Annotated in this window: 42 protein-coding genes (2 of these 42 running past the window's edge); 26 read left to right on the forward strand and 16 right to left on the reverse strand. The window is 71.6% G+C overall.

The features are described 5' to 3' along the window. The 6 genes in view from OG975_RS26430 to OG975_RS26455 are tightly spaced (at most 4 nt apart) and all read left to right on the forward strand, a layout consistent with a single transcriptional unit that may run on beyond the window. On the forward strand, positions 1-387 hold the end of the coding sequence (locus OG975_RS26430) for an amino acid adenylation domain-containing protein (RefSeq protein ID WP_406331864.1). The gene continues 3,204 nt to the left of window position 1, outside the view; only the last 387 of its 3,591 coding nucleotides appear in the window; the start codon falls outside the window, past its left edge; it ends in the stop codon at positions 385-387. Then, a complete protein-coding gene (locus OG975_RS26435) occupies positions 372-1,424 on the forward strand; it encodes a MupA/Atu3671 family FMN-dependent luciferase-like monooxygenase (RefSeq protein ID WP_406331866.1) in 1,053 nt (350 codons plus the stop codon). The genes OG975_RS26430 and OG975_RS26435 overlap by 16 nt, the downstream gene beginning before the upstream one ends. Continuing rightward, positions 1,421-6,382, forward strand: coding sequence for an amino acid adenylation domain-containing protein (locus tag OG975_RS26440; RefSeq protein ID WP_406331867.1), 4,962 nt, complete (start codon positions 1,421-1,423; stop codon positions 6,380-6,382). Before OG975_RS26435 ends, OG975_RS26440 begins: the two co-directional genes overlap by 4 nt. Next, the gene (locus OG975_RS26445) at positions 6,379-10,308 is read left to right on the forward strand and encodes an amino acid adenylation domain-containing protein (RefSeq protein ID WP_406331868.1); all 3,930 of its coding nucleotides are present in this window, start codon (positions 6,379-6,381) and stop codon (positions 10,306-10,308) included. The genes OG975_RS26440 and OG975_RS26445 overlap by 4 nt, the downstream gene beginning before the upstream one ends. 3 nt (positions 10,309-10,311) lie before the next feature. After that, positions 10,312-13,623 carry a non-ribosomal peptide synthetase gene (locus OG975_RS26450; protein ID WP_406331869.1) on the forward strand — a complete coding sequence of 1,104 codons (3,312 nt, stop codon included), beginning with the start codon at positions 10,312-10,314 and terminating at the stop codon, positions 13,621-13,623. Positions 13,624-13,627: 4 nt separating this feature from the next. Further along, positions 13,628-15,694: a beta-ketoacyl synthase N-terminal-like domain-containing protein gene (locus OG975_RS26455; RefSeq protein WP_406331870.1), complete on the forward strand. Its 2,067-nt coding sequence runs from the start codon at positions 13,628-13,630 to the stop codon at positions 15,692-15,694. A gap of 127 nt (positions 15,695-15,821) precedes the next feature. Here the strand turns inward: OG975_RS26455 and OG975_RS26460 are convergent, their stop codons facing one another. From OG975_RS26460 to OG975_RS26490, 7 genes are all read right to left on the reverse strand, one after another. Continuing rightward, positions 15,822-16,859: an MASE1 domain-containing protein gene (locus OG975_RS26460; RefSeq protein WP_406331871.1), complete on the reverse strand. Its 1,038-nt coding sequence runs from the start codon at positions 16,857-16,859 to the stop codon at positions 15,822-15,824. 105 nt (positions 16,860-16,964) lie between these two features. Continuing rightward, entirely contained in the window at positions 16,965-18,305 is a 1,341-nt protein-coding gene (locus OG975_RS26465; protein ID WP_406331872.1) for a PP2C family protein-serine/threonine phosphatase, read from the reverse strand. After that, entirely contained in the window at positions 18,302-18,445 is a 144-nt protein-coding gene (locus OG975_RS26470; RefSeq protein WP_406331873.1) for a hypothetical protein, read from the reverse strand. Before OG975_RS26470 ends, OG975_RS26465 begins: the two co-directional genes overlap by 4 nt. 146 nt (positions 18,446-18,591) lie before the next feature. Then, positions 18,592-19,395 (reverse strand): hypothetical protein, encoded by an 804-nt coding sequence (locus tag OG975_RS26475; protein ID WP_406331874.1) that lies wholly within the window; start codon positions 19,393-19,395, stop codon positions 18,592-18,594. 7 nt (positions 19,396-19,402) lie between these two features. Then, a complete protein-coding gene (locus OG975_RS26480) occupies positions 19,403-20,236 on the reverse strand; it encodes a radical SAM protein (protein ID WP_406331875.1) in 834 nt (277 codons plus the stop codon). Between the two features lie 167 nt (positions 20,237-20,403). Further along, entirely contained in the window at positions 20,404-20,898 is a 495-nt protein-coding gene (locus OG975_RS26485) for a DUF6415 family natural product biosynthesis protein (protein WP_406331876.1), read from the reverse strand. Continuing rightward, complete coding sequence (locus tag OG975_RS26490) at positions 20,895-21,104, reverse strand: hypothetical protein (RefSeq protein WP_406331877.1); 210 nt, start codon at positions 21,102-21,104, stop codon at positions 20,895-20,897. The genes OG975_RS26485 and OG975_RS26490 overlap by 4 nt, the downstream gene beginning before the upstream one ends. A 184-nt stretch (positions 21,105-21,288) precedes the next feature. Here OG975_RS26490 and OG975_RS26495 point away from each other — a divergent pair, with 184 nt between their 5' ends. Beyond that, positions 21,289-22,053: a helix-turn-helix domain-containing protein gene (locus OG975_RS26495; protein ID WP_406331878.1), complete on the forward strand. Its 765-nt coding sequence runs from the start codon at positions 21,289-21,291 to the stop codon at positions 22,051-22,053. 198 nt (positions 22,054-22,251) lie between these two features. Here OG975_RS26495 and OG975_RS26500 read toward each other — a convergent pair whose 3' ends face one another. From OG975_RS26500 to OG975_RS26510, 3 genes are all read right to left on the reverse strand, one after another. Next, on the reverse strand, positions 22,252-22,995 hold the full coding sequence (locus tag OG975_RS26500; RefSeq protein WP_406331879.1) for a thioesterase II family protein: 744 nt from the start codon (positions 22,993-22,995) through the stop codon (positions 22,252-22,254). A 317-nt stretch (positions 22,996-23,312) separates the two neighbouring features. Then, complete coding sequence (locus OG975_RS26505; RefSeq protein WP_330306339.1) at positions 23,313-23,711, reverse strand: hypothetical protein; 399 nt, start codon at positions 23,709-23,711, stop codon at positions 23,313-23,315. A 175-nt stretch (positions 23,712-23,886) separates the two neighbouring features. Continuing rightward, entirely contained in the window at positions 23,887-24,135 is a 249-nt protein-coding gene (locus tag OG975_RS26510; RefSeq protein WP_369260997.1) for a hypothetical protein, read from the reverse strand. Between the two features lie 300 nt (positions 24,136-24,435). Between OG975_RS26510 and OG975_RS26515 the strand changes: the two genes are divergently transcribed. The 9 genes from OG975_RS26515 (at position 24,436) to OG975_RS26555 (ending at position 36,706) form a co-directional block, all read left to right on the forward strand. Continuing rightward, positions 24,436-25,377: a glycosyltransferase family 2 protein gene (locus OG975_RS26515; RefSeq protein ID WP_406331880.1), complete on the forward strand. Its 942-nt coding sequence runs from the start codon at positions 24,436-24,438 to the stop codon at positions 25,375-25,377. After that, positions 25,374-26,798 carry an NAD(P)/FAD-dependent oxidoreductase gene (locus OG975_RS26520; protein ID WP_406331881.1) on the forward strand — a complete coding sequence of 475 codons (1,425 nt, stop codon included), beginning with the start codon at positions 25,374-25,376 and terminating at the stop codon, positions 26,796-26,798. Before OG975_RS26515 ends, OG975_RS26520 begins: the two co-directional genes overlap by 4 nt. After that, the gene (locus OG975_RS26525) at positions 26,791-28,209 is read left to right on the forward strand and encodes an aspartate aminotransferase family protein (RefSeq protein WP_406331883.1); all 1,419 of its coding nucleotides are present in this window, start codon (positions 26,791-26,793) and stop codon (positions 28,207-28,209) included. The genes OG975_RS26520 and OG975_RS26525 overlap by 8 nt, the downstream gene beginning before the upstream one ends. Beyond that, positions 28,206-28,577, forward strand: a complete 372-nt coding sequence (locus OG975_RS26530; protein WP_406331884.1) for a hypothetical protein — start codon at positions 28,206-28,208, stop codon at positions 28,575-28,577. The genes OG975_RS26525 and OG975_RS26530 overlap by 4 nt, the downstream gene beginning before the upstream one ends. Beyond that, positions 28,574-30,055, forward strand: a complete 1,482-nt coding sequence (locus OG975_RS26535) for an FAD-dependent oxidoreductase (RefSeq protein ID WP_406331885.1) — start codon at positions 28,574-28,576, stop codon at positions 30,053-30,055. Before OG975_RS26530 ends, OG975_RS26535 begins: the two co-directional genes overlap by 4 nt. Next, positions 30,052-31,248: an MFS transporter gene (locus OG975_RS26540; RefSeq protein WP_406331886.1), complete on the forward strand. Its 1,197-nt coding sequence runs from the start codon at positions 30,052-30,054 to the stop codon at positions 31,246-31,248. Before OG975_RS26535 ends, OG975_RS26540 begins: the two co-directional genes overlap by 4 nt. Positions 31,249-31,309: 61 nt before the next feature. Next, on the forward strand, positions 31,310-33,070 hold the full coding sequence (locus OG975_RS26545) for a beta-galactosidase (protein WP_406331887.1): 1,761 nt from the start codon (positions 31,310-31,312) through the stop codon (positions 33,068-33,070). Next, a complete protein-coding gene (locus OG975_RS26550) occupies positions 33,070-35,484 on the forward strand; it encodes a beta-galactosidase (protein WP_406331888.1) in 2,415 nt (804 codons plus the stop codon). The genes OG975_RS26545 and OG975_RS26550 overlap by 1 nt, the downstream gene beginning before the upstream one ends. A 151-nt stretch (positions 35,485-35,635) precedes the next feature. Beyond that, positions 35,636-36,706 carry a LacI family DNA-binding transcriptional regulator gene (locus OG975_RS26555; RefSeq protein ID WP_406331890.1) on the forward strand — a complete coding sequence of 357 codons (1,071 nt, stop codon included), beginning with the start codon at positions 35,636-35,638 and terminating at the stop codon, positions 36,704-36,706. Positions 36,707-36,715: 9 nt separating this feature from the next. On the opposite strand, the gene OG975_RS26560 is transcribed toward OG975_RS26555, so the two are convergent. From OG975_RS26560 to OG975_RS26575, 4 genes are all read right to left on the reverse strand, one after another. Beyond that, complete coding sequence (locus OG975_RS26560; RefSeq protein ID WP_406331892.1) at positions 36,716-38,275, reverse strand: APC family permease; 1,560 nt, start codon at positions 38,273-38,275, stop codon at positions 36,716-36,718. 113 nt (positions 38,276-38,388) lie between these two features. After that, positions 38,389-39,387, reverse strand: coding sequence for an MBL fold metallo-hydrolase (locus OG975_RS26565; protein WP_406331893.1), 999 nt, complete (start codon positions 39,385-39,387; stop codon positions 38,389-38,391). Between the two features lie 151 nt (positions 39,388-39,538). Beyond that, on the reverse strand, positions 39,539-40,237 hold the full coding sequence (locus OG975_RS26570) for a BTAD domain-containing putative transcriptional regulator (RefSeq protein ID WP_406331895.1): 699 nt from the start codon (positions 40,235-40,237) through the stop codon (positions 39,539-39,541). 367 nt (positions 40,238-40,604) lie between these two features. Continuing rightward, a complete protein-coding gene (locus OG975_RS26575) occupies positions 40,605-42,179 on the reverse strand; it encodes a penicillin-binding transpeptidase domain-containing protein (protein WP_406331896.1) in 1,575 nt (524 codons plus the stop codon). Between the two features lie 557 nt (positions 42,180-42,736). Here OG975_RS26575 and OG975_RS26580 point away from each other — a divergent pair. From OG975_RS26580 to OG975_RS26605, 6 genes are all read left to right on the forward strand, one after another. Next, positions 42,737-44,458, forward strand: coding sequence for a thiamine pyrophosphate-binding protein (locus tag OG975_RS26580; protein WP_406331898.1), 1,722 nt, complete (start codon positions 42,737-42,739; stop codon positions 44,456-44,458). Between the two features lie 2 nt (positions 44,459-44,460). Further along, positions 44,461-46,002, forward strand: coding sequence for an asparagine synthase-related protein (locus OG975_RS26585; protein WP_406331899.1), 1,542 nt, complete (start codon positions 44,461-44,463; stop codon positions 46,000-46,002). A 74-nt stretch (positions 46,003-46,076) separates the two neighbouring features. Continuing rightward, positions 46,077-47,018: an agmatinase gene (gene speB, locus OG975_RS26590; protein ID WP_369261007.1), complete on the forward strand. Its 942-nt coding sequence runs from the start codon at positions 46,077-46,079 to the stop codon at positions 47,016-47,018. Positions 47,019-47,060: 42 nt separating this feature from the next. Further along, a complete protein-coding gene (cs1, locus tag OG975_RS26595; protein ID WP_406331900.1) occupies positions 47,061-48,041 on the forward strand; it encodes a clavaminate synthase Cs1 in 981 nt (326 codons plus the stop codon). Positions 48,042-48,195: 154 nt separating this feature from the next. Continuing rightward, positions 48,196-49,368: a bifunctional glutamate N-acetyltransferase/amino-acid acetyltransferase ArgJ gene (argJ, locus tag OG975_RS26600; RefSeq protein WP_406331901.1), complete on the forward strand. Its 1,173-nt coding sequence runs from the start codon at positions 48,196-48,198 to the stop codon at positions 49,366-49,368. 429 nt (positions 49,369-49,797) lie between these two features. After that, complete coding sequence (locus tag OG975_RS26605; RefSeq protein WP_406331902.1) at positions 49,798-51,480, forward strand: ABC transporter substrate-binding protein; 1,683 nt, start codon at positions 49,798-49,800, stop codon at positions 51,478-51,480. Here OG975_RS26605 and OG975_RS26610 read toward each other — a convergent pair. Both OG975_RS26610 and OG975_RS26615 read right to left on the reverse strand, forming a co-directional pair. Then, positions 51,456-52,856, reverse strand: a complete 1,401-nt coding sequence (locus OG975_RS26610) for a LysR family transcriptional regulator (RefSeq protein ID WP_406331903.1) — start codon at positions 52,854-52,856, stop codon at positions 51,456-51,458. The two genes, OG975_RS26605 and OG975_RS26610, sit on opposite strands and share 25 nt — an antisense overlap. 146 nt (positions 52,857-53,002) lie before the next feature. Continuing rightward, the gene (locus OG975_RS26615; protein WP_330306356.1) at positions 53,003-53,746 is read right to left on the reverse strand and encodes an SDR family oxidoreductase; all 744 of its coding nucleotides are present in this window, start codon (positions 53,744-53,746) and stop codon (positions 53,003-53,005) included. A gap of 273 nt (positions 53,747-54,019) precedes the next feature. Between OG975_RS26615 and OG975_RS26620 the strand changes: the two genes are divergently transcribed. The 4 genes in view from OG975_RS26620 to OG975_RS26635 are tightly spaced (at most 33 nt apart) and all read left to right on the forward strand, a layout consistent with a single transcriptional unit that may run on beyond the window. Next, the gene (locus OG975_RS26620; RefSeq protein ID WP_406331904.1) at positions 54,020-55,249 is read left to right on the forward strand and encodes a cytochrome P450; all 1,230 of its coding nucleotides are present in this window, start codon (positions 54,020-54,022) and stop codon (positions 55,247-55,249) included. Between the two features lie 26 nt (positions 55,250-55,275). Continuing rightward, positions 55,276-55,554, forward strand: a complete 279-nt coding sequence (locus tag OG975_RS26625) for a ferredoxin (protein WP_406331906.1) — start codon at positions 55,276-55,278, stop codon at positions 55,552-55,554. A 33-nt stretch (positions 55,555-55,587) separates the two neighbouring features. Further along, a complete protein-coding gene (locus OG975_RS26630; RefSeq protein WP_406331908.1) occupies positions 55,588-56,964 on the forward strand; it encodes a serine hydrolase in 1,377 nt (458 codons plus the stop codon). Next, positions 56,961-57,671, forward strand: partial view of an EamA family transporter gene (locus tag OG975_RS26635; protein WP_406331909.1) — the 5' portion only. The gene runs 309 nt beyond the window's last position; 711 of the gene's 1,020 nt are visible here — the first part of the coding sequence; it begins with the start codon at positions 56,961-56,963; the stop codon falls past the right edge of the window. Before OG975_RS26630 ends, OG975_RS26635 begins: the two co-directional genes overlap by 4 nt.

A 57,671-nucleotide genomic window follows, 5' to 3' on the forward strand; every position in this document is an offset into this window, starting at 1 on the left:
AGCGACCAGCTCGCGGCCTCGGCCCGCACCCCGCAGAACACGACGCGCCCCTGGACCGCGCTGGAGCGCAGAACCGCCGCCGTCTGGCGTGACGTCCTCGGCCGGCCGGACATCGGCCTGCACGACGACTTCTTCGCACTCGGCGGCAACTCACTGCGCGCCGTCCGCGTCGCGGCCCGCCTCAGCACCGACGAACGGCCGGTGACCGGAGCCCAGCTCTTCGCCGCTCCCACGGTCGCCCTGCTCGCCGCCGAGCTGGAGCGGGCCGAAGCCGGTCCCGCGCCCGCCGCGGCCCCCATCACCCGCCGCCCGCGCGTGCCGCGCCGGCCGGAATCACAGCCCCACGGCAGCCCGAAGCAGAAGGAGAGGCAATGGACCTCAGCGTGATGTTCTTCGGTGCGGACAGCACCGCCGGCGAGACGCGGCACGCGCAGACGTACGAGGACATCCTCACCGTCGCGAAGACCGCGGACCGGCTCGGCTTTCATGCCGTCTGGACCCCCGAACGCCACTTCCAGCAGGTCGGGCAGGTCTTCCCCAGCCCGCCGGTGCTCAGCGCGGCGCTCGCGGTCGCCACCGAGCGGATCGGCATCCGCGCGGGCAGCGTCGTCCTGCCGCTGCACCACCCGCTGCGTGTCGCCGAGGACTGGGCGGTCGTGGACAACCTCTCGCACGGCAGGGTCGGCCTGTCCGTGGCCACCGGCTGGCACTCCGCCGACTTCACCCTCGCCCCGGGGCACTACGCCGACCGCCGGGAACGCACCCTGGACACCATCCCGGTGCTGCGGTCGCTGTGGGCGGGGGAGAGCGCCGAGTACCCCGACGGCACCGGCGCACCCGTCTCCGTACTGCCGCAGCCCAGGCCCGTGCAGGAGACCCTGCCCCTGTGGGTCACCACGTCCGGCAACCCGGAGACCTGGGAGGCGGCCGGACGGCTGCGCACCGGAGTGCTCGGGGCGACCGTCGGACAGAACCGGGACGAACTTGCCGAGAAGATCGCCCGCTACCGGGCCGCCTGCGCCGCCGCCCCCGACCAGCGGGGCACCGACGCGCACGGCCGGGTGACCCTGATGGCCCACACCTACGTCGGCGCGGACGACGCGGAGGTACGCCGCCTCGCGGGCGCCCCGCTCAAAACGTACCTCGCCTCCTACGTCCGGCAGACCGCCGCCAACCGCTCGGCCGACCCCGGGACCGCGCGCCTGACCGACGAACAGACCGCGATGCTCGCCGACTTCGCCTTCGAGCGCTATCTGAGCTGGGGCAGCCTCCTCGGCTCGCCCGGCCACTGCGCCAAGATGCTCGCCGACCTTTCGGAACTCGGTGTCGACGAGATCGCCTGCTTCATCGACTTCGGCCTCGGCCTCGACGACGTACTCGCGAGCCTGCACCGCCTGGCCGAACTGAAAGAGGCCGTCCGATGACCGCCCCCACCGTTTCCGAGACCACTGCCGGCCGCACCGCTGCCGTAGGCACGGCCGTTTCCCCTTCCCCTTCCCCTTCCCCCTCCCCTTCTTCTTCCTCTCCTTCCCTCGCCGACCGCTTCAGCGCGCTCGGCGGTGAGCAGCGGGTGCGGCTGATGCGGCGCATGGTGGAGGCCGGGCGGGACCGGGAGGTGCCCGCCGTCGTCCCGCCGCGCGACCCGGCGCGGCCGGTGCCGCTGAGCTCGGCCCAGCGGGACCTGTGGGTGTACGAGGAGCTGTATCCCGGCACCCCCGCGCTGAACCTGTGCTCCGCCTACCACTTCGACCAGCCCGTCGACCCGGCCCATCTGGAGCGGGCGCTGACGCTGATCCAGGCCCACCACGACATCCTGCGCACCCGCATCGTGGCGGGCGAGACGGGGGAGCCGCGCGTCCACTTCCCCGACGACGGCCCGTTCGTCCTGGAGCACGAGGACCTGCGGGGCACCGGCACGACCATCGCGGAGGCCTTCGACGCCTTCCGTGGCCGCCCCTTCTACCTCAGCAGGGACAAGCTGATCCGGGCGCGGTTCGTCCGGGTCGACGAGCGGCGCTCGACGCTGATGCTGAGCCTGCACCACACCATCAGCGACTGGTGGTCGTTCGACGTGCTGCAGGGCGAGTTCGCCCAGGCGTACGTCGCCCTCCGCGACGGCCAGGAGCCGAAGCTGACCCGGCCCGCCATCCAGTACGCCGACTTCGCCTGCTGGCAGGAGGAGTTGGAGGAGTCCGGGGTCTTCGCGAAACGGCTCGATTTCTGGCGCCGCTACCTGGCCGACCCGCCCGGTCCGCTCACCGTGCGGGGCGGCGGTGGCACCCCCGTCACCGAGGGCGACGGCATCGCGCAGGTCCCCTTCCACATCGACGCGCCGACCGCCGCGGCCGTACGCGCCCTGGCCAGGCAGCGCGGAGCCTCCGTCTACGTCGTCCTGATGGCCGCCTTCGCCGTCCTCGCACACCGGGTGAGCGGCGCCGACGACCTGGTCCTCGGCACCCCCATCGCCAACCGTTCCGCCAAGGGCCTGGACCAGGTCATCGGGTACGTCATGAACGCCGTGCCGACCCGCTGGAGGGTGCGGCCCGACCGCTCCTTCGCCGACGTGCTGGCCGCGTTCGCCACCGACTTCCCGGACCTGATGGCGGGCGCGGACGTGCCGGTCGGCCGGATCGTCTCGGCCGTCGCGCCCGAGCGCAGCGCCGGCCGCGCCCCGCTCTACCAGTGGGTGTTCATGCATCTGACGCAGCAGGCGAGCGTCACGGTGATGAAGGAGTTCGCCGAGCCGGAGCGCATCCACACCGGCGGCGAACACGACCTCGTCGGCGTCGTCAAAGACTGCGACGACGGCATGGAGGGCCTCTTCGGTATCCGTACCGACGTGTTCTCCACCGAGACCGTCGCCCGCTGGACCGAGTGCTACGTCGAGCTCCTGCACCGGATCACCGCCGACCCCGACGCACTCGTCGGCGACATCGACCTGGTACCCGGCGCGATGCGGCAGCGGCTGCTCGCGGCCTCGGCCGGACCCGCCGCCCCCGAGCCCGTGTCGCTGCCCGACCTGGTGGCCCGGCAGGCCGCCCGCACCCCGGACGCGGTGGCCCTGGAATCGGCCGAGCGGACCCTGACGTACGCCCAACTCACCGAACGCGTCGACCGGTTGGCCGCACACCTGATACGGCACGGGGCAGGCCCCGGGCGGATCGTGGCGCTGGCCCTGGGCCGCGGCACCGACTGGCCGGTGGCCGCACTGGCCGTCCAGCGGGCGGGCGCCGCCCATCTCCCGCTCGACCCCGACCACCCCGCCGAGCGCCTCGTGCGCACCCTCACCGCCGCCGCCCCCGACCTCCTCGTCACCGGCCCCGAGGGCCTGCCGGTGGAGACGGACGTACCGCGCCTGGTCCTGGACGAGCGGGCGTACGAAGAGGCGTACGAGGCGGTGGACGAAGAGGCGGACGGCTCGGTGTACGCGGGTGAGTCACTCCCCGCCACCCCGCTGGACCCCGACCGGCCCGCCTACGTCATCCACACCTCCGGCTCCACCGGCGCCCCCAAGGGTGTGGTCGTCACCCACGCGGGTGTGGCCGCGATGGTGCGCACCCTGGTGGAGCGGCTCGCGCTGGACGGCGGCAGCCGGGTGCTCCAGCTCGGGTCGCCGTCCTTCGACATCTCCATCGGCGAGATGTGCCTGGCCTTCGGCTCCGGCGGCGCCCTGGTCGTGCCGCCCGCCGGGCCGCTGGTCGGCGACGACCTCGGGGCGGTGCTGACCGGGCGGCGGATCTCCTGCGCGTTCGTGCCGCCGTCCGTCCTGGCGACCGTGCCCGAAGGGCCCTTCCCCGGGCTGCGCACGATCGTCGTCGGCGCGGAGGCCTGCCCGCCGGACCTGGTGGCCCGCTGGGCCGTCGACGGGCGCCGCTTCCACAACGCGTACGGCCCCACCGAGGCCACCGTCGTCGTGACGGTGTCCGGGCCGCTGTCCGCCGACGGCACCACCCCGCCCATCGGCACCCCGCTGGCCGGCACCGGCGTCCACCTCCTCGACGAGCAGCTGCGCCCGGTGCCCGCCGGGGTGTGCGGCGAGCTGTATCTGTCGGGGGCCGCGCTCGCCCGTGGCTACCTCGGGCAGCCGGGCCTGACCGCCGAGCGGTTCGTCGCCGACCCGTACGGGCCGCCCGGCGGCCGCATGTACCGCACCGGCGACCTGGCGTACCGCGACGACGACGGCACCACCCACTTCCTGGGCCGCGGGGACGAGCAGGTGAAGGTGCGCGGCCTGCGGATCGAACCGGGCGAGATCGCGGCCGTACTCACCGAACACCCCGCCGTGGACCGGGCGGTGGTCGTCGTACGCGAGGGCCGCGGCGGCGGTCCGCGTCTGGTCGCCTACGCCGTGCCGGCCCCCGGACACGTCCTCGACCCGGACGCGCTGCTCGCACACGCCGCCGCACGGCTGCCCGCCGGCATGGTCCCGGCCGATGTGCTGGTCCTCGACACGCTGCCGCTGACCACCAGCGGCAAGATAGACCGGGCCGCCCTGCCCGCCCCAGCCGAACGCGCCGCCGACGAGGGCCGGGCCCCCGCGACAGACCGAGAGCGGACACTGTGCCTGCTGTTCGCGGAGGTTCTGGGCGCCGAACAGGTCTCCGTGGACGGCGACTTCTTCCGGCTCGGCGGCGACAGCATCATGGCCATCCAGCTGGCCGCCCGTGCCTCGGCGGCCGGTCTCGCCCTGAGCCCACGGGACGTGTTCAACGTACGGACGCCCGAGCGGCTCGCCACCCTCGCGCGGACGCCCGCCGAGGCCTCGCCCGACGAGGAACAGGACACTGGAGACGGCCGTTTCCCGCTCACCCCGGTGATGCACTGGTGGCGCCAACAGGCCTCGGAAACGGGCAAGTTCACCCAGTCCATGGTGTTTCCGCTGCCGCCCGGCACGGACCTGGACCTGGAGCGGATCGCCTCGGCCGTCCGTGGCCTCACCGAACGGCACCCCGTGCTGCGGATGCGGCTGCTGCGCCACGACACCGCCGACTGGGAACTGGAGGTGCCCGCCGACACCGGCCCGGATGCCGACTCCGGCCCGGACGCCGGGCAGACCGTCCGCCTGGATGTTCCGGAGAACGCCGAACCCGCCGACATCGCGGCCGAGTTGGCGCGCACCACGGTGCTGCACCCGGAGGCCGGCGAGATGCTGCGGGCCGTATGGCTCGACGCGGGGCCTCACCGCCAGGGGCTCCTCCTGCTGACCGTGCACCACCTGGCCGTCGACGGGGTCTCCTGGCGGGTCCTCGGTCCCGAGCTGGCCGAAGCGCTGACGGAGGAGTCCGCGGGCAACGCGGGTCAGGCGGGGCACGGGGGTGGCACCGGACTCCCGAAGGGCACCTCGTTCGCCCGCTGGGCCCGGCAGCTGTCTCGCGAGGCCGACCAGTTGGGCAGCGAAGTGCCGTGGTGGACACGGCAGTTGACGGGACCGGACGTCCGGATCGCCGGGGGCCGCGGGGCGGGCGACCGCCGGGCGACCGTCACCGTCGAGCTGGACGCGGAGCTCACCAGAAGCGCGCTCGTCACGCTGCCCGGAGCCTTCAACTGCGGCCCCGACGCCGTTCTCCTCACCGCCCTGACGACGGCCGCCGTGCGGCACCGGGGCACCGGCACGGCCCTGCTGGTCCACATCGAGGGCCATGGCCGCGAGCCGCTCTCGGCTCCCGTGGACGTGTCCAGCACCGTCGGCTGGTTCACCACCCAGTACCCGGTCCGCCTCGACATCGGCGACGTGGCCGAAGAGCGGGCGGGGGAGGCCCTGAAGCGCGTGAAGGAACAGCTGCGGGCGGTCCCGTCCGGCGGTCTCGGCTGGGGAGTCCTGCGCTACCTCAGCCCCGAGGCGGGCCCCGCACTCGCCGCACTGCCCGCGCCCGACGTGCGCTTCAACTATCTGGGCCGGTTCAGCGGCGGCGACGCGGCGGGCGGACGGCTGCTCGACATCGGCCCTGACGCGCTGCCGCTCGACCATGCCCTCGAAGTGGACGTACTGGCCCACGAGGTGGCGGGCGAACTGCGCCTGGAAGCCAGCTTCTCCTACGCGGCCGGGGTGTTCACCGAGGACGCGATACGGGACCTGGCCCGCCGCTGGTCCGAGGCGCTCACCGAGCTCGCGGACCGGGCCGCGCCGGGCGGCGGGGCCGTCCACACCCCGTCCGACTTCCCGCTGGTCGACCTGACGAGCGACCAACTCGCGCTGCTGGAGGGCGGCATGGACTTCGGCGAGTTCGAAGACCCCGACGAGTTCGAAGACTCGGACGAGTTCGACGACTCAGACGAACTCGGCAACTCTGCGGACTCCGACGACTCGGACGGCTCCGACGGCTCCGACGGCTCCTACGTCTCCTACGAGTTCGACGACCTCGACGAGGAGGTCGTCCGATGAGCGGGCGCATCGCGGACGTACTCCCGCTCTCCCCGGTCCAGGAGGGCCTGCTCTTCCACGCCGTACGGGGCAGCACGGGACCCGACCCCTATCTCGTCCAGGCCCGCTTCCGGATCGGCCCGTCCTTCGACGGGGCCGCCGTGCGGGCCGCCGTGAACGCGCTCCTGGAGCGGCACCCCAACCTGCGCGCCTGCTTCCGGCACAAGCGCCTCGACCGGCCCGTGCAGATCGTCCCGCAGAAGGCCCAGGTGCCCTGGGCGGAGGCGGACCTGACCGGTCTGGAACCCGCCGAGGCGGACGACCGTATGGCCGCTCTGCTGCGCGAGGACGCGGAGCGCCGTTTCGACCTGGCGCGTCCGCCGCTGATCCGTGCCTTGTTCGTACGGCACGGCACGGGGACGACCGAACTGATCCTGTCGGTCCACCACATCCTCATCGACGGCTGGTCCCTGCCGATCCTGGAGCGGGACCTGAACGAGCTGATCGCGGGCCGGCCGCTGCCGCCCGCCGCGCCCTACCGGCAGTACCTGGTGTGGCTGAGCGGACAGGACCAGCAGAAGGCCGAGACGGCCTGGTGCGAGGCGCTGGAGGGCCTCGAACGGCCCGCCCTGCTCGCGCCGACGGCACCCGACGAGGAGTCGGGCCGGACCCGGGTACTGCTGCCGGCCGCGCTCACCGCGGCCCTGTCCCGGCGCGCCGCCGAGGCGGGCGTCACCCTCAACACCCTGGTGCAGACCGCCTGGGCCCTGGTGCTCGCCCGGATGACCGGTGCACGGGACCTGGTCTTCGGCGCGGTCGTCTCGGGCCGCCCGCACGATCTGCCCGGCGTCGAGAGCATGGCGGGCCTGTTCATCAACACCCTGCCGGTACGGATACGGCTGCGCGACGGCGAGAGCGTCGGCGAGCTCCTCTCCCGCGTCCAGGACGAGCAGTCCCGGCTGCTGAACCACCAGCACGCACGCCTCGCCGAGGTGCAGCACACGGTGGGCGTCGGCCAACTCTTCGACACGGTCCTCGCGTTCGAGAACTTCCCGCAGCGGTCCGAGGCCCAGGACGGGCCCGAGGAGGCATGCCTGCTCGGGGTGAACGACGCGACGCACTACCCGGTGACCCTCGCGGTCGCCGTCGCCGAGCGGCTGCTGCTGTCGGTGAGCTGCCGCCGCGGTGTCTCGGCGGACGCGGTCGCCGGCCGTATGGTCCGCGTCTTCGAGGAACTCGCCGGTGACCCCGCGCGGCCCGCCGACCGGCTCGACGTCCTCCCGGGCGACGAGCACGACGCGCTGCTAGCCCTGGCCGCGGGCTCGGTCCGCACGGTGGCCGAACCGGCCACCGTGGTCGGGCGGTTCGCCGCGCAGGTGGCCCGTACCCCGGACGCGCCCGCCGTGGAGTGGGCCGACGGCGTCCTGACGTACGCCCGCCTCGACACCGAGTCGGACCGGCTCGCCGCCCGGCTGACCGGCGCCGGAGTGGCCCCCGGTGACATCGTCGCCCTGCTGCTGCCCCGCTCGGCGGACCAGGTCGTCGCCCAGCTCGCGGTCCTCAAGGCGGGCGCCGGCTGGCTCCCGCTCGACGCCAAGCAGCCGCCGGAGCGACTGGCCCGGCTCGCGGCGGCCGGGTCGGTGCGCGTGGCGCTGACCGCGGGGGAGCCGGGGGCCGAACTGCCCGCGCACATCGCCTTGCTGGACGCCCGCGAGCGGGGTGACGCGGGAGCGTTCCACGGCCCGAAGGCCCACCCGGACTCCACCGCCTGTGTGCTCTTCACCTCGGGCTCCACCGGAGAACCCAAGGGCGTGGTCGTCCCCCAGCGGGGCATCGTCGAACTCGCCGCCGACAGCCGCTTCCGGGGCGGCGCCCACGATCGGGTGCTGCTGCACAGCCCGTACACCTTCGACTCCACGACGTACGAGGTGTGGATCCCGCTGCTGAACGGCGGGACCGTGGTCGTCGCCCCCGTCGGGACCACCACACCCGAGCTGCTCGGACGGATGGTGCCCGAACAGCGGATCACCGCGCTGCTCCTCACCCCTGAACTGCTGCGCACCGTCGCCGAGATCGCGCCCGGATCGCTCGCCGGACTGCGCGAGGTGTGGGCGGGCGGCGACGTCCTGGCGCCCGGGACCGTACGCCGTATCCGCGAGCACTGCCCCGGCACGACCGTCGTCAACGGCTACGGGCCCACCGAGACCACGGTGTTCGCGACCGCGCACACCGCTCCGGCGGACTCGGCCGCCGTACCCATCGGCCGCCCGCTGGACAACACCCGCGGCTACGTCCTCGACGACCGGCTGCGTCCGACGCCGGCCGGGAGCGTGGGCGAGCTCTATCTCGCCGGCGCCGGACTCGCCCGCGGCTACCTCGGGCAGCCGGGCCTGACCGCCGAACGGTTCGTCGCCGACCCGTACGGTCCGCCGGGCACCCGTATGTACCGCACCGGCGACCTGGCCCGCTGGAGTCCCGACGGCGTCCTGGAGTTCGCCGGACGCGTCGACGACCAGATCAAGGTCCGCGGCTTCCGTGTCGAACCGGCCGAGGTCGAGGCCGCGTTGGCCGGCTGCCCCGGCGTGACCCGTGCGGTGGTCGCCGCCCGCAGGGACGCGGCGGGCGGCAAACGGCTGGCGGCGTGGCTGGTGCCGGAGGAACCGGGGGACCCCTGGCCCGAGACCCTGGCCCGGGTGCGTCGGCACGCCGCACGCCATCTGCCCGCCCACCTCGTGCCGTCCGTGTGGGCCCCCATCGACCGGGTTCCGCTCACCCGGCACGGCAAGGTCGACCGGGCCGCGCTGCCCGAGCCCGGACCCGGGACCGGGGAGGCCGTCGCCGGGGCACGGGCGCCGGGCAGCGCGCGGGAGCGGAAGCTGTGCGCGCTGTTCGCCGAGGTGCTCGGGATGCCCGAGGTGACGCCGGACACCGACTTCTTCGCCTCCGGCGGCCACTCCCTGACCGCGATGCGGCTGACCTCGAAGGTCGAGGCGGCCCTGGACGTACGGGTCCCGCTGGCCACGCTCTTCGACGCGCCGACCCCCGCCGCGCTGGCCGCCCGGCTCGACACCGCGCCTCCGGCCGCACCGGCCGCCCGGCTCGGGCGGAGGACCTCCACTGCCCGGCCGGACCGGACGTCGGCCGAGGACAGCCTGGCCCCGCTGCTCACCCTGCGCGCGGGCGGCGAGCGCACCCCGCTGTTCTGTGTGCACCCGGGGCTCGGCCTCGGCTGGTCGTTCGCCTCGCTGCTGCGCCACCTCGACCCGGCCCGCCCGGTGCACGCCCTGCAGAGCCCGGCGCTGCTGACGGGCGCGGACCAACTGCCCCGCACCATGGACGAGATGGCGGACGCGTACACCGCACGCATCCGCGCCCGCCGGCCGCACGGCCCGTATGCGCTGGCCGGGCGGTCCTTCGGCGGCGCGCTCGCCTACGAGATCGCGGTGCGCCTGCGCCGCGCGGGCGAGGAGATCCGCCTGCTCGCCGTGCTGGACTCCATGCCCCAGCCGCCGGAGGTCTCCCGGACCCCGCTGGACCCGGCCGTGATCGAGGACGAGGTGCTGCACATGCTGCTGCGCTCCCACGCCCGCGGCCTGCCCGTGGAGCCGGGCCCGCTCTCCCGCGCGAAGGCGTTCGCGACGGTCCGCCGCAGCGAGTCCGCCCCCGAGGCGCTGAACGAGGCACGGCTGCACGCGATGGTCGAAGCCGGCGCCCACCACGTACGTCTGGCACGGGAGTGGCAGCCGTCCCCGTACGACGGGCCGGTGACCCTCTTCTCCGCCACCCGCGACGCCGAACCCACCACGGCCGAGAAGACGGCGGGCTGGCGGCGCGGCACCGCCGTGGTCGAGGTGCACGAACTGGACTGCACCCACAGCGACGTACTCACCCCGGGCCCGGCGGCCCAGATCGCCGCGGTCCTCGAAACCGCCCTCCGGGGGGACTGACCCATGTTCACCGACCCTGTAGAGCAAGCCGACCCGCAGGCCGGTCAGGCCGGACAGGGCGAGGAGTACGAGTTCCCCGTCTCCGACGCCCAGAGCCGCCTGCTGGTCCTCGAACAGCTGAACCCGGGCACCTGCCAGTACAACGTGCCCGCCGCCTTCGCCGTGCGCGGCCCCTTCGACACCGCCGCGTTCGCCCGCGCTCTGGACGCGCTGGTCGACCGCCACGAGTCGCTGCGGACCGTCTTCCGCACCGCCGCGGACGGCACCCAGACCCAGCTCGTCCGGGCCACCGGCCGCGCCGCGTTCACCGTCGTGGACGACCTGCCGGAGGGCGAGGTGGACGCCCTGCTGCGGGCCGAGGCCGCCCGCCCCTTCGACACCGCCGCCGGACCGCTGCTGCGCTGCACCGTGTACGGCGTCGACGACGGCAGCCACCGGGTGCTCCTCGTGGCCCATCACCTGGTCTGCGACGGCTGGTCGCTGGGCATCATGCTCGACGGCCTGTCCGCCGCCTACCGGGACGAGGCCCGGGGCCTGACCCACGAGACGGACGAACTCCCCTTGCAGTTCCCGGACTTCGCGGCCTGGCAGCGGGAACGCGCGGCCGAAGGCGCGTACGAGGGGTCCGTCGCACACTGGGCGGAGCGGCTGCGCGGCGCGCCCGCCGCCATGGAACTGCCCCTGGACCGGCCGCGCCCGCCGGTGCGCTCGGCGTCCGGCGGCAGCGTGCCGTTCCGGCTCGGGCCCGCGGTCCGCGAGCGCCTCGCCGAGGTGGCCGGGGCGCGCGGGGCCACGCCGTTCATGACGATGTTCGCCGGGTACGCGGCCTTCCTCGGGCGGCTGTGCGGCCGTGACGACCTCGTCATCGGCTTCCCGGCGTCCGGGCGCGAGCGTCCCGAACTCCACGAGATGGTCGGCATGCTGACCAACACCCTGGCGCTGCGCGTCGACCTCTCCGGCGACCCGTCCCTCGACGAGCTGACCGGCCGGATCCGCGCCGCTCTGCTGGCCGCCAAGCCGTACCAGGACGCGCCGTTCGAGGCGGTGGTCGACCGGCTCGCCCCGGTCCGCGAGACCGGCCACGACCCGGTGGTCCAGGTCGCCCTCACCTACGACGATGAGTCCACCCTGTCCCTGCCCCTCACGGGCGCCGCCACCGAACGGCTCGAACTCGCCCTGGACACCGCCAAGTTCGACTTCCATCTCTTCGTGGAGCGCTGGGGGGAGGACCTGGCCGCGCAATTCATCTACCGCAGCGACCTGTTCGAGGCCGAGACGGTACGCCGCTGGGCGGGCAACTTCGAGACGTTCCTCGCCGGAATCCTCGCCGACCCGCACACGCCCCTGTCCGCCGTCGACCCCGTCCCGGCCGACGAGCGCCGCCGGACCATCGCCGGCGCCGACCGCATCGCCGAGGCCGCGCCGCTCGACCGCCTGGTGCCCGACCTGATCGCCGACGTCGCCGCCGAACGCCCGGACGCCACCGCCCTGGTCCACGGCGACCTGCGGCTCAGCTACCGCGAACTCCTCGAACAGGCCGACGAGTTGGCCGGCCGACTGCGCGCCGCCGGGGTGCGGCTCGGCTCCCGGGTCGGCCTGCTGCTGCCCCGCTCGGCCCACCAGGGCATCGCCGCGCTCGCGGTGCTGCGTGCGGGCGGTGCCTACGTCCCGCTGGACCAGGCCCACCCGCACGACCGCCTCCGCTACATGGTCGACATCTCGGGCACCGAACTGCTCCTGACGGCGGCCGCGACCGCGGAGAAGGGGGAGGCGCTCGGCATACCGTGCATCCGCCTCGACCGCCCGTCCGCCGTGGATGCCACCACGGCCACCACGGCCGCCATGAGTTCCGACGTCGCGGCCACCAACGGTGAAGCCCGCGCACCCCGTCCGGAAGACCTCGCCTACGTCCTGTTCACCTCCGGCTCCACCGGTGTCCCCAAGGGTGTCGCCGTCGAGCACCGGGCCCTGGTGAACCTGACGCGGGCGGTGCGCCACTCCTTCCCGGTCGACCCCGACGACCGCGTCCTCCAGTTCGTGTCGTTCGGCTTCGACGTCGCCGTGTCCGACCTGTTCTTCCCCTGGGTCGCGGGCGCCGAGCTGCACATCCCGACCGAGGACGAACGGATCGGCGAGGCGCTCCTGCACCGGCTGCGGGACTCCCGCATCACGTATGTGTTCCTGCCGCCGTCCGCCGCCATGCTGCTGCCGGACGTGCGGGGCCTGCTGCCCGAGCTGAGGACGATCGCTGTCGGCGGCGAGGCCTGCCCGCCCGAACTCGTCGAGCGGCTGGCCGAGCCGGGGCGGCGGATCGTCAACGCGTACGGCCCGAGCGAGGTCACCGTCTACGCGACCACCGGCGACCTGGAACCCGGCGAGCCCGTCGTGCTCGGCGGCACGGTGGCCGGAGCCCGCGTCTACGTCCTGGACGAGCGGCTGCGGCCCGTCCCCACCGGTGTCACCGGCGAGATCTACGTCGCCGGTGCCTCCCTGGGCCGCGGCTACATCGGCCGGCCCGGCCTGACCGCCGAGCGGTTCGTCGCCGACCCGCACGGCGTGCCCGGCACCCGCATGTACCGCAGCGGAGACCTCGGCCGGATCGACGCCCGCGGCCTCATCCACTACCTCGGGCGCAGCGACCTCCAGGTCAAGCTGCGCGGCGTACGCCTCGAACTCGGCGAGATCGAGACCCTGCTGGCCGCTCACCCGGACATCGCGCTCGCGGCGGCCACCGTGCGCGGCAGCGGCGCCGAACAGCGGCTCGTGGCGTACTTCGTGAGCCGGGACGGCACCGCCCCGGCCGAGGAGACGCTGCGCGCCCACCTCGCCCGGCGGCTGCCCGGCTTCATGGTGCCGGAGCTCTTCGTCCACCTGGACGAGATGCCGCTCAGCGCCAACGGCAAGATCGTCCGCGACAGCCTCCCGGAACCCGCCACCGTGCGGCACACACCGGACGTCTCGTACGCCGTCGCGGGCACCGGGACCGAGCAGCGGATCGCGGAGATCTGGGCGAAGGTCCTCACCCGCGACCGGGTCGGCGTCCACGACAACTTCTTCGACCTGGGCGGCAATTCGATACGGCTGCTGAAAGCGCTGACCGCCCTGCGCGAACAGGGACTGGACGGCGGGATCGCCCTCGTCGACCTGTTCCGCCACCCCACCGTCTCCGCGCTCGCCGCCCATCTCGACGGCGCCCGCACCCCGAACACCGCCCCCGCCGAACCCGGTACCGGCACGCCGGCCGCCGCGCGCGGCGGCGACCGGCACGCACGGCGGACCGCCGCCGCCCGACGACTGACCTCCCGGAAGGGCTGACACGATGACCGACACCAGCGCCACCACCGAATCCCTCGACTCCGCGATCGCGGTCGTCGGCATGAGCGGACGCTTCCCCGGCGCCCCCGACCTGGACACGTACTGGAACAACCTCGTCGGCGGTGTCTGCTCCCTCACCGACTTCACCGAGGACGAACTGCTCGCCGACGGCGCCGACCCGCAGGAGATCCGCGGTCGCGACTACGTGCCCACCAAGGGCTACCTCCCGGACGCGGACCGGTTCGAGGCCGAGCTGTTCGGCTTCAACCGCACCGAGGCCGCCGCCCTCGACCCGCAGCACCGGCTGCTCCTGCAGACCGCCTGGGCCGCCCTGGAGGACGCGGGCTACAACCCCCTCGACGGGCCGCCCCGCACGGGCGTGTACGTCGGCGGCGGTGTCACCGAGCACATGCTGGCCGCGCAGACCGACCGCAAACTCGCCGCGTCCATCGGCGCGCTCCAGGTGCGGATCCTCACCGACCGCGAGTTCCTCGCCCCCTGGGTCTCCTACCGGCTCGGCCTCGACGGCCCCAGCCTCACCGTGCAGACGGCCTGCTCGACCTCCCTGACGGCGGTGCACCTGGCGGCACAGGCCCTGCTCCTCGGCGAGTGCGACACCGCGCTGGCCGGCGGCGTCGCCGTGGACACCGTACGCAAGCGCGGTTACGTCCACTACCAGGGCGGGATCTTCTCGCCCGACGGCCGGTGCCGGCCCTTCGACGAGCAGGCCGGCGGCACGGTCCCCGGCAACGGAGTCGGCCTGGTGGTGCTGCGCCGGCTGTCCGACGCGCTCGCCGACGGCGACCAGATCCGCGCGGTCATCCGCGCCACCGCCGTCACCAACGACGGTGCCACCAAGGTCGGGTTCACCGCGCCCGGTGTCGACCAGCAGACGGCCGCGATCGTCGAGGCCTGGGCGGCGGCGGGGCTCGACCCGGCGGACGCCCAGTACGTCGAGACGCACGGCACGGCCACCCAGCTCGGTGACCGCATCGAAATGGCCGCCGCGACCGCCGCGTTCAAGGGCGCCATGGGCACCGGGTCCATCGGCATCGGCTCCGTGAAGTCCAACCTCGGTCACCTGGACGCCGCGGCGGGTGTGGCCGCGCTGATCAAGGCGGTCCTGATGCTGGAGCACCAGACCCTGGTGCCCACCGCCGCCGCCACCCGCCCGCACCCCGACCTGCTCCTCGACGACTCCCCGTTCCACGTGGTCGACCGGACCACCCCCTGGGCGAGCCCCGACCGCGGCCCGCGCCGCGCCGGGGTGAGCTCGGTCGGCATCGGCGGCACGAACGTCCACGCGGTCCTGGAGGAGGCACCGCGGGCACCGCAGGGCGCCCCGGCCGACCAGCCGCCGGCGGGCCCCGAGCTCCTGCTGCTCTCCGCCCGCACCCGGGAGGCACTCACGGCACTCGCGGGCCGGCTGGCGTCGGCCCTGCGGGATCCGGCGGCCGCCCCGTCCCTCGCCGACACCGCCCATACGCTGCGGCTGGGGCGCGCCCCCATGGCCGTACGCGCGTATGTCGTGGCCTCGGACAGGGCGGACGCCGCCGCGCAACTGCTGGAACTGGCCGGGGGGCGGGCCACGGCTACGGGCCTCGCGGACGCCGGTGACGGTGAACTGCGTGCGCTCGGCGAGGCGTGGCTGAAGGGCGAGCAGGTGCCGTGGGCGGGTGAGGGCCGACGGGTGAGCCTGCCGACGTATCCCTTCGCGGGCGACAGCTTCGGCGCCCTCGACCTCTCCTCCCGTGCCCTGCCCGTCGAGGAACCGGCCGAGGAGCGGGCCGACGACCTGGAGACGGCGGTCCGCGCCCTGCTGGCCGAGGCCCTGGACCTGGACTCCCCGGACGACCCGGAGATGACCTACTTCGCGGCCGGCGGCGACTCCCTCACCGCCGTCCACCTCGTCGGCTGCCTCCGCGACGACTTCGGCATCGACGTCCCGATCACCCTGTTCCTGGAGCAGCTGACCCTCCACGAGATGGCCCGCCAGATCGTCGCGGTCAAGGCCTCGGAGAACGCGGAGGACTCACTGGACGCGCTGCTGGCGGAGTTCGAGGGGGAGTGATTCGAGGAGGAGCGAGCGGAACACCGTAGAACTCAGAGGGCCGGTGCCCGAACCAGGCACCGGCCCTCGGCACGGGTGTCGGCCAGCGGGGCGTCGGCATCGGGACGGGCGGGACGGCTGACGCGACCTAGGGCCGGTCTTCAGTCGCGATCAAATCCGGATTCTGGGCCAGTTTGCTGTCGCTGTCGCTGTCGCTGTCGGGGAGCGGCGGGCGGTGGTGGCCGCCGGCGGCGATCTTGGCCGCCATCCCGGCGAGCTGCCCGCAGGCTCGCGCGATCTCCATCTGGGTCTGGTTGCGCTCGCTGACGGCTGCCGCGAGCAGGAGCGCGGTCAGCGAGGTGGAACCGTTGAACGCTTGCAGGGTGATCATGTTGGTGAGCAGGTCATGACTGGCGAACGCGCCTGTTTCCTCGGCGGCGGCGATGATCGCGAAGGTCGACACGGCCAAGGCGCAGGGCGCGGCACCGGCCAGCTGGAAGCGGAAGGCCGCCCAGATCAGCAGCGGGAAGCCGAGGAACATGAGGGACGTGCTGTTGGTCTCGAGGAAACCGACGCAGACCGTGGCTGCCAGAAGCAACAGTCCCTCCACCCAACGGGACGGCGGAGCGTGCTTCGGCCAGCGTGCCGAGCGGAGTACGAGCAGGACCGGCGTGACCACCAGGACACCCATCGCGTCGCCGGTCCACCAGACCGACCATGTCGGCCAGAAGTCGTCGGAGCCCAGCACACCGGCGAGAAGCAGTGTCCCGCTGCCTGTCGTCGCGCTGACCAGCATTCCGGTGAACGCACCGAGAAAGATCAGTGCCAGCGCGTCCCGCAAGCGGTCCAGCGCGTTGTGGAACCCCGTACGGCGGAGCAGTACGTACGAGCAGAGGGGTGCGAGGGTGTTTCCCGCGACGATCGCGAGCACGGCCGGTACCGATGGGCCGAGCGGGGCGTTGACCAGGAGTGCGCCGAGTGCGATTCCGGGCCATACTCGCGGGCCGCGGAGGAGCAGGCTCGCCAGGGCGATGCCGGTGGGTGGCCAGAGGGGAGTGACCTGGCCGCGCACCAGCTGCTGGAGCAGCCCCAGCTTGGCGGAGCCGTAATACAGCGCGGCAACGACGCAGATCTCCAGGGCGGCCAAACCACCGCGCCGGATCCACTCACGCCGTGCGTCAGTCATCGGGCGACCTCCGCATCGACATCGCCCCGATGTCCATCATCCGTCGGATCCCCCGGATCCTCCACGGCGCCGTTGAACTGAACGTTCGGTCCTCGGTCACGGGGATCAGCCGTGCGGGGTGCGCAGGGCGAGGATGGCCATGTCGTCGTGACCGTCGCTGGGGTGGTGATCGGCCAGTGCCTGAACGAACTCTTGCAGGGGCAGGTCGGCATACGCGATGGCGAGATCGGCGAGCTGGTTCATGCTCTCGTCGATCGAGTGGTCGGGATGTTCGATCAGCCCGTCGGTGAAGAAGACCACGGTGGTGTCCGGGGGCAGGAAGCGCGAGTGATCGGGGCGGGGCTGCTCGGGGTCGACCCCGAGCGGCAGCCCGGGTTCGCCGAACAGGTATTCGGTTCGGTGCTCAGGAGTGATCAGCAGGGGTGGGACATGGCCCGCGGTGCTCCAGTGGAGGCGCCAGCCGCCTCCCTCCGGTTCGAAACGTGCCAGGGTGGTCGTGGTGACGGGATTGTCCGTGATGGCCTGCAGGGTGCGGTCGAGCTGGGTGAGGATCGCGCCGGGCGGATTGCCACGGTCGAACAGGAACAGCAACGAGCGCAGCATGTTACGGGTGCAGGCCATGGCGGCCGCGGCCTGCAGATCGTGGCCGACCACGTCACCGATGACGACCGCCACGACGTTGCCGGGCAGCGGGATGGCGTCGTACCAGTCCCCGCCGAGTCGGCTGGGCTCGGCGGCGGGCTGATAGATGGCAGCGGCGGCGAACGGCCGCAGGTCGGGCAGCGTCGGCAACAGAAGCCGTTGGAACTGCTCGGCTCCGAGGCGAACCCGTTCAAACAGGCGGACGTTTTCGATCGCGATGCCGGCGGCGCTGGCCAGGGCGACGACGACGTTCTCGTCGTGGACGTCGAAGGGCTGTCCGTCACGCCGCTCCGACAGGTAGAGGTCACCGTAGATCTCGCCGCGCACGCTGATGGCGACGCCGAGCAAGGTACGCAGGTACGGGTGGCCGGGCGGGAAACCGACGGATGACGGATGAGTGGAGATGCTGTCGACCCGCAGGGGTTCGGGGTGGCGGATCAGGTGCCCGAGGACACCCCGCCCGCGGGGCAAGCCGGTCTCGGCCAGATCAGCGCGTTCCTGTTCGGACAGGCCGACGGCGATGAACTGCTCCAGCTGCTCCCCGGACTCGCTGAGCACGGCCAGTGCCCCGTAGCGGCTGCCCACCAGCTCCATGGCGGTGGTCACGATACGGTGCAGCACGGCAGGCAGCTCCACCTCCCGGCTGATGGCCACCACCGCATCGAGCAGGCCCTGCAGCCGGTCCATGGTGTCCAGCAGGCCACGCAGTTGGTCGTCGATCCGGCCCAACTCGTCACGCAGCCGCACGTGCAGATCGGGAAGCTGCGGCTGCCCCGGTTGTTGCCCTTCGTCCTCTCCTGTCATGACGAACGCCCACCGGCCTGAAGTGCGGTCCCGGCCACCTTCAGCCGGCAGCGATCGACGCCGATCAGGGCGACCGGGGCGTCGGCGGCCACCGAGGTGGTCTTGCGCCACCGGCACCGCTCCTCACGTGAGCGGTACATTCCGGCCTCCTGACACCGCCCTGATCAATCGAGACCACAGCGTGACACGGCCCGTCAGGCCAATCGGCCATTACTCCAGGAGCGGCATGCCACACCCGGAGGCCATGGGGCCAACCGACGAGCGGGGCCGGTCATGCACAGCGCCGTCACACCAGAACCACACGCCGATGGTCGGCCCATGCCTGGGCGGCTGCCTCCATGGCCTTGATCCACGGCACGTCGGGTTTCCGCTCAGCGAACGCGCGATACATGCGGACGGTGGCCCCGACGAACGCGTCGACCGCCTTCGGGTCGGCCTTCGTCCACGCTGTGCAGCGCGATGCCCACGACTCGGCGCCCTCGGCGGTGTGTCCTGCTGCGACGAGTTGCACGACGAACAGCGCCGGATCGATGAATGCCGCACCCCGAGTCGGCCAGGCCCAGTCGACGGCCCACATGTTCTGTTCCCCGACGATCAGGTTGCTGGGGTTGATGTCCGTATGGAGCAGGGACTTCCCCCGGAACAGCTCGGCTTCCGTCTCGTCGAGCGCGAACCGGTCCCACCGGGTCTCTGGCCAGTCCCGGGCTACCTCGGGGAGGTCCAACCTCCCGACGCGGTCCAGAAGTTGAACGATCCTGGGCAGGTCCGGGGACCCCGGACCGAAGTCGGACAGCCGACCTGTGACGGCCTCAAAGCCCAGCACAACCCAGTCTTCGTCTTCCGCGCACCACCGCAACGCAGGGGAGATCGGGCTCACGAACGGATTGATCAGCCTCTCCCGGGTGAGCGAGTCGCGTCGCCCCCCGGGCCGGTTGCGGACGGCCTTGACGAAGAACCCGCCCTTCTCGCCTTCGACCAGGGCCGTGAGATCCGAGCTGAACCCGCGCTCGGTGCGCCGAAGACTGCTCAGCTCCCCCGTGTGCTGGCCGATCAGTGCCTGGATCTCGGGTGCGGGAAGGGTGGGGCTCATGCGTCCTTCAGTTCCTCGGGGTGCACTCACTGCCCGGGGTTCCCGGGGAGCACTCGTCGTCGGTGTCGGGCGTGCAGCCGTCGAAGCCATCAGGGTTGCGGCGGCTTCGGATGGATGCGTTCGTCCTGGCCATGGCGGGGCCGTTGAGAATCGAGGCCAGCGGGGCCTCCTTGACGTTACCGACGCTCAGCCATGCCGAGAAGACGCACGGGGAGACGTCGCCCGTAGGGTCGATCGCCGCCCGGCCCGTGCCGCACCGGCCGCACAGGTTGCCCGTGTCCGGCGCCCGGTCCTGGCCGCCGCGCCCGAACGGCCGGACGTGGTCCACGCGGACTCGGATGACTCCCAGCGATTCGAGGTCTTGCTTCGCCTCGCCGACGTGCTGCGCTTCACTGCCCGCGATGATTCCGACGCGCAGCGGGATACCGCGTCGTACGGCTTCGGCGATGTTCGTCCGGGTCCGGCCGTGGCTGGGACGGCCCGTCATGGCGTTGTGCTCCGTGCTCCTGTCGGAGTAGTACGACGTCGCGAGGGTGAGCCCCTGCCGCTCGAAGAGCTCCCAGCATTCGGCCGAGACGTGCACGAGGTTGCTGTACACCTCGACGTTCAGGCCGTTGTTCAGGGCGCGGTCGACCAGGGCCGGGAAGTCGGGGTGCAGGGTCGGCTCGCCGCCGATGAACTGGATTTCGCGTACTCCGCAAGCGCCCGCCTGGTCGAGCACGCTGAACCAGTCGTCGCGGGTCATGGTGCCGTGGTCGCCGTGCCGGTCCGACTCGTTGTAGCAGTGGGTACAGGCGAGTTGGCACTTCCGGGTCAGGTCCAGCCACAGAAGCTCAGTCACGGTGCGGGTCGGTAATTCCTGGGCGGTTGTCGTCACTGGTGCACTCTCCTTCTTACGGATTCCCGCAGTGGTGTGGTGCTGCCGTTCGCCGGCAGCCGGGTGAACCCCGAACCCCCGCCCCGAGGCTCGACCGGTCCAGGGTTGGGGCTCGGGGCGGGGTGACAACGTCAGTGGTCGGGTGTGGTGTCGGCGCAATGCGTGTGGATGCGTCCCGAGCTGGCCGCGCCACCGGAGGCGCTGACGGGGTCGTATGGGATGGACGTGTCCTCGGGCGTGATCCGCTTGTCGCAGGCGACGCACATCGTGACGCCCGTCAGGGCCTCGTAGTGGTCGCACAGCGCGGCGAGCGACCGGGCCAGGCGCCTCGCGTGGGCGTAAGCCCCGTTGGGCCCCGGCAGCGCATGGGCCCGCAGCTTGTCGCGTGCCTCACCGACGCAAGCGAACGCGCAGTAGCGGGGGATGTCGTCCTTGGGCAGCTTCCCGGCAGCGATCTCGACTTCGGGGCCGATGAACTCCATGTAGCCGCGCACGGTCGCGGTGAGCGTGGCGAGTTCGACTCCGGCCGGCGCTTCGGAGCCGGGGGTGAGCAGCAGGATGACGGTCTCGCGCATCACTTGGACGTCGACCCGGCCCGTGGCCGAGGCCTGCACGGTGGGGCTCACCGTGTCTCACCGAGCCCGCTGCGTACGGCGCAGGCGCACGGCGCCGGCTGAGTGTTCATGGGCTCCGGTTCCGGCACGGACTCGTACGGCACGGACACCGTGGCGTGTTGCGCCGTGACGAGGCCCTCGCGGGTCACCTTGTACGCCCTGATCGCCCTCTTCACCCCGGGTGGGCGTTGCTGCGTCGGGGCGGTAACTTGCGTCATGTCGGCGCTCCCTTGAAGCGTTGGCCATGCCCCCGGGCCGTTAGCGCGGTCGCGGGGGTCTTGTCACCCCTCACGTTGACCGCGTCACGCCCCGTGGCGCGACGACGGACTCGACGTCGTAGCGACGACACGGGGGGCGTCATTTCGGTGTCATTTGGCGGGGCAAGCGTCTACCGTTGATCGCATGGCCACTCCGAACGGAAGCTTGAGAGCGGTCCGCCTGGGCCTGCTCATGTCGCAAGACGAATTCGCCCGCGCGATCCGAGACGCTGGAGACAGGGCAGGCTCACCCAACGACGCCTCGAAGCGGCTCGTACAGCGCTGGGAGTCGGGCACCACCGCGGCGCCCCGCCCGCTCTATGCGCGCGCCCTGGAGGTGGTGACGGGAATGCCCATCGAGAGTCTGGGGTTCCCCGCGCCAACCCTTGTTCGGATCTCCGAGGACGGGCACGGCGGCCACGACCTGGTGGGCTCACCCGTGGGCGTTCCCACGGCCAGCGGCAGTCCGGCGCCGCAGACAGGGCCGCGCGGGAACTACTCCGGAATCTGGCTGAGCACCTACGAGTACGTGTCCAGCGGCAGGGACAACCAGGTCTTCACCGGCAAGCACTACGTCGTAATGCTCCAGCACGGCAACCGGCTCACGGGCCGCAGCCTGCCGAACGGCTCACTCAATCCGGGCAGTCCGCTGACGCTCGATCTCCAGCTGGACGGCAGCACGGTCACGGGGACGTGGACGGAGCAGACGGCGACCGAGGGCTACTACCGCGGGGCCCGCTACTTCGGCGCCCTCCAGATGCTCGCCGAGCCCACCGGCCGCCGCATGGCGGGCAAGTGGGTTGGCTTCGGCAAGGAGTTCGACGTGAACACGGGGCCGTGGGAGTTGCGGCTCATGGACTCGTCCACGGCCAAGGCCACGCTCGCCAGCTACGACCGGCGTCCGGAGTAGCCAAGCCACCCTGCGCCCGTCTCAGGCCCGTGCGCCCTGAGAGGCGCCGGGCGTGCGTGGGCCGACGTTCGCGCGGGAACCGCCAACGGAGCGTCTGCGGGGGCGCAATGGGCACGTGCGCCCTTCCATGAAGGTCGGCCGCGACGGCCGCCGGCTTGTGCCCACTGAGCTGGCCGCATACAGCCTCGGCAGAGGTCGTCAGACGGCCGACACGGCCGACGCACATGCCGACGTGATCACATCGGCGACATACGCCCGGTGATCGTCGAGATAGAAGTGCCCGCCCGACAGCACATGGCGCGTGAACGGCCCCTCGGTCTCGCGTTCCCACGCCCCCACGCCGTCGACCGAGACCCGGGGATCGCTGTCGCCGGTCAGTGCCACGACCGGGCAGCCGAGCGGTGGGCCCGGCGGGCAGGCGTACGCGGCGAGCATCCGGTAGTCGGCGCGCAGTGGTGGCAGCGCGAGCTGGAGGAACTCGGGGCTGTCCAGCAGCTCGGCGGCGGTGCCGGACAACAGCCTTAGTTCCGCGAGGAGTTCGTCGTCCGAGGGGCTCTGCGGCAACCGGGTCCTGACCGGCAGCGACGGGCCCTCCCGCCCCGACACGAACAGGACGGCGGGTGCCCGCCCCTCGGCCTCCAGCCGCCGCGCGGTCGCGAACGCCAGGAGCGCGCCCATGCTGTGGCCGAACAGCGCCAGCGGCCGGTCGTCCGTGTCGAGCTCGTCCAGCACGGCGTCCACCACGTCGTCGAGCCGCTCGGCGAACGGTTCGGCGAAGCGGTCGAGCCGCCCCGGGTACTGCACGATCAGCGGCTCGACGGCGCCCGTGACCGAGGCCGACAGCGCGTGGTACGAGCCGGCGGTGCCGCCCGCGTGCGGGAAGCACAGCAGCCGCATCCGGGCGCCGGGTGCGGGGTGGAAGCGGCGTATCCAGTTGTCCACAACAGCCCTTCTCTCGTGCTCTGTCGAAACTCTGCGTCTGGCGAGACTCTGCCTGTATCGAACTCGGTCTTTGACCCCAGCCACCGGCCGGTCACATCCCGTGGCGTGGTGCAGCCAATCAAGGATGACCGAAGCCCAGGACCCTGTGGCTCCAACAAGAGCCACAGGCCCAGTGATTGGCAGATTTGTTCCACGCCCAGCCCCGTCCACCTGCCGCTTTCGGCTTCTCCAGCGGAACGGATCTGCCAATCACGCCCACACCACCCCTGGTCACCGGCGCCCCTGTGGCCCCCGGGTGGGGCCACGGAGCCAGGGTGTCACTCGGCCGCGGCGATCCAGCCGTCCAGTTGTTCCCGGGTGGTGGAGGGATCCGCGACGAGTGAGACGAGCTCGTCGTCGCGGGAGTTCAGGGTGCTGACGGCGGGGCAGCGGTGGCAGGCCTCGACGCCGGCCTGGTTCCACCACTTGCAGTGCGGACGGAGGTGGCACCGTGGCACGGCGCTCGCGGTGGTCTCGGACGGTACGACCCGGATGCGCTCGATCAGCCCGCAGGCCTCGCCGATCCGGTTCGCACAGTCGGACACGCAGTGCGAGGCGAAGCGCAGGACACGGTTGGGTGCGATGCCCTCCGGGATGGCACCGAGCACATCGGCGGCCGGGACCGGGTCGGCCAGGTAGACGACCTGGTTGTTCTCCCCCGACCTGACACCGAGCACGACGGACTCCGGACGGTGTGCTTCACCGCTCGGACACCAGGTGACGGGAGGCTCCCGCCGGTCCTGGGCGTGATCCACGTGATCTACGCGATCCACAGAGCTGTCCGCAGAGATGTCCGCAGAGATGTCCAGAGAGCTGTCCACGGTGCTGTCCACGGTGCTCACCTCCATCCCGTCAGCAGGAAGCCTTGTCGACGCCCACGGAGGCGGTCGAGGAGCTGACAAGGCCCGCGATGACGCCGTTGGTGGAGACGGCCCCATTGCTCTGCTCGGCGGCGACCGCCTTCTGAATGCTCGCGGCGAGCTGCGCCTGCGAGGTGATGCGCTCCGGCCGCGAGGCAGCGGCGGCGGTGGTGCTGCCGGCCGCCACGAGCCCGGTGACGAGCGCGGCGGCCGCGGCCGCCGTACGAAGGCTGTTGTTCATACCTGTCCTTCCTGAAGTCGTCCTACAGCTACGGGATTTGACGGTACGAGCGGAGTGCCCCGGCGATCGGCAGTTGCGGCGGCACCTTCAGCAGCCGAGCTCTCGCCGAGCTCTCGCCGAGCCCTCGCAGAGTCCTGTGAAAGATCTTGACGGCGGAGATGTTACCGGTAACATCACTCTCCGTCGGGGCGCCGCTGCGCTCCGAGATCCACGTACGACCAGTCCATTGCCCCTCCGTGTTCCTTGCGCGAAAGGTGTGCTGTGCCACGGGAAAGACGTGCTTTCGACAACAGGCGACCGGTGCTCAGCGTCGTCGTCCCCTGCTACAACGAAGTGGAGGTGCTGGCCCAGACGCACGCCCGGCTGGCACGGGTCCTCGGCCGGCTCGCCGGGTTCGACCGCGAGTTGATCTACGTGGACGACGGCAGTACCGACGGCACCTGGGAGGTCATCAACTCCCTCGCGAAGACGTCCGGTTCGGTACGTGCCCTGCGGCTCAGCCGGAACTTCGGTCATCAGGCGGCCTGCCTGGCCGGACTGCGGGCGGCCGGCGGCGACGCGGTCGTCGTCATCGACGCGGACCTCCAGGACCCGCCGGAGCTGATCCCGGACATGGCGGCGCTGTGGCGCGACGGCTGGTCCGTGGTGTCCGCGCGGCGCCGCAGCCGCGAGGGCGAGACGCTGTTCAAGAAGGCCAGCGCGTACGCGTTCTACCGCCTGCTGAACACGCTGTCCGACCACTCGCTCGCCCTGGACACCGGTGACTTCCGGCTGCTGGACCGTGAGTTGGTGGCGCTGCTCGCCGAGGTGCCGGACAAGAACCTCTATCTGCGCGGCGCGGTCAGCTGGTTCGGCTTCCCGGAGACCAGCGTGACGTACGACAGGGATCCGCGGCACGCGGGCGAGTCCAAGTACACCCTGCGCAAGATGCTCGCGCTCTCCCGGCGCGGACTGCTGGCCGGCTCGGTGGCGCCGCTGCGGCTGTCCACGTATCTCGGCACGGCCGTGCTGGCCGGCGGGCTGGCAGCCGCCGCGGTCCAGCGCGACGCGCGCCTGCTGGCCAGGCCCGCGGCGTTCGGCGCCCACGCGCTGGCGCTGGGCATCGTCGGCGAGTACCTGCACGCCGTGTTCCGGCAGGTGCAGGGCCGCCCCGACTACGTCGTCGAAGAACGCCTCGGAACCGGGGACCGCCCCGCATATGCCGTTCAGCCCCTTCCCGTAGAGGAGCGTGTCGCCCTGTGAGCACGGAAGCAGTACGGACGGTGGGCAGCACCGCCGCACCCGTGGACGTCGTCATCGTCGGCGCCGGATTCACGGGGCTCGCCGCCGCGCTCGAACTCGCCTCGCAGGGGCGGAGCGTACGGATCATCGAGCGCGAGGAGCTCATCGGTGGGCTCGCCGCGAGCTTCGACATCGGCGAGGGCAAGCGGCTGGAGCGCTTCTACCACCACTGGTTCTCCTCGGACGAGGAGATGATCCGGCTGTGCGAGACCCTCGGGATATCCCATCTGCTCGAAGCACATGAGACGCGTACGGGGCTGTACTACGCGAACTCCGTCTACCGGCTGTCCGCGCCGCTGGACGTCCTGCGTTTCGCTCCGCTCCCGCTGAAGGACCGGATCCACCTGGGACTGCTGGCCCTTCGTGCCCAGCGGGTGAAGCACTGGCGGGAGCTGGAGTCGCGGACCGCGCGCGAGTGGCTGGTGTCGCTCGGCGGACAGCGGGTGTACGACGTGGTCTGGCGGCCCCTGCTGGAAGGCAAGTTCGGCAAGTACGCGGACCAGGTCGGCGCCACCTGGATGTGGACCAAGCTGCATCTGCGCGGCGGCAGCCGCACCCGCTCCGGCAAGGAGACCCTCTACTACATCAAGGGCGGCTGCGAGGCCCTGCTGACCGCGCTGCAACGGCGGCTGGAGTCACTGGGCGTCGACATCCGCACCGGTGTGCCCGTCGAGGCCGTGCACACCGAGGGCGCCGGAGTGAGCGGAGTGACCGCCGGTGGGGAGTTCCACCCGGCCCGCCAGGTGCTGATCACCGCCGCGCCGAGCCTCGCGGCCGCACTGCTGGACCACGAAGGTGCGGACCACCCGGCGGTGCCGGAGCTCCAGCGGCGCTGGTCGGCCGTCGACTACCTCGGCAACGTCTGCCTCGTGCTGGAGAACAACCGCCAACTGTCCGACACGTACTGGCTCAACGTGAACGACCCCGACTTCCCGTACGTCGGCGTCATCGAGCACACCAACATGGACGACCCGGAGCGCTACGACGGGAAGCACGTCGTCTATCTCTCGAAGTACCTGCCTACGGACGCCGAGCTGTACCAGATGTCCGACGAGGAGGTCTTCGAGTACAGCCTGCCGTACATCCGGCGCATGTTCCCGGACTTCGACCGCAGCTGGGTGGAGCGCTACCACGTCTGGCGCGCCGAGTACGCCCAGCCGGTGATCACCCCGCACTACACCCGCGTGATGCCGTCGGTGGAATCCCGCGTCCAGGGGATCTACCTCGCGGGCATGGCCCAGGTGTTCCCCGAGGACCGGGGCACCAACTACGCCGTACGCGACGGGCGCCGGGCCGGGCGGCTCATCGCCGACCGTCTCACCACGGCCGCCCCCACCTCCGACGCCGGCCCCGTCCCGTCCACCGGGAGCCTCGATGTCTGATCTGATCACCCTGGAGCAGGCAGAGGGGATGACCACCGAGCAGGTCCACGACCTGTACCGGCGGTTCGTCAGCCGCAGCCAGGTCTCCCTCATCGGCTCCTTCGGCTTCGGCCGCGACCTGGTCGACCACGCCGAGGGCGCCTGGATCCATCTGCGCGACGGACGCCGCATCCTCGACTTCACCGGCGGCGTCGGCGTCCTCAGCCACGGGCACAACCACCCGCGGATCCTCGAAGCGCGGCGCCGCTTCCTCCAGTCGCGCCGCATGGAGGTCCACAAGAACTACTTCTCGCCGTACGTGGCCGCGCTCAGCCACAACCTGGCGGCCGTGCTGCCCGGGGACCTGAACATCAGCTACTTCCCCAACTCCGGTGCGGAGGCGGTGGAAGGGGCGGTGAAGCTCGCGTACAAGTACCACCGGGGCCGGCGCGGCACGGTCCTGCACACGGACATCGCCTTCCACGGAAAGCTGCTGGGCGCGGGCAGCCTCACCGCCTCGCCCGAGGTCCACTTCCCGTATCCGCAGATCCCGGGCACGGACACCTTCGCGTACGACGACCTCGCGTCCTTCCTGCTCGCCCTGGACCGGCACACCACCGCCGCAGGCGAGAGCGATGTGTACGCCGTCGTTCTCGAACCGTTCAGCGCGTCCAGCCTGCGCGAATGCTCCGCCGAGTTCCTGCACGAGGTCCGCCGCGTGTGCACCGAGCGGGACATCGTGCTGATCTTCGACGAGGTCTACACGGGCTGGGGCAAGACCGGGGCGCTCTTCCACTTCATGCACCACCCGGGGCTCGTGCCGGACATCGTGACGACCTCCAAGTCGTTCGGCGGCGGCAAGGCGTCGATCTCCGGCTACATCACGCGGGAGCCCATCTTCCGCGCCACGTACGACAACCTGTCCGACGCCACCCTGCACAGCACGACGTACTACGGCTTCGGCGAGGAGACCGCGACCGCGCTGGAGGCCGTGGCGGTCGCCGTCGAGGACGACTTCCCCGGCCGTGCCGCCGAACTGGGCGAGCGCCTGGCCAAGGGGCTCGCCGGGGTGGCCGCCCGCCATCCGCGGCTCGTCCGGGAGGTGCGGGGCCGGGGCGCGCTGCACGGGGTGTTCCTGACGCCGGGCCCGGACGTGCCCGCCCGGGTGCGCGAACTGCTCCCCACCGCGATGGCCAAGGACCCGCAGGCCGTGTCGAAGCTGCTGACCGGAGCCGTGGTCGCCGCCCTGTACCGCGAGCACGGCATCCTCACCTTCTTCGGCTCCAACCGCGCCATAGCCCTGATCGTCTCGCCGCCGCTGGTGGCCGAGACCGACGAGGTGGACCTGTTCCTGGGCGCCCTGGACGAGGTGCTCGACCAGGGTGCCGCCCGGCTGGTGGCCGGCCTGGTGAAGGAGAAGGTGGCCGGGTGAGGATCACCGAGAGCGATCTGTACGCCTCCGGTCTGCCGAACTGCTGGGCCGGCGGCTACGAGGCGCTGCGCCAGTCGCACGACCTGGACCGGGCGGTCCGCCACACCACCGCGAGCCTGAACGCGATGCCCGCGGGCTACCGGTGGGGCACGGCGACCGCGCTGCGCCTGTTCCCGGCCGCCTTCTACGCCGCCACGCACCGGCGCGTCCAGCTCGCCACGGCCGAGGAGGCCCGCGAGGGTCTGGCCCGGCTGCGTACCTTGCCCGGTTTCTCCGAACTGCTGCGCGCCACCACGGCGCTGGCGCTGTACGGCGCCCTGGACGGCCGTCCGGCGGGGATCGTCCCTGCGAAGGAGGCCGTCCGATGAGCGCCGGGAGTGTGACGGGCCGGACCACGGTGGTCGAGTGCGACGCGCTGGTCGTCGGATCCGGCGCGGGCGGCAGCGTCGCCGCGCTCGAACTCGCCCGCGCCGGGCGGTCCGTGACCGTCCTGGAGGAGGGGCCCCGGGTCGACACCGCCGAACTGGCGGCCGCGAGCCCCGCGGACTCCATGCGGCGGCTGTACCGCAACGCCGGGGCGACCGCCGTCTTCGGCACCCCCACCATCGCCTACGGGGAGGCCCGTGCGGTCGGCGGCACCACGGTCGTCAACGGCGGCCTCATGTGGGAGCCCTCGGCGACCGTCCTCGACCGCTGGGCCGCCTGGTCCGGGTACGGGAGTTACCGCGCGCCGGTCGTCGGCCCCCACTTCGCCCAGGTGCGGCGGCGCCTCGGCATGATCGTGCAGGAGCACGGCGAGGGCAACGAGGACTCCAGGCTGCTGGCGCGGGCCGCCGACTCCCTGGGCTGGCGGTGGCAGCATCCGCAGCGCGTGGTGCAGGGCTGCGAGCACCGCAACCAGTGTGCCACCGGCTGCCCGAGCGGCGCCAAGCAGAGCATGGCCGTGACGTATCTGCCGCAGGCCGAGGCCCTCGGCGCACGCATCAGCCCCGGGGTACGGGTGGAGCGCATCACGCACCGCGGGGGTGTGGTGCGCGGTGTGCAGGCGACCGGCCCCGACGGCCGGCGCGTCCGCTACCGCCCGCGCACCCTGTTCGTCGCCGCGGGCCCCATCGGCACGCCCGTGCTGCTGCGCCGCAGCGGCATCCACGCGCGCACGGCCGGGCGACGGCTCGCGCTGCACCTCAACCTGCGGACGATCGCCCGCTTTCCGCGCGTCGTCGACGCCCTGCGCGGCACGATGTTCACCGCCCAGGTCCAGGAGCACTCGGCGCTCGGCATGCTCGTCATGCCGTCCAACCTGACGCCCGGCGGCCTGGGCGCGGCCCTCGCCGGACGCGATCCGCGCCTGGTGAACGAACTCCTGGCCGCCCGCGCCCACTTGGGGATGTTCACCACGCAGGTGCGGATGCAGGGCGCGGCGGGGATCGCCGGCGTCGTGGGCGGCACACCGCTGCTGCGCCACGGCATGACCGGGGCCGATCACCACGCCCTGCGCCTGGCGTTCCGCAGAACCGCGCGGCTGCTGTTCGCGGCGGGCGCCGTGGAGCTGCTGCCGCCGACGAGCGCGGCCGGCCCGCTGCGCACGGACGCGGACGTGGACGCGTACTGCGCGGCGGTGCGCCCCGGCGACTGGGAGCTGGTCTCCGTGCACGGCATGGCCAGCTGCCCCATCGCGCTGCCCGAACGCGGCGGCGTCTGCGACGAACTCGGCCGCCCGCACGGCTTCACCAATCTGCACCTGTGCGACGCCAGCGTGCTGCCGGGTGCCCCGGGCATCAGCCCGCAGGGAACGATCATGTCCTTCGCCCACGAGATCGTGGGCCGTCATCTGGAGTCCACGTGACCGAGCCCACGACCGCACCCCAGGTCACGAGCGCCCAAGCACCCCCGGACGCCCCCGTGTTCAGCACCGCCGCCATCGTCGCGTCCTGCGTAGGCTTCGTCCTCATCGGCGCGCTCCAGGCGCTGTACGGGCCGTCGATCCCGGCCTTCCGGCGGGAGTTCGGGCTCTCGCCCTCGGCCGCCGGGCTGGGGCTGAGCGCCCACTTCGTCGGTGGTGTCGCCGGTGTGCTGCTCTTCGACCGGCTGTACGGCCGGCTCGGCAACCGGCAGATCCTCGGCGCCTCGTATCTGCTGATGGCCGTCGGCGCGGCGGGCTTCGCGGTGGCGCCGAACTGGCCCGTCGGCCTGGCGGCGGCTCTGTTCGCCGGGCTCGGCTTCGGGGGGATCGACTACGGCCTCAACCAGCTGTTCGCCGTCGGCTTCGGCCGCCGTTCGACCGCCATGCTCAACATTCTCAACGCCCACTTCGGGGTGGGCGCGATCCTCGGCCCGGCGCTGATCGGCGTGGTGGGATCGGAGCACTATCCGGCGGTCTTCCTCGCCTTCGCGGCCGCCAATCTGCCGTTGCTGCTGTGCCTGAAGGGCGTACGCGACCGGGCGCCCCAGCCCGCCGGGGAAGCGGGCGCCGGGGGCGGGCAGGTCCTCGGCCGCAGCCTGGGCTCCGTGCTCGCTGTGTTCGTCACCCTCTACGTCCTGCACGTCGGCATCGAGGCTGGTGTCGGCGGCTGGGAGCCCACGCATCTGGAGACGGTCGGTTACGGCGCGGGGGTCGCGGCCACCGCCACCTCCGTCTACTGGCTGATGATGACCGTCGGGCGTTTTCTCGTCGCGCCGATCGCCCTGCGTTACTCGGCCCAGTCCATCATCACCGTCTCGTGCGCGGGCATGACCGTCTGCCTGCTGCTGGCCGCGGTGCCGGGGCTGGCGCCGTACGCGTACGCCGGTGTCGGCCTGTTCATCGCGCCGATCTTCCCCACCGGGCTGCCCTGGCTCAACAAGGCCGCCCCGCAGGCCCGCAGGGCGGGAGCGGTGGTCATCGCCGCGTCCATGGTCGGCGGAGTCGCGGCGGGGCCCGCGCTCGGCAAGGCGATCGAGTGGTCCGGGATCCGCGCGGTCCCGCTGCTGCTGTGTGTCATCTCCGCGCTGTGCCTGGCGGCCACCGGCTGGCTGATCCGCGCCACACGCGCCCGCTGATCCGCGCCATCCGACCCCGCTGACGAACACCCCGTACCACCGAGCCGAAGGGAAGCTCCGCATGCCCGCTCTGACAACGTCGTCCGACGGTTTCCTGCTGCACGAGAAGCCGCTGAGGATCATCTCCGGCGCCATGCACTACTTCCGGATCCACCCCGACCAGTGGGCCGACCGGCTGCGCAAGGCCCGGCTGATGGGCCTCAACACCGTCGAGACGTACGTGCCGTGGAACCTCCACCAGCCCGAGCCCGGCACCCTTGTCCTCGACGGCCTCCTCGACCTGCCGCGCTATCTGCGGCTGGCACAGGCCGAGGGACTGCACGTCCTGCTGCGCCCCGGCCCGTACATCTGCGCCGAGTGGGACGGCGGCGGACTGCCCTCCTGGCTCACCGCGGACCCGGACATCCGGCTGCGCACCAGCGACCCCCGGTTCACGGACGCGCTCGACGGCTACCTCGATCTGCTGCTGCCCCCGCTGCTGCCGTACCTGGCCGCGTCGGGCGGTCCCGTCATCGCCGTACAGGTGGAGAACGAGTACGGGGCGTACGGCGACGACACCGCGTACCTGGAGCACCTCGCCCGGTCCCTGCGCTCGCGCGGTGTCGAGGAGCTGCTCTTCACCTGCGACCAGGCCAACCCCGGGCACCTGGCGGCCGGAAGCCTGCCCGGCATCCTCACCACCGGGACCTTCGGCGGCAAAGTCGCGCACTCGCTGGAGCAGTTGCGGGCCCATCAGCCCGAAGGGCCCCTGATGTGCGCGGAGTTCTGGATCGGCTGGTTCGACCACTGGGGCGAACCGCACCATGTGCGCGACGCGGCCGACGCCGCCGCCGACCTCGACCGGCTGCTGACGGCGGGCGCGTCCGTCAACATCTACATGTTCCACGGCGGCACCAACTTCGCCTTCACCAACGGCGCCAACCACGACCACGCCTACGCGCCGATCGTCACCTCCTACGACTACGACGCCCCGCTCACCGAGTGCGGCGACCCCGGCCCCAAGTACCACGCCTTCCGCGAGGTCATCGCCCGCCACGCACCGGTCCCCGAGGAACCGGCCCCCGCGCCAGGCGCCAAACTCCCGCCCACCACCGTCGAGTTGGCGCGCAGGGCCCCGCTGCTGCCGCACGCGAGCGCCCTGGCGAAGCCCGTGCGCACCGACGACCCGGTGACCATGGACGAGCTGGACCAGCGGGCCGGATACGTGCTCTACCGCACCACGGTTCCGGTGAAGGCCGACGGACTGCTGCACTTCGCGGGCGGTGTCGGCGACCGGGCCCAGGTCTTCGTCGACGGCGCCCCCGTCGGCGTACTCGAACGCGAACGCCACGAGGAGACCCTGCCCGTCCGGATCCCGCGCGCCGGCGCCACGCTGGAGGTGCTCGTCGAGAACATGGGCGGCGTCAACTACGGCCCCCGCATCGGCGCCCCCAAGGGCCTGCTCGGCCCGGTCACCTTCAACGGCACCGCCCTGCGCGGCTGGGACTGCCACGCCCTGCCCCTCGGCGACCTGGACCCGGTGCCCTTCGCGCCCGTGGACGCGACCACGGACGCCGGGCCCGCCTTCCACCACGGCACGTTCCAGGTGGACACCCCCGCCGACACCTTCCTGTCGCTGCCCGGCTGGACCAAGGGCCAGGCCTGGGTCAACGGCTTCCACCTCGGCCGCTACTGGAACCGGGGCCCGCAACGCACCTTGTACGTTCCCGCGCCCGTCCTGCGCCCCGGCGGCAACGACCTCGTCCTGCTGGAGCTGCACGCCACCACCGCCACCAGCGCGCTGCTCGTCGCCACGCCCGACCTCGGACCGGAGAAGTCCTGATGACACACCAGCACCACCAGCATCAGCAGCACCATGTGCGCGTCCCCGCCTCCGCCGCAGCCCCGCTGACCGGCCACCTCCCCTTCGCCGACGCGCCCGGCGTGCCGGATCCGATCGAGGTGACCAGCCGCTGGTTCACGCGCGGCGGCCGGCCCTGGTTCCCGGTCTCCGGCGAGTTCCACTACACCCGCTACCCGGCCCGGGAGTGGGAGGAGGAGCTGCTGAAGATGAAGGCGGGCGGGGTGACCGCCGTCGCCAGCTATGTCATCTGGATCCACCACGAGGAGACCGAGGGCCGTATCCGCTTCGACGGCGACCGCGATCTGCGCCGCTTCGCCGAACTGTGCGCCCGCCACGGCCTGGACTTCATCCCCCGCATCGGCCCCTGGTCGCACGCGGAGGTACGCAACGGCGGCCTGCCCGACTGGCTGCTGGCCCGCACCCGCGCACCCCGCACGGACGACCCCGCCTACCTGGAACCCGTACGCACCTGGTTCGCGGCGATCGCGGAGCAGCTGGACGGGCTGGACCGCGCCCACGGCGGGCCGATCGTCGCGATCCAGATCGAGAACGAGCTGTACGACCAGCCCGGCCATCTGCTCACCCTGAAGCGGATGGCGCAGGAGGCCGGACTGAGCGCCCCGCTATGGACGTCGACCGCGTGGGGCGGGGTCCAACTCCCGCCGGACGAGCTGCTTCCGCTGTTCGGCGGCTACACCGAGACCTTCTGGACCGAGTGGGACGGCGGCTGGCCCGACACCTGCCGCAAGCACTTCTTCTTCACCCATCAGCGCGACGACGAGGGCATCGGCGCCGACCTGCGCCCGACGACCGTGCGCGGCGGCGATCCGGCGCCCACCGACCGCTTTCCCTGGGCCACCTGCGAGCTGGGTGGCGGGATGGCCGTGGCCTATCACCGCCGGCCACGCGTCGAGGCCTCCGACATCGGCGCGCTCGGGCTCACCAAGATCGGCTGCGGCTCGGTGTGGCAGGGCTACTACATGTTCCACGGCGGTACGAACCCGGCCGGGGAGCTGACGACGCTCCAGGAGTCCCACGCCACCGGCTATCCCAACGACCTCCCCCTCCTGACGTACGACTTCCAGGCAGCGCTCGGCGAGTACGGCCAGTACCGGCCCTCGTACCACGAACTCCGGCTCCAGCACCTGCTGCTGGCGGACTTCGGGCACCGGATCGCGCCCATGGAGTCCGTCCTTCCGGAGGGGCAGCCGGCGGGGCAGAACGACCGGGACACGCTCAGGTGGGCGGTCCGCGGTGACGGGCGCTCGGGCTTCCTCTTCGTCAACAACCATCAGCCGCACGAGCCGCTGCCGGACCACCCGGACACGGCGTTCACGGTCGAGTTCCCGGACGCGCCCGCCCTGTCCTTCCCCAGCACGCCCGTCACGGTCCCGTCCGGCGCCTACTTCTGCTGGCCGCTCCGCCTGGACGTCGCCGGGCTGCGGCTCGACTGGGCCACCGCCCAGCCGGTGTGCACGGTCGACGACCACGGCCGTACGGTCCTGGTGCTGGCCGCGAGCGAGGGGATCGCCCCCGAACTCGCCCTCGCCGCCGACACGGTGGCGTCCGTCAGCGCGCCCTCCGGGGACGTCACGTCCGTCGACGGCCGTGTTCTGGTCACCGGACTGCGCCCGGGCACCGACGCCCTGGTCGAGGTGGACACGGCGGACGGCGGACGGGTCGCGCTGCTGGTCCTGGACGCGGCGACCGCGCGTACCGCCTACCGGGGTGTCGCCTGGGGCGCCGAGCGGCTGGTGCTCAGCGCCGCCGGGGTCGTCTTCGACCGGGACGAGGTACGGGTGCACAGCCCGGCCGGGGAACCCTCGTTCGCCGTGCTGCCCGCTCCCGAACGGGCCCCGGTCGTGGCCGGAGCGACGGTGAAGGAGACGGCGGACGGCGTACTCACCCGCTACACGGTCCTGGCCGACGCTGTGCCCGGCGGCGGCAGCAGCCAGGACGCCACGCTGCCCGTCACCGAGGTGCGGCCCGCCGGCCCGGCGCCCGCGGCCGCGACGGGCGTGCTGGGCCGGGCCAGTGTCCCCGCCGACCCGTACTTCGACACCGTCGCCGCCGAGTACCGCGTCGACGTACCGGACGAACTCCCGCGCGCGGGAACGCTCCTGAGCATCCACTGGACTGGTGACGTGGCGCGCGCGTACGTGGGGGACACCCTCGTCGCCGACCAGTTCTTCTCGGGCCGCGTCTGGGAGATCGGCCTCGACCGGCTCCCCGCCGAGGCCCTGCGCGCCGGCGGTCTGCGGCTGAGGGTGCTGCCCCTGTCCGCCGACGCCCCGGTGTATGTGCCGGCGGAGGCGGCCGGCGCCGGGGAGACGGCGGCGGTCGTGCACGCCGAGTGGGTCACCACGCGCTCGTGGGCGGCCCGGGTGGACTGAGGTCCTGGCCGCCGGGCGGAGGGCGCATGCCGTCCGCCCGGGTCCGGGGCCCTCGGGGGCCGTCGTGACCCGCCCGGCCTATCCTGTGGGCCTGCCGGGCGGGACACAAACGCCTGGACGAGGCTGGACGAGGTTGAAGGAAGCATCCCCCATGACCCGAAGTGCCTCTGACGGCGCTGTTCCCAAGGGACGCAGCCGGCGCAACTTCGCGGGATCGCGCCCGGTGATGGACGACGTGGCCCGGCTGGCCGGTGTCTCGAAGCAGACCGTCTCCCGGGTGCTCAACGACCATCCGGCCGTCCGTCCCGAAACCCGGGAGGCGGTGGCGGACGCCATGCGCACGCTCGGCTACCGCCCGAGCCGCAGCGCACGGTCCCTGGCCAGCGGCAGAACCAGGATGCTCGGCGTCATCACCTTCGACGCGGCACGCTACGGTCCCGCCTCCATTCTGACCGCCATCAACACCGCGGCCCAGGACGCCGGTTACCTGGTGAGCTCCATCGCCCTCGACACCGCCGACCGGGACACGGTGGTGCGTGCCGTGGACCGGCTGTCGGCCGAGGGCGCGGACGGCGTGATCGCCATCGCCCCGCAGCTCCGGGTGGGCAAGGCCCTGGCGGAGGCCCGTCTCGACATCCCGCTGGTGGTCCTGGAGAACGACCTCGGGGACGGCACCCCGCTGGTCACCGCGGACTCCCGGACCGGAGCGCGCGCGGCCGTCGAACACCTCCTGCGCCTCGGCCACTCCACCGTCTGGCACATCGCGGGACCGACCGGCTGGACCTCCGCGGACCGACGCCTCGCGAGCTGGCGGGAAACCCTGGACGAGGCCGGCGCGGAGGTCCCGGAACCCCTCATCGGCGACTGGAGCGCCGACTCCGGATACGCGCTGGGCCGCAGACTGGCCGGGCGCCCGGACGTCACCGCGGTGTTCGTCTCCAACGACCAGATGGCGCTCGGCGTGCTCCGCGCCTTCCACGAAGCGGGACGCCGTGTCCCCGAGGACGTCAGCGTCGTCGGGTACGACGACATCCCCGAGGCCGCCCATATGCTCCCCCCGCTGACCACCGTACGCACCGAATTCGCCGAGATCGGCACCCGTTCCCTGCGGCTCCTGCTGGGCCAGATCGACGGCCCGGCCGAGCCGTCGCCCGAGCCCGTCGTCGCCGTGGAACTCATCGTCCGCCGCAGCACCGGTCCGGCACCGGCACCGAAGGGCTGACCGCACCCCTCACGGCCCGTCCGGTTCGTGCGCCGAGACGGGGATGGTCTCCTGGCGGAAGAAGCCCGGACGGATCACGTGGTACGCCACCATCAGGACGCCGCCCAGCAGCAGTGCGCCGATACCGGTGACGAAGACGCCGCCGAGCCGCCAGTGCGGCGGGAAGGGGAGCGTCCACGAGGTGCTGCCGTAGTCCGCGGCGGAGTACACGACGCAGGCGTTGACGAAGAAGTAGAGCAGCAGGACACCGCCGAGGCCGGGCATGATGCCCTTCGTCCACAGGTCGCGGGCGCTGCGGGTGAGGACCTTGCGGTAGTACCAGACGCAGGCGAACCCGGTGAGTCCGTAGTAGAAGGCGATCATCAGGCCGACCGAGCCGATCGAGTCGGCCAGGACGTTCTCGCTCACCCGGGTCAGCATGACGTAGAAGGCGATGGAGGCCAGGCCCATGCCCACCGTGGACCAGGTCGGGGTGAGGAAGCGCGGGTGGATACGGGCGAAGCGGTCCGGGATGGCCTTGAAGGCGGCCATGGAGAGCGTGGTGCGTGCCGTCGGCAGGATGGTGGTCTGGGTGGACGCGGCGGCCGAGGTGAGCACCATCAGGATCAGCAGTTTGGTGGCGGTCTCGCCCCAGCCCCCGGTGCCGAAGACCTCGGCGCCGAGACTGGACAGGACGTCTCCGGAGTTGTCCGGGTTGGCGAGGCCGATACCGTGCTCTCCGACTCCGGCGAAGGCCTGCGCGGCCGTGGTGACCATCAGGTAGACGAGCAGCAGGATGACGGTGGACATGACGGCGGCGCGGCCCGGCGTGCGATCGCGGTCGATGGTCTCCTCGTTGACCGATACGGCGGTGTCCCAGCCCCAGTAGATGAACACACCGGCGAGCACGCTCTTGGTGAGAGCGTCGAGCGAGTCGATCCGGGCGGGGTTGAACCACGACCACGAGAGCTCCGACGAGACGCTCGGCCCCGTTCCCCCGTACACCTTGACCAGTGCGGTGATCGCCAGCAGGAAGAGCACCACGATCTCGATGGTGAGCAGCACTTTCTGCAGGTTCGCCGAGATCTCGATGCCGATGTAGCAGATCAGCGTCATCACGGCGATCCACACCACGCCGACCACGGTGACCCAGAAGGTGTCCTGCGCCAGTCCGTCCGCGCCCACCAGCTGGAAGCCGTACGCCCCGGCGATCTGGGCCAGATTGGCCATCACGATGATGTCGGCCGCGACGATGCCCCATCCGCCCAGCCAGCCGGTACGGGGGCCGAACGCCCTGGAGGCCCAGGTGAAGGTGGTGCCGCAGTCGGGGTCCGCCCGGTTGAGCTCCTTGTAGCCGTAGGCGATCAGGAACATCGGGATGAACGCGAGGACGACCACGATCGGCGACTGGAAGCCCACGATCCCGACGATGACCCCGAGGGTCGCCGCGAGGCTGTAGGCGGGGGCCGTGGAGGCCAGGCCGATCACCGTGCTGGAGAACAGCCCCAGCGCACCGCCCTTGAGCCCCTTGTCCGTCGCTCCCGGGCCCGGCGAGGGGTGCGTCGCGGGCGGAACAGAAGGCAGGCTCATGGCGCCCTCCGGGTACGTGTGGCGCACTCCGGCCGAAGAACGCGGAGCTGCTGTTCCCAGCATGAACCCGCTCACCGGCAACCGAAAGTTCGGCGCCGTCGGGAAGCCGGGCCCTAGGTCAGTGCCGCCGTGACGTCCACGGCCCTCAGGTGCTGGGGGCTGAGGACGCGGGAGGCGGGGGCGGAGGCGGCGTCGAGTTCCTTGGCCGCGGTGGTGGGGGTGGCCGCCGCCAGGAGGGACGGGGCGTCGGTGAGCGGGGTGGTCATGTCGTCGTGGTGGGTGGGGATGAGGAGGGACGGGTTGCCGATGGCGGCGAGGAGACGCTCGACGTAGCGGTGGAGCGCCGAGTGGGAGGTCATCGCGATCGCCGCGATGTCGGGGCGGATGCCGGACAGTTCCCGCTCGGCGAAGTTGCTCGCGCCCATGAGCAGGATGCTCGGGCCGCCGTCCACGGTCAGCTGGTAGGCGAGCGTGTCGCCCTCGACCAGGTCGCCCAGGACGGTGGGGCGCCGGGGCGGGGCGGTCTTGCGGCCCGGGGCGAAGTAGCCGTGGTCGGGCTGCTGGCTGTGCAGGCTGCGGAAGACCTCCACGGTGTATCCGTCGAACTGGAGGTACTCGCCGCCCTTGACCTGAATCACATCGTCCAGGCGGGTGCGGGGTGTGTCCATGGCGCTCAGCAGATGACGTACGGTCTCGTCGCACATCGCCCGGACACGGTGCTTCTCCCAGGCGGGGCGCGCCAGGAGCTGCGGAACGTCCGCCACGTGATCGAAGTGGCCGTGGCTGACGAGGATCAGCTCGGGTGGTCCGGTGAGGTGCCGGGCGGCCACCCGTTCCACCGCCGCCCGGTCGAGCCGCAGGGGCAGCCGGGGGTCGAGGGCGCCTTTCGCGTTCCGGTAGGGCATACGGCTCAGATACGGGTCGAAGAGGATGCTGCGGCGGCCGTCGATGACGATCTCCCAGCCGGAGACGCCCAGCCAGCGCATCTGCACCCGGGTGGCGTAGGGCGCGCCCCGCCGGCTCGTCGGTGCCGCTCCGACCAGTCCGGTCGCGGACGCCGCCGCACCCGATGCCGCCAGGACTCCCTTGAGGACCGTACGTCGCCCGGCCATGTGCTGCCACGCTCTCTTTGACGACCTTGAGTGCGAGGAACGCTACGGCAGGTGATGACGTATGGGGTGATTTTCGGTCATTGGGGCCGGTGTTGCGGGTGGGGCGGCATCGGGGACAGCGGACCCACGGCCGTCAGCTGTCCCCGTCGGCTCAGCACACCCGGTCGCCCGACAGCGGAACCCCGGTCGCCCTCAGAAGCTGCTCGTCCTGCTGGAGGATGGCCTGCATCAGTTCCCTCAGCCGCGCTCCCGGGTTGATGCCGATCTGCTCGCGCAGGATCTCCTTCGCCCGGTGGAAGACCCGGATCGCGTCGGCCTGGCGGCCCTCGCCGTAGTAGGCCTTCATCAGGCCGGCGTACAGGTCCTCGCGCAGCGGGTCGTGGTCGACGAGCTCCGACAGCTGGGAGATCGCCTCGCCGTAGTGCCCGAGGCCGACGTCGATCAGCGCGCGTAGCTCGGCGGCCGACGTGCGCTCGCGGTCCAGCCCTTCCCCCTTCATCCGCAGCCGGGCCGAGGTGACGTCGGTGAGGGCCGCGCCCCGCCACATGGCCAGCGCGCTGTCGAGGCGCTCGGAGGCGAGCTGGAACTGGCCGCGGGCGTGCAGCTCGCGGACGTGCCGTACCGCGTCGCGGAAGACGAACACGTCGATGCGGTCGGCGGGGACCCGGAGCTCGTAGCCGAGGGCGTGCGAGCCGAGCGCGTCGCGGGTGAGCCCCGCTTCGGCCAGGGCCGTACGGATCATCCAGGCCGAGGTCTGCAGCTGGCCGGAGACGGTCAGCGGCGGCTCGCCGTCCCACGAGTCCTCGATGATCGCTTCCTTGGTGGTGACCTGTCCGGGCTTCAGCGCCAAGGAAGCGAGGAAACGTCGCTGCCGCTGACCCCGGACGGGTATCGGAACGTCGTCTCTCAACAGGGTCACGGGGCCAAGAAGCTGGATCGTCAGGCTGGTCCTGCTGTTCAAGACGGTTCCCCCTTGTATGTGTGAATCAAGCCGTCGCCCAACAGGCGTTGAGGTGGTGACGGGAACGGGGGGAACCGCCACCCGTGGCGCGGCTGGGCCGCTCCCGGTGACGCTTCGTCGAATCGTGCGGCTGCTTCCCCCGTGCCGTCGGTCCGTGAGTGCTCCGTGACCGCTGCTCCGGTCGCGGATGGGTAGATCTCCTGGTGGCTCCTGATGCTCCTGATGGGTCCTGATGGCTGGGGTGACAGCCCTGGGTCTAGTTGAGGTTCTTGAGGAACTTCGCCGCGATGGGGCCCGCGTCGGATCCGCCCGACCCGCCGTCCTCCAGGAGAACCGACCAGGCGATCTGGCGGTCGCCCTGGTAGCCGATCATCCAGGCGTGGGTGCGCGGCGGGGTCTGCTTGCCGAACTCGGCGGTGCCCGTCTTGGCGTGGGGTTCGCCGGGCAGGTCCTTGAGGGCCCAGCCGGCGCCGTAGGTGACGGTCGCGCGCATCATCTCGCGCAGGCTGCCGACCACGTTCGCGTCGAGTCGTGAGGGGGCCTCGTACTTCTTCTTCACGGCGTCGGGCACCAGGACGGGCTGCTTGAACTCGCCCTCCTTCACCGTGGCCGCGATCGAGGCCATGACCAGCGGCGACGCCTGGAGCCTGGCCTGTCCGATGGTGGAGGCGGCCTTGTCGTTGTCGCTTTCCGTGACCGGGATGCTTCCGTCGTACGTCGTGGTGCCCACGTCCCAGGAGCCGCCGATCCCGAAGGCCTCCGCCGTGTCGTGCAGGGCGGTGTTCGACAGCTTCCCGCGGGCGCCGACGAAGAACGTGTTGCAGGACTTGGCGAAGGCGTCCCTGAAGGTCGATCCCGACGGCAGCACGAACTGGTTCTGGTTCTCGAAGCGCTGGCCGTTGACGTAGGCGAACTTGGGGCAGTCCGCCCGGTCGGTGGGACGCATCCCCTGCTTCAGCAGGGCGGCGGAGGTGACGACCTTGAAGGTGGAGCCGGGCGGGTAACGGCCCTCCAGGGCGCGGTTCATGCCGGAGGGCATGTTGGCCGCGGCCAGGATGTGACCGTTGCTCGGGTCGATGGCGACGATGGCCGCGTTCTTCTTCACTCCGTCGAGCGCTTCGGCGGCGGCTTCCTGCACCTTCGGGTCGATCGTGGTCTTCACCGGCTTGCCCGTGCTGCTTCCCGAGCCGGTGAGCTGTTTGACGACGCGGCCGCTCTGGCGTTCCAGGATCACGACCGACTGGGCTTTGCCTCCGCCGCCGGTGAGCTGCTTGTCGTAGCGGGCCTGGAGGCCGGAGATCCCTTTGCCGGTCTCGGGGTCCACGGCGCCCACAAGAGAAGCGGACCGGAGCTCGTCGCCATTCTTGTCGAGGACGGCGGCTCGCTCCCGCGACTCCAGGGCGAGGGTCTGTCCCGGAACCATCGCCGGGTGAATCAGCGGTGTATGGAATTCAACGGTCCATCGTCCGCTCTTCTTGGCGAGCTTCGCCTTCGAATCCCACTGGTAATCGCCCGCCCCGGAAAGGGACATCTTCACGGTGAACGGAATCTCTACTTCCCCTTCCGCTTCCCGCTTCCCGGTGCCGGCGGTGATCTCCGTCTTCGACGGCTTCAGGTTCGTCATGACGGATTTGATCAACGACTCGGCGTTGTCCGGCGTGTCCGTCAGCCCGCCCGCCTTCTTGGCGTCGCCCGCCTCCCATGCGTCGAGGAACGTGTTCAGCCGTCCGGTGGCCGCGGCTACCTGTGGGTCGCTTCCGTCGTCACCGTCGTCTCCGACCAGGGCGTTGTAGGCCCAGTAGCCGATTCCAGCGGTCGCCGCAAGTGCCACAAACGTTGATACAACCGCGCGACGACGGGACCGACGCCTGTCGTACCGCGGGTAGTCAACGTAGCCATCGGAACGATTCATGTGGCGCAGATTAATCGCCTCTCTCTCTTCGGTCTCTCCTCGAACACATAGTTCAAGACAAGGTAAAGAAGACGGTAAGGTCTGGCTCGGATTCACAGGTGGTGGCCCCTCCGCTTGTCGGTCGAGCGGTCTCGGCCAAATACGGGCAGGAGGGCTGGCCGAGAACGGTCGACGACCGGTTTATGTGGTCTAGACCTCAGAAGGAAATGTCCCCGAAACGACTCGCGCCCCGGTCAACAGTGGCCGGAACTCATCGGATTCACGGTTCCTCCATAAGTGATATCGGACGCAGGCTGTCCGAATTAATGAGAGCCGAGATGCGAGCCGAAGACGAGAGCCGAAACGGAGCCCTTCGCTCCGCCGGTCTTCTGTTTCTCTCCGCGCGCTCCCCGATATCCCGGGGAGAGGGAGCGAAGAGCGGTCCTGGTCAGGGTTGGCGCGAAGTGTCCACCGCTGACCGAGTCTGGAGACCATCCATGTCCCGTGTATCGACCGGCCCCAGCAACAAGCCGACCGCCGCGCACGCCCTCCTGGCGCGACTGCGTGACCATGGTGTGGAGAAGGTGTTCGGGGTAGTCGGCCGGGAGGCCGCGTCGATCCTCTTCGACGAGGTCGAGGGCATCGACTTCGTCCTCACCCGGCACGAGTTCACCGCCGGTGTCGCCGCCGACGTCCTCGCACGCATCACCGGGCGCCCGCAGGCGTGCTGGGCCACGCTGGGCCCCGGCATGACCAACCTCTCCACCGGCATCGCCACCTCGGTCCTGGACCGTTCGCCGGTGATCGCCCTCGCGGCCCAGTCCGAGTCGCACGACATCTTCCCCAACGACACCCACCAGTGCCTGGACTCCGTGTCGATCATCGCGCCGATGTCCAAGTACGCGGTGGAGCTGGAGCGCCCGCACGAGATCACCGACCTCGTGGACTCCGCCGTGACCGCGGCCATGACCGAGCCCGTCGGCCCCTCGTTCATCTCCCTGCCGGTCGACCTGCTCGGCTCCTCCGAGGGCATCGACGACTCCGTGCAGCACCCGCCGGCGAACACCCCGGCCAAGCCGATCGGCGCGGTCGCGGACGGCTGGCAGAAGGCCGCCGACGAGGCCGCCGAGCTCCTGAAGGACGCCCAGCACCCGGTGCTGGTCGTCGGCGCCGCCGCGATCCGCTCCGGAGCGGTCCCCGCGCTGCGCGCCCTCGCCGAGCGGCTCAACGTGCCCGTCATCACGACGTACATCGCCAAGGGCGTCCTGCCGCACGGCCACGAACTGAACTACGGCGCCGTCACCGGCTACATGGACGGCATCCTGAACTTCCCGGCCCTGGAAACGCTGTTCGCCCCGGTGGACCTCATCCTCACCGTCGGCTACGACTACGCCGAGGACCTGCGGCCCTCCATGTGGCAGAAGGGCGCCGAGAAGAAGACCGTCCGCGTCTCGCCCACCGCCAACCCGATCCCGCGCGTCTACCGGCCCACCGTCGACGTCGTCACCGACGTCCTCGCGTTCGTCGAGCACCTCGACACGGCGACGGCCTCCCTCGCGGCCAAGGAGCGGCACGACATCGCCCCGCTGCGCGCCCGCGTCGCGGAGTTCCTCGCGGACCCGACGGCCTACGAGGACGGCATGCGCGTCCACCAGGTCATGGACTCCATGAACACCGTGATGGAGGAGGTCGCCGGGGCGGGCGAGGGCACGATCGTCTCCGACATCGGCTTCTTCCGGCACTACGGCGTCCTGTTCGCCCGCGCCGACCAGCCCTTCGGCTTCCTCACCTCGGCCGGCTGCTCCAGCTTCGGCTACGGCATCCCCGCCGCCATGGGCGCCCAGCTCGCCCGCCCCGGCCAGCCCACCTTCCTCATCGCCGGCGACGGCGGCTTCCACTCCAACAGCGCGGACCTGGAGACCATCGCCCGCCTCAACCTGCCGATCGTGACGGTGGTCGTGAACAACGACACCAACGGACTGATCGAGCTCTACCAGAACATCGGCCACCACCGCAGCCACGACCCCGCGGTCAAGTTCAACGGCGTCGACTTCGTCGCCCTCGCCGAGGCCAACGGTGTGGAGGCCACCAAGGCGACCGACCGCCAGGAGCTGCTCGCCGCGCTGCGCAAGGGCGCCGAGCTGGGCCGCCCCTTCCTGATCGAGGTCCCCATCAACTACGACTTCCAGCCCGGCGGTTTCGGAGCGCTGAGCATCTGATCATGGTCTCCCAGTCCCAGGACCTTCCCGCGGCCTTCGGTTTCCTGGCCTCCGCTCGTCCGAGCGGGGGCCGGATCCCCCCGGCCGCCTTCGCCACCCGGGGCACCCACACCGGCGTCGAACTGAGCCTGCGCTCGCAGACCCTCGGCGCGACCCTGGTGCACGCCCCCGGGCTCCCACCCGACTCCGCCCAGGCACGCGACACGGACACCGCCGTGCTGATCGCCGGTGAGATCTACAACCACGACGACCTGTACTCCGTACTGGGCCCCAAGACCGGGCAGCCGGGCGGCGACGCACAGCTCCTCCTGGACCTGCTGCACCGCTACGGCCCGCACGCCTTCCGCCTCGTCAACGGGCGGTTCGCGGCCGTCGTCAGCACCGGCCGGCGGGTCCTGCTGGCCACCGACCACGCCGGATCCGTCCCGCTGTACGTGTGCGCGGGCCCCGGCGAGGTCACGGCGTCCACCGAGGCCAAGACCCTGGCCGGGCACGGCGGTCCACGGGGCTTCCCGTTCGCGGACGCCCGCCGGGTGCGCGGCCTGCCCGGGGTCTACCAGGTGCCCGCCGGCACCGTGATGGACATCGACCTCGACTCCGGCACGGCCGAGACCCACCGCACCTGGGCCCCGCCCCTGGCCCGGCGGATCATGGACGAGGACGACGCCGTGGCAGCCGTGCGCACAGCCCTCGACCGGGCCGTGGGCGCGCGCATCGCACCGGGCGGTACGCCGCTGGTGGTGCTGTCCGGCGGCATCGACTCCTCCGGGGTCGCCGCCCTCGCGCACCGGGCCGCCGGTTCGATCGACTCGCTGTCGATGGGCACCGACGTGTCCGACGAGTTCGTCCAGGCCCGGGCGGTCGCCGACCACCTCGGCACCCGGCACCGGGAGATCACCGTCCCCACCGCCGACCTGCTGCGCCAACTCCCGTACACGGTGTGGGCGGCGGAGTCCGAGGACCCGCACATCATCGAGTACCTGCTGCCGCTCGTCGCGCTCTACCGCGCCCTCGACGGCCCCGCGCGCCGGGTCCTGACCGGGTACGGCGCCGACATCCCGCTCGCGGGCATGCACCGCGAGGACCGGCTGCCGAACCTGGACACGGCCGTGGCGTACGACATGGCGACCTACGACGGCCTCAACGAGATGTCGCCGGTGCTGTCCACCCTGTCCGGCCACTGGTCCACCCACCCCTACTGGGACCGCGACGTGCTCGACCTGCTCGTCTCGCTGGAGGCCGGGCTCAAGCGCCGCTATGGGCGGGACAAGTGGGTGCTGCGCGCCGCGATGGCCGGACTGCTGCCCGAACAGACCGTCACACGCCCCAAGCTGGGCGTCCACGAGGGGTCGGGCACCACCTCCTCCTTCTCCCTGCTGCTTCTGGAGGAGGGCGTCCCGGAGCGATCGGTCGACGCGGCGAAACAGCAGGTGGTGCGGGAGCTGTTCGACCGCACCGTGGTGGCCGGCCAGAACCCGGGCGAGGTGAGCACCGCCGAGGTGGTGCGGTCGGTGGCCGACCGGCTGGAACGAGGGGCGGCATGAGTCCGTACGCCGTCTTCAGGTTCCTGTCCCTGTTCCTGACCACCGCTGTAGAGACCCCGGAGGGCGACTGAGCCGTGGAACGCATCGACTCGCACGTCTCACCCCGCTACGCCCAGATCCCCACCTTCATGCGCCTGCCGCTCGAACAGGAGCCACGCGGCTACGACGTCGTGGTCATCGGCGCTCCCTACGACGGCGGGACCAGCTACCGGCCCGGCGCCCGGTTCGGACCGCGCGCCATCCGCAACGAGTCCGGGCTCATCCACGGTGTCGGCATCGACCGCGGCCCCGGCACCTTCGACCTCATCAACTGCGTCGACGGCGGCGACATCGATCTGACCCCGTTCGACATGAACATCGCCATCGAGACGGCGCAGCGGCACCTGGCGGAGCTGCTGAAGCACAACGCCGCCTTCATGATGCTCGGCGGCGACCACTCGCTGACCGTGGCGGCCCTGCGCGCCGTCGCCGAACAGCACGGCCCGGTCGCCGTCGTCCACCTGGACGCCCACTCCGACACCAACCCGGCCTTCTACGGCGGCCAGTACCACCACGGCACGCCCTTCCGGCACGGCATCGACGAGAAGCTCATCGACCCGGCCGCGATGGTGCAGATCGGCATCCGAGGCCACAACCCGAAGCCGGACTCCCTCGATTACGCCCGCGGCCACGGCGTGCGCGTCGTGACCGCCGACGAGTTCGGTGACCGGGGAGTCGCCGGCACCGCGGCCCTCATCCGGGAGCGGGTCGGCCAGCGGCCCGTGTACGTGTCGGTCGACATCGACGTCTGCGACCCCGCGTTCGCCCCCGGGACGGGCACCCCCGCGCCGGGCGGGCTCAGTTCGCGGGAGGTCCTCGGGCTGCTGCGCTGCGTCGGTGACCTCAAGCCGGTCGGCTTCGACGTGATGGAGGTCTCGCCCCTCTACGACCACGCCGGGATCACCTCCGTCCTGGCGACCGAGATCGGCGCGGAGCTGCTCTACCAGTACGCCCGCGCCCATCGCCCCCCGATGTAGCTCATCCACGTAGCCCACCGCTGCAAAGGAGATATCGCACCCATGGCTTCTCCGATCATTGACTGCACCGCGCACCGGGAGCAGCTGCGCGCTCTCGCGGCCGAACTTCCCGAGGTGCCGCGCGCGGACCTGTACGGCTTCCTGGAGAAGGCGAAGGAACTGTCCGCGCGGCTCCCGCGCGAACTGGCCGCTGCGCTCGACAAGTTCAACGCCGAGGGCACCGAGGACGGCTATCTGCTGCTGCGCGGGCTGCCGTTGGAGTCGGAAGACGAGCTGCCCGAGACGCCCACCTCCACCCCGGCGCCGCTGGACCGCGGGCGGCTGGTCATGGAGGCGATGCTCGCCGTGACCGGCCGCAGGCTCGGACTCCACACCGGCTACGCGGAGTTGCGCTCGGGCACGGTCTACCACGACGTGTACCCGTCGCCGGGCGCCCACTACCTCTCCTCGGAGACCTCCGAGACCCTCCTGGAGTTCCACACGGAGATGGCGTACCACGTCCTCCAGCCGAACTACGTCATGCTCGCCTGCTCCCGCGCGGACCACGAGCACCGGGCCGAGACACTCGTCGGTTCGGTGCGCAAGGCACTGCGGCTCCTCGACGACGAGACGAAGGCCCGGCTGTTCGACCGCAAGCTCCCCTGCTGCGTGGACGTCGCCTTCCGCGGCGGCGTCGAGGACCCGGGCGCCATAGCCGAGGTCAAGCCGCTGTACGGCGACGAGAAGGACCCGTACCTCGGCTACGACCGAGAGCTGCTGGCCCCCGTGGAGCCGGCGGACAAGGAGGCGGTCGCCGCCCTCTCCAAGGCCCTGGACGACGTCACGGAGTCCGTGAAGCTCACCCCCGGCGACCTGCTGATCATCGACAACTTCCGCACCACACACGCCCGTACGCCGTTCAGCCCGCGCTGGGACGGCAAGGACCGCTGGCTGCACCGGGTGTACATCCGCACGGACCGGAACGGGCAGTTGTCGGGCGGCGAGCGGGCGGGCGACGTGGTGACGTTCGCGCCGCGCCGGTAAGCACGGCACCGTCCGTACGGCCGACCGCGCCCCCTCTCCGTGTCCGGGAGGGGGCTGCGGCGCGTTCGGATCGGTGGGATCGTTCGTGTCGCTCCGATCGCGATGCATGAATATGCTGAAGTACTGGAAGTAATGCAGACGGGAGACGATGACCATGCCCGACTCCGAAGCGAAGGCGACCCCACGGGGCTTCGTCGTGCACACCGCGCCGATCGGTCTCGCCGACGACGGCCGGGACGACTTCACCGTGCTGGCCTCCACGGTCCCGGCCCAGGTCAGCGGGGTGTTCACCCGCTCCCGGTTCGCCGGGCCGAGTGTCCTGCTGAGCCGGGACGCGGTCGCCGACGGGCGGGCGCGGGGTGTGGTGGTGCTGGCCCGCAACGCGAACGTCGCCACCGGGCGGGAGGGCGAGGCCAACGCGCGCGAGGTGCGCGAGTCCGTGGCGCGCACCCTCGGGGTGCCCGAGGGCGAACTCCTCATCGCCTCCACCGGGGTGATCGGCCGCCAGTACCCCATGCCGCAGATCCGGGAGCACCTCAAGTCGCTGTCCTGGCCCTTCCCCGAGGGCGGCTTCGACCGGGCGGCCCGCGCCATCATGACGACCGACACCCGGCCCAAGGAGGTCTGGCTGCGGTGCGGCGACGCGACGCTCGTCGGCATCGCCAAGGGCGTCGGCATGATCGAGCCGGACATGGCGACGCTGCTGACGTTCTTCGCCACCGACGCGCGGCTCGACCCCGCCGAGCAGGACCGGATCTTCCGGCGCGTGATGGACCGGACGTTCAACGCGGTGAGCATCGACACGGACACGTCGACCAGCGACACGGCGGTGCTGTTCGCCAACGGGCTGGCCGGCGACGTCGATCCCGTCGAGTTCGAGTCGGTCCTGTACGAAGCCGCCCTCGCCCTCGTCAAGGACATCGCGAGCGACGGGGAGGGGGCGAGCAAGCTCATCGAGGTCCAGGTCACGGGCGCGCGTGACGCTGCGCAGGCCAAGCGGGTCGGGAAGACCGTCGTGAACTCTCCGCTGGTGAAGACAGCGGTGCACGGCAGTGACCCCAACTGGGGCCGGGTCTCTATGGCCATCGGCAAGTGCTCCGACGACACCGACATCGACCAGGACGCGGTGACGATCCGCTTCGGGGAGGTGGAGGTGTACCCGCCCCGTGCCGACGACGACGCGGTGCGTGCCGCCGTCGCCGCGCACCTCGACGGCGACGAGGTGATCATCGGCATCGACCTCGGCATCGCGGACGGGGCGTTCACCGTGTACGGGTGCGATCTCACCGAGGGGTATGTGCGGCTGAACTCGGAGTACACCACCTGACGTCGGCACCTTCTTCCGCCCCCGCCGCCCCTACCCGTCCCATCCTCCAGGGGCTCCGCCCCTTCGACCCCGTGGGTTGTGTGTTGCCTGCGGGTGGGTGGGGGCTGGTCCAAAAGATTGCGCAGTTCCCCGCGCCCCTAAAAGGGGCGCGGGGAACTGCGCGAGCAACCCCCACGCTCCCGCAGCCGACGAACCACCCCCGTCTTTCAGGGGCGCGGGGAACTGCGCAATCTTTTAGGGGGGTCTGGGGGCGCAGCCCCCAGGAACGGGATGGGACGGGTAGGGGCGGCGGGGGCGAAAGACGCCCTGCCCACGCCCCGGCTATACCGACCCGCCGAAGGCTATGCGTGCACCGTCCGAGGCTCCCCTCCCCACCCCCCACCCCCCACAAGATGAGGGAAAGCGCATCGCGAGGAGGGATACAGGAACATGGGGAGTGCGAGGCCGACGCCTGAGGGAACTGAGGGAAGCGGGTTCGATGCGGGCGTGAGGGGGGTGGTCCGGCCCGCCGGGACTTTGGGCGGCGGCGGCACGCTCCGCCTCGTACGCACGGACGACTTCGACTCACTGGACCCCGGAAACACGTACTACGCCTACACCTGGAACTTCCTCCGCCTCATCGGCCGAACCCTGGTCACCTTCGACACGGCCCCGGGCAAGGCAGGCCAACACCTGGTCCCGGACCTCGCCGAGTCGCTGGGCGAGCCGTCCGAGGGCGGCCGGGTGTGGACGTACCGGCTCAGGCCCGGGCTGCGGTACGAGGACGGCAGCCCGGTGACGTCGAGGGACGTCAAGTACGCCATCGCCAGGAGCAATTACGGGACTGATGTGCTGGGCGCGGGGCCCACCTACTTCCGGCACCTGTTGGGGACGGACTACGGCGGCCCCTGGCGCGAGCCCGACGCCGACGGCCCCGTCACGCTGGAGACCCCCGACGACCGCACCCTGGTCTTCCGCCTGGAGAATCCGTTCGCGGGACTCGACCTGCTGGCGACCATGCCCAGCACCACCCCGGTCCCGCGCCACCTGGACACCGGCGCCGAGTACCGTCTGCGCCCGGTCGCGACGGGCCCGTACCGCGTCGTCTCGTACACCCGGGGCGAATTGGCCGTACTCGAACCCAATCCGCACTGGGACCCGGCGACCGACCCGGTCCGCGGGCAGCGGGCCGGGCGCATTGAGGTGCACCTCGGCAAGGACCCGCACGAGGTGGACCGCATGCTGCTGGCCGGCGAGGCGCACATCGACCTCGCCGGGTTCGGGGTGCAGCCGTCCACACAGGAGCGGATCCTCGCCGATCCGGCGCTGCGGGCCGACGCCGACAACCCGCTGACCGGGTTCACCTGGATCTACTGCCTGTCGAGCAGGATCGCGCCGTTCGACAACGTCCACGCCCGCCGGGCCGTGCAGTTCGCCACGGACAAGGCCGCCATGCAGGCGGCGTACGGCGGTTCGGTGGGCGGGGACATCGCCACGACCATCCTGCCGCCGACCATCGACGGGTACCAGGACTTCGACCGGTATCCGGTGGGGAGTGAGGGGACCGGAGACCTCGACGCCGCCCGCGCCGAGCTCGTCGCCGCTGGCATGCCGGACGGGTTCCGTACGAAGATCGCCGCCCGCAAGGACCGGCTCAAGGAGTACCGGGCCGCCGAGGCGCTGGCCGCCGGGCTCGCCCGGGTCGGGATCGAGGCCGAGGTCCTGGACTTTCCTTCCGGTGACTACTTCGACATCTACGGAGGGTGCCCGGCTTATCTGCGCGAGCACGGGATCGGGATCATCATGTTCGGGTGGGGGGCTGATTTCCCGGACGGGTACGGGTTCTTGCAGCAGATCGTCGACGGGCGGGCGATCAAGGAGCGCGGCAACCAGAACATGGGCGAGCTCGACGACCCGGAGATCAACGGGCTCCTCGACCGCGGTGCGACCTCCGGCGATCCGGCCGAGCGCGCGGAGATCTGGCACCGCATCGACCGGCTCACCATGGAGCACGCGGTGATCGTGCCGTACCTGTACCCGCGCTCGCTGCTGTACCGGCACCCGGACGCCCGCAATGTGTACGTCACCGGGTCGTTCGGCATGTACGACTACGTGGCGCTCGGCGCGAGTTGAGCCCGCGGGGCGTTGTCCTGCCGGTGGCTCTGGCTCGCCGGCAGGGCGATGCTCCGGCAGGACGCCGCCGCGTCATGGAACTCGGCCTCGAAACGGCCCAGTTGGTGCAGGAACCGCCGGGTCGGGGTCGTCAGGTCCGTGCCGCGGGCGCTGCGCAGCAACAGCCTTGCGCCGAGGCCGAGTTCCAGCCGGTGGATACGGCGGGTCAGCGCGGACTGGCTGATGGACAGCACGGTGGCCGCCCGGTTGATGCTGCCGTGCCGTGCCACCGCCCGCAGGAGGTGCAGGTCCTCGACGTCGAACTTCCGGGTGGCGGGCGTCGCGGTCGGCGCCGTCGACTCCTGTGCGGGGCGCACGGGGCGGCTGAACCTGGCTGTCTGGTCGCGGTGCCAGCGTGTCCACCACGGGTCGCGCAGCAGGTCCTGGTGGTGCTCGGCGAACCGTTGCAGATAGCGGTCCGCGAGCAGCGCGGCCAACTGCTCGGCCAGCGCCCGGGGTACGACGGTCGGATCGACGAGGAGGCTGGTGGAGCGGTGCGGGCGCTCCACGACCGGGCGGTGCACCACGGAGGGCGCGAGCACGGCCGAATGCGTGGGGGAGCCGAGCCCGATGGCGTCGCCGCGGCGCAGCATTCCCCGGGCCACCGAGGCGCCGGTGACGTGCAGCGCGGCGGGTGCGGGCAGACCGGCGGCCTGGAAGACCCGGGCCACCAGGATCTCCGAGTCGGGGCCGACCTCGGACACCCAGCTCTCGTCCCGCAGATCCGCCAGCGAGACCGCGTCCCGGCCGGCCAGCGGATGACCGGACGGCAGCGTGACCCACAGCGGATCGTCGAGGACGCCGTACGTGCGCACCGCCCGCTCGGCCGAGTTGCCCGGGGTGTCGAGGCTCCAGGTGTGCGCGGCGTCGACGTGGTAGCCGGCCAGCTTGCGCATGACCTGCTGGGGTGTGTCGTGGTGGACCGACAGAAGGATGTCCAGCGAGGCCGCGGCGTCCTCGACCACGTCCTCCAGAAGGGGTTCCGCGGAGGCGATGGCCAGGACGGCGGGCGCGTCCACCGCCTCGGAGCCGCGCCCGAAGATGTTCGTCTGGACGGCGAGGTCGACCTGGCGGAAGAACCGGCGCCCGGCCACCAGCAGGCGCGAGCCCGCCGAGGTGAGCCGCGCGGTGTGGCGGCTGCGCAGGGTCAGCGGGAGGCCGACGGTCTTGTCCAGCCGGTCGAGCTGACGCTCGACGGCGCCGTGCCGCGACCCGGTGCGCCGGGCCACTTCCGCGAGATCCCCGCACTGCCCGACCGCGTCGAGCAACGACAGATCGGGGCGGGTGAAGGGAAAGGGAAGGAGATACGCAGGCTTTATTTCTGACCCGGAAGACAATGTCGGTTTCCTTTTGGTGAAGGACTGTGCCGCTTGATTGTCCGCAGTGGTTCACATGAATTCTTTGTGGCTTCTGCGGCGATCTTAGGCGCGTCCTCTCTCCGGGCTCTCCTCGTGCCCGGAGACCGAGACCGTCAGGTCATGGGTCAGGCCTGGTCGGTCGGGCGGATGAAGATCTCGTTGACCGTCATGTGCGAGGGCGCCGTCACGGCGTAGCGCACCGCTTCGGCGATGTCGGTGCTCTGCAACTGCCGGATCTTGGCGACCCGTTCCTCGATGGCGGCCTTCGTCGGCGCGTGGGTGATGTGCTCGCGCAGTTCGGTCTCGACGGTGCCCGGCTCGATGACGACCACGCGCACCCCGCGTTCGGTGACCTCCTGGCGCAGCCCCTCGCTGAATCCGTTCACGGCGAACTTGCTGGCGTTGTAGCCGGCGGCGCCACGGCCCGCCACGCGCCCGGCGATCGAGGAGATCTGCACGACCGCTCCCTGGCTCTTGAGCAGGTGCGGCAGGGCCGCGTGGGTCATGTACATCAGGCCCAGGACATTGGTGTTGATCATGCGGGTCCAGTCCGTGGTGTCGGCCCCCTCGACGGGACCCAGCAGCATCACCCCGGCGTTGTTCACCAGGACGTCCAGCCGCCCCAGCGTCTCCACGGTCGAGCGCACGGCGTCCTGGACCGCCCGCTCGTCGGTGACGTCGAGTTCGAGTACGTGGACGGTGGCGCCGGTGGCTTCCAGTTCGTCCCTCAGGGCGTGCAGCCGGTCGACGCGGCGGGCCGCGACGGCGACGGCGGCACCCTCGGCGGCCAGCACCCGTGCCGTGGCCTCGCCGATTCCCGAACTCGCACCCGTGATGAGCGCGACTTTCCCCTGCAGTGCTGAAGTCATCATTTCCCCCGGTGCGGTGGGCTGGCGGCATTGCGCGCGAATGTCCGTGCGTTCTTGAGAATTCCGTCAGGACGTCAGGACGTTAGCAGGAATGCCATTGCGCGGTGAATGCCTCCAGGCGCCGCAAGTTATGACTGTTTCCGGCCGGTTATGCACGCCGGGGCGCAGGCCAGGACGCCTCCCCGCGGGCACGGCAGATTGGGACGGCGACAGCACGTCGGCGCGACCCCTGTGCGGCGACCTGCGCAGCGACAGAGCGATAGGCGGTGGATGATGCAGAACGACGCAGCGCTCCAGGAAGAGAAGGCGGCGGCACCGTCGTACCCGATGCCCCGCGTCTGCCCCGTGGACCCGCCGCCGCAGCTCGCCGCCCTCCGGGCCGGACGCGCCGCGAGCCGGGTGACGCTGTGGGACGGCAGCGAGGTGTGGCTGGTGACCTCGCACGCCGGTGCCCGGGCCGTGCTGGGCGACCGCCGGTTCACCGCGGTCACGTCCGCCCCCGGCTTCCCGATGCTGACCCCCACCTCGAAGCTGGTGCGCGCGGCACCCCACACGGCCTCGTTCATTCGCATGGACGACCCGGACCACTCCCGGCTGCGCTCGATGCTCACCCGCGACTTCCTGGCCCGCAAGGCGGAGGAAATGCGCCCGGTACTGCGGGAGTTCCTGGACGAGATGCTGGCCGAGCTTGTCGCCGGTGAGCGGCCCGTGGATCTCGTCGCCGGTCTGACGACGCCCGTGCCGTCCCGGGTCATCACCCTGCTGTTCGGGGTGTCCGACGACAGCCGGGACTTCATCGAGAGCCGCAGCGCGATCCTCATCGACCGCGGCTACACGCCCGACCAAGTGGCCGCTGCACGGGACGAGTTGGACGGGTTTCTGCGCGAGCTCGTCGAGTCGCGGGTCGCCGATCCCGGCACCGATCTGGTCAGCCGTCTGGTGATCGACCAGGTCCGGCCGGGCACGCTGAGCGTCGACGAGCTCGTCCCGATGTGCCGGCTGCTGCTGGTGGCCGGACACGGCACGACCACCAGCCAGGCCAGCCTCAGCCTGCTCAGCCTGGCCACCGATCCCGGCCTGGCGGACGCCCTGGCCAAGGACGCGGGCCTGCTGCCCAAGGCGGTCGAGGAGTTGCTGCGCTTCCACTCCATCGTGCAGAACGGACTGGCCCGGGCCGCCACCGAGGACGTACAGCTCGACGACGTGACGATCAGGGCCGGCGAGGGAGTCGTCCTCTCGCTCTCGGCGGGCAACCGCGACGAGCGGGTCTTCCCGTCCCCCGACACCCTCGACCCGCACCGCGACGCCCGCCGCCATCTCGCCTTCGGCCACGGCATCCACCAGTGCCTGGGGCAGTGGCTCGCCAAGGTCGAGATCGAGGAGATGCTGGCCGCCGTACTGCGCTGGATGCCCGGTGTCCGGCTGGCCGTGCCGTTCGAGGAGCTGGACTTCCGCCACGAGGTGTCCAGTTACGGGCTCGGCGCGCTCCCGGTGACCTGGTGAGCGACGCGGACGTGACTGACGCCGACATGAGTGATGCCGACGTGGGCGACACGGACGTGAGCGACACCGGGGGAGCGGACACAAGTGACGTACGCCGTCCGGCCTTCACCATCACCGTCGACGGGGACGCGTGCTGCGCCATGGGCCGGTGCGCGGCGACCGAACCGGACCTCTTCGACCAGGACCCCGCCACCGGAACCGTGGTCCTCCTCGACCCCACCCCCTCCTCACCCGAACTGCACGCCTCCGCCCGCCTCTGCGCCGACCTGTGCCCGTGCGGCGCCATCACGGTCAGCGAGCACTGAACGCCCGCGCCCAGCGGCCGACAAGGAGCGATCATGATCGAAGTCCCCGAATCCGCCCCGTCTGCCTCATCAGACCGGTCCGCCCCGTCCGCCCCGTCCGCCGCCGAGGCGGCACTCGCGGCGGACGGCACCCTGGTGGGGGACGCCTCCCGGTGGGCGGTGGGGCTGTTGACGGCGGCCGGGCTCGCCTCGGACGCGTGCACGGAGGGGCGTGTGGTGTCCGTGTTCCCCGGCAGGTACCTCGGGGGCTTCTCGGCGACGCTGCGGGAGTGGCGTACGAAGGGCCCGTTCACGGTCCGGTCCTACCGTTCCGTCGCGCACAAGAGCTGGACGGACCTCGCCGGGGCGGACGGCGCGTGCCACACCCTCGCGGTGACCATCGACTCCAACGGCCTGGTCCGCGGCCTGAACTTCCAGCCCGAGATCGTGGTTCCCGAAGTACGCGACTGGGACCAGCTGGAGGACGTCGTACGGATACCGGGCGTCGCCCACTCCGTGCTGGCCGCCCGCCTGGAGCCGGGGCGGACCGTCGTCCTGCACGAGACGGACGCCGGCCGGCCGATGCCCGCCGGCTCGTCGTACAAGCTCTACGTCATGCGCGCCCTCGTGCGCGCCGTCGAGAACGGTGAGCTGTCCTGGGACGACGAGGTGACCGTACGGCCCGAACTGCGCAGCCTGCCCACCGGTGACATGCAGGAACTGCCCGACGGCACGCGCGTCACGGTGCGCGAGACGGCGTACAAGATGATCGCGTTCAGCGACAACACGGGCGCCGACCTGATCGCGGAGCGCCTCGGCCGCGCCGCCGTGGAGCGGGCCGTCGCGGACTCCGGACACCACGACCCCGCCCTGCTGCGGCCGTTCCTCTACAGCCGTGAGCTGTTCGAGATCGGCTGGGGCGCGCCGGAGCTGCGCGCGGCATGGACCGAGCGCGACGAGGCGGGCCGGCGGGAACTGCTTCCGCGGCTCGCGCGGCCGCTGAGCGTGAGCATCGGCGACCTGGGCGAGACGGTGCACCAGCTGGGCCTGGACTGGCACATGAGCGCCTACGACGTGCTGGAGGTGCTGCGCGGACTCGCCGACGACGGCGAGCGCGACACGACCGGCACCGTCGAGGACATCCTCACCGCGTACCCCGGTCTCGTCATCGACCGCGAGAAATGGCCCCGGGTGTTCTTCAAGGCCGGTTCCTGCCCCGGCGTGATGATGTTCTGCTGGCTGCTGGAGAACCGGGCCGGCGTACGGCACGTGCTGGTGCTGCAACAGGCCGCCGACGAACAGAAGTTGATAGGCGACGGACAGTTCCTGCGCTGGCTCGGCGGGCGGGTCGTCGAGTCCGGCCTCCTGGAAACCGAACCGGACGGCGAACCGGGCAACGGCCAAGGAACCACCGCGGAAGCCGCCCGGTGAGCGTCAGGGACCGTCTCCTCGCCGTTCTCGTCGCCGTGCTGTGGGGGCTGAACTTCCTCGCCGTGCGGATCGGGCTCGACCACTACCCGCCGTTCTTCCTCTCCGCGCTGCGTTTCGTCGTCCTGGCCGTGCCGGTGATCCTGTTCGTACCCCGGCCGAAGGCACCGGTGCGCTGGCTGCTGGTCTACGGACTCGGCTTCGGAGTCCTCCAGTTCGGGCTGCTCTTCCTCGCCATCGACCAGGGCATGCCGTCCGGGCAGGCCTCGGTCGTGGTGCAGGCGTCGGCGCCGTTCACCATGCTGCTCGGCGCGCTGCTGCTGGGCGAGCGGGTCTCCCGGCGGCAGCTGGCCGGGGTCGCCCTCGCCGTGCTCGGCATGGCCGTGATCGCGGTGGAACGCGCCCGCAGCGCCGCGCTGCTCCCACTGCTGCTGACCCTGATCGCGGCACTCGGCTGGGCGTTCGGCAACATCGCCAGCCGGCAGGCCCGCCCCGACCATCCACTCCGCTTCGCCCTCTGGATGTCCGTCGTACCGCCCCTGCCGCTCCTCGCCCTCTCAGCCGCCATGGAGGGCCCGACCACCGGCTGGCACGCCCTCGCCAACTCCTTCAGCACCGACGGCTGGCCCGGCCTGGCAGCCCTGGTCTACACCGCACTGGCCGGCTCCGTCGTAGGCTCCGGCATCTGGACAACCCTGCTGAAGCGCTAC

It is taken from the genome of Streptomyces sp. NBC_00203, assembly GCF_045206325.1.
Classification (GTDB): Bacteria; Actinomycetota; Actinomycetes; order Streptomycetales; family Streptomycetaceae; genus Streptomyces; species Streptomyces lutosisoli.

What these genes read in the sequence shown, in the direction of transcription:
- OG975_RS26450 (WP_406331869.1), top strand. Translation starts at nt 10,312, where the DNA reads ATGTTCACCGACCCTGTAGAGCAAGCCGACCCGCAGGCCGGTCAGGCC.
- OG975_RS26435 (WP_406331866.1), top strand. Translation starts at nt 372, where the DNA reads ATGGACCTCAGCGTGATGTTCTTCGGTGCGGACAGCACCGCCGGCGAG.
- OG975_RS26630 (WP_406331908.1), top strand. Translation starts at nt 55,588, where the DNA reads ATGATCGAAGTCCCCGAATCCGCCCCGTCTGCCTCATCAGACCGGTCC.
- OG975_RS26560 (WP_406331892.1), bottom strand. Translation starts at nt 38,275, where the DNA reads ATGAGCCTGCCTTCTGTTCCGCCCGCGACGCACCCCTCGCCGGGCCCG.
- OG975_RS26525 (WP_406331883.1), top strand. Translation starts at nt 26,791, where the DNA reads ATGTCTGATCTGATCACCCTGGAGCAGGCAGAGGGGATGACCACCGAG.
- OG975_RS26475 (WP_406331874.1), bottom strand. Translation starts at nt 19,395, where the DNA reads ATGAGCCCCACCCTTCCCGCACCCGAGATCCAGGCACTGATCGGCCAG.
- OG975_RS26620 (WP_406331904.1), top strand. Translation starts at nt 54,020, where the DNA reads ATGCAGAACGACGCAGCGCTCCAGGAAGAGAAGGCGGCGGCACCGTCG.
- OG975_RS26585 (WP_406331899.1), top strand. Translation starts at nt 44,461, where the DNA reads ATGGTCTCCCAGTCCCAGGACCTTCCCGCGGCCTTCGGTTTCCTGGCC.
- OG975_RS26615 (WP_330306356.1), bottom strand. Translation starts at nt 53,746, where the DNA reads ATGACTTCAGCACTGCAGGGGAAAGTCGCGCTCATCACGGGTGCGAGT.
- OG975_RS26605 (WP_406331902.1), top strand. Translation starts at nt 49,798, where the DNA reads ATGGGGAGTGCGAGGCCGACGCCTGAGGGAACTGAGGGAAGCGGGTTC.
- OG975_RS26510 (WP_369260997.1), bottom strand. Translation starts at nt 24,135, where the DNA reads ATGAACAACAGCCTTCGTACGGCGGCCGCGGCCGCCGCGCTCGTCACC.
- OG975_RS26445 (WP_406331868.1), top strand. Translation starts at nt 6,379, where the DNA reads ATGAGCGGGCGCATCGCGGACGTACTCCCGCTCTCCCCGGTCCAGGAG.
- OG975_RS26625 (WP_406331906.1), top strand. Translation starts at nt 55,276, where the DNA reads ATGAGTGATGCCGACGTGGGCGACACGGACGTGAGCGACACCGGGGGA.
- OG975_RS26535 (WP_406331885.1), top strand. Translation starts at nt 28,574, where the DNA reads ATGAGCGCCGGGAGTGTGACGGGCCGGACCACGGTGGTCGAGTGCGAC.
- OG975_RS26460 (WP_406331871.1), bottom strand. Translation starts at nt 16,859, where the DNA reads ATGACTGACGCACGGCGTGAGTGGATCCGGCGCGGTGGTTTGGCCGCC.
- cs1 (WP_406331900.1), top strand. Translation starts at nt 47,061, where the DNA reads ATGGCTTCTCCGATCATTGACTGCACCGCGCACCGGGAGCAGCTGCGC.
- OG975_RS26580 (WP_406331898.1), top strand. Translation starts at nt 42,737, where the DNA reads ATGTCCCGTGTATCGACCGGCCCCAGCAACAAGCCGACCGCCGCGCAC.
- OG975_RS26545 (WP_406331887.1), top strand. Translation starts at nt 31,310, where the DNA reads ATGCCCGCTCTGACAACGTCGTCCGACGGTTTCCTGCTGCACGAGAAG.
- OG975_RS26470 (WP_406331873.1), bottom strand. Translation starts at nt 18,445, where the DNA reads ATGTACCGCTCACGTGAGGAGCGGTGCCGGTGGCGCAAGACCACCTCG.
- OG975_RS26440 (WP_406331867.1), top strand. Translation starts at nt 1,421, where the DNA reads ATGACCGCCCCCACCGTTTCCGAGACCACTGCCGGCCGCACCGCTGCC.
- OG975_RS26550 (WP_406331888.1), top strand. Translation starts at nt 33,070, where the DNA reads ATGACACACCAGCACCACCAGCATCAGCAGCACCATGTGCGCGTCCCC.
- OG975_RS26555 (WP_406331890.1), top strand. Translation starts at nt 35,636, where the DNA reads ATGACCCGAAGTGCCTCTGACGGCGCTGTTCCCAAGGGACGCAGCCGG.
- OG975_RS26495 (WP_406331878.1), top strand. Translation starts at nt 21,289, where the DNA reads ATGGCCACTCCGAACGGAAGCTTGAGAGCGGTCCGCCTGGGCCTGCTC.
- OG975_RS26455 (WP_406331870.1), top strand. Translation starts at nt 13,628, where the DNA reads ATGACCGACACCAGCGCCACCACCGAATCCCTCGACTCCGCGATCGCG.
- OG975_RS26465 (WP_406331872.1), bottom strand. Translation starts at nt 18,305, where the DNA reads ATGACAGGAGAGGACGAAGGGCAACAACCGGGGCAGCCGCAGCTTCCC.
- OG975_RS26565 (WP_406331893.1), bottom strand. Translation starts at nt 39,387, where the DNA reads ATGGCCGGGCGACGTACGGTCCTCAAGGGAGTCCTGGCGGCATCGGGT.
- OG975_RS26490 (WP_406331877.1), bottom strand. Translation starts at nt 21,104, where the DNA reads ATGACGCAAGTTACCGCCCCGACGCAGCAACGCCCACCCGGGGTGAAG.
- argJ (WP_406331901.1), top strand. Translation starts at nt 48,196, where the DNA reads ATGCCCGACTCCGAAGCGAAGGCGACCCCACGGGGCTTCGTCGTGCAC.